At 71.1% G+C, this 54,752-nt stretch carries 54 protein-coding genes (1 of these 54 running past the window's edge); 27 read left to right on the top strand and 27 right to left on the bottom strand.

All coding sequences use genetic code 11. The annotated features are described in order from the left end of the window. Positions 1-388: 388 nt before the first annotated feature. Positions 389-1,030 carry a DNA-3-methyladenine glycosylase gene (locus ABT147_RS20860; RefSeq protein WP_351408206.1) on the bottom strand — a complete coding sequence of 214 codons (642 nt, stop codon included), beginning with the start codon at positions 1,028-1,030 and terminating at the stop codon, positions 389-391. A gap of 169 nt (positions 1,031-1,199) precedes the next feature. Here ABT147_RS20860 and ABT147_RS20865 point away from each other — a divergent pair, with 169 nt between their 5' ends. From ABT147_RS20865 to ABT147_RS20875, 3 genes are all read left to right on the top strand, one after another. After that, complete coding sequence (locus ABT147_RS20865; protein ID WP_351408208.1) at positions 1,200-1,982, top strand: sporulation protein; 783 nt, start codon at positions 1,200-1,202, stop codon at positions 1,980-1,982. 61 nt (positions 1,983-2,043) lie between these two features. Further along, on the top strand, positions 2,044-2,583 hold the full coding sequence (locus ABT147_RS20870; protein WP_351408210.1) for a YbhB/YbcL family Raf kinase inhibitor-like protein: 540 nt from the start codon (positions 2,044-2,046) through the stop codon (positions 2,581-2,583). 151 nt (positions 2,584-2,734) lie between these two features. Next, positions 2,735-3,241, top strand: coding sequence for an HNH endonuclease (locus ABT147_RS20875; RefSeq protein WP_033529234.1), 507 nt, complete (start codon positions 2,735-2,737; stop codon positions 3,239-3,241). A gap of 158 nt (positions 3,242-3,399) precedes the next feature. Here ABT147_RS20875 and ABT147_RS20880 read toward each other — a convergent pair whose 3' ends face one another. The 3 genes from ABT147_RS20880 to ABT147_RS20890 all read right to left on the bottom strand — a co-directional run bounded on the left by ABT147_RS20880 (position 3,400) and on the right by ABT147_RS20890 (position 5,875). After that, positions 3,400-4,347, bottom strand: a complete 948-nt coding sequence (locus ABT147_RS20880) for an SPFH domain-containing protein (protein WP_351408214.1) — start codon at positions 4,345-4,347, stop codon at positions 3,400-3,402. A 158-nt stretch (positions 4,348-4,505) separates the two neighbouring features. Next, positions 4,506-4,937, bottom strand: coding sequence for an NfeD family protein (locus ABT147_RS20885; protein WP_351408216.1), 432 nt, complete (start codon positions 4,935-4,937; stop codon positions 4,506-4,508). A 146-nt stretch (positions 4,938-5,083) separates the two neighbouring features. Further along, the gene (locus tag ABT147_RS20890; RefSeq protein ID WP_351408218.1) at positions 5,084-5,875 is read right to left on the bottom strand and encodes an ABC transporter ATP-binding protein; all 792 of its coding nucleotides are present in this window, start codon (positions 5,873-5,875) and stop codon (positions 5,084-5,086) included. Positions 5,876-6,025: 150 nt separating this feature from the next. Here ABT147_RS20890 and ABT147_RS20895 point away from each other — a divergent pair, with 150 nt between their 5' ends. Then, complete coding sequence (locus tag ABT147_RS20895) at positions 6,026-6,811, top strand: Rv1486c family protein (protein ID WP_351408220.1); 786 nt, start codon at positions 6,026-6,028, stop codon at positions 6,809-6,811. Between the two features lie 381 nt (positions 6,812-7,192). On the opposite strand, the gene ABT147_RS20900 is transcribed toward ABT147_RS20895, so the two are convergent. From ABT147_RS20900 to ABT147_RS20915, 4 genes are all read right to left on the bottom strand, one after another. Further along, positions 7,193-7,432 (bottom strand): chaplin family protein, encoded by a 240-nt coding sequence (locus tag ABT147_RS20900; protein ID WP_351408223.1) that lies wholly within the window; start codon positions 7,430-7,432, stop codon positions 7,193-7,195. Positions 7,433-7,623: 191 nt separating this feature from the next. After that, positions 7,624-7,872, bottom strand: coding sequence for a chaplin ChpE (chpE, locus tag ABT147_RS20905; RefSeq protein ID WP_033529228.1), 249 nt, complete (start codon positions 7,870-7,872; stop codon positions 7,624-7,626). Between the two features lie 157 nt (positions 7,873-8,029). Next, complete coding sequence (locus ABT147_RS20910) at positions 8,030-8,671, bottom strand: response regulator (protein ID WP_351408225.1); 642 nt, start codon at positions 8,669-8,671, stop codon at positions 8,030-8,032. After that, the gene (locus ABT147_RS20915; RefSeq protein WP_351408227.1) at positions 8,664-9,809 is read right to left on the bottom strand and encodes a GAF domain-containing sensor histidine kinase; all 1,146 of its coding nucleotides are present in this window, start codon (positions 9,807-9,809) and stop codon (positions 8,664-8,666) included. Before ABT147_RS20915 ends, ABT147_RS20910 begins: the two co-directional genes overlap by 8 nt. Before the next feature lie 288 nt (positions 9,810-10,097). Here ABT147_RS20915 and ABT147_RS20920 point away from each other — a divergent pair, with 288 nt between their 5' ends. From ABT147_RS20920 to ABT147_RS20930, 3 genes are all read left to right on the top strand, one after another. Continuing rightward, positions 10,098-10,793: an SDR family NAD(P)-dependent oxidoreductase gene (locus tag ABT147_RS20920; RefSeq protein ID WP_351408229.1), complete on the top strand. Its 696-nt coding sequence runs from the start codon at positions 10,098-10,100 to the stop codon at positions 10,791-10,793. Next, complete coding sequence (locus ABT147_RS20925) at positions 10,790-11,926, top strand: S-adenosylmethionine:tRNA ribosyltransferase-isomerase (protein ID WP_351408231.1); 1,137 nt, start codon at positions 10,790-10,792, stop codon at positions 11,924-11,926. Before ABT147_RS20920 ends, ABT147_RS20925 begins: the two co-directional genes overlap by 4 nt. A gap of 297 nt (positions 11,927-12,223) precedes the next feature. Next, positions 12,224-12,898, top strand: a complete 675-nt coding sequence (locus ABT147_RS20930) for a transglycosylase SLT domain-containing protein (protein ID WP_351408234.1) — start codon at positions 12,224-12,226, stop codon at positions 12,896-12,898. A 91-nt stretch (positions 12,899-12,989) separates the two neighbouring features. Here the strand turns inward: ABT147_RS20930 and ABT147_RS20935 are convergent, their stop codons facing one another. Further along, on the bottom strand, positions 12,990-15,506 hold the full coding sequence (locus tag ABT147_RS20935) for an ABC transporter ATP-binding protein/permease (protein WP_351408236.1): 2,517 nt from the start codon (positions 15,504-15,506) through the stop codon (positions 12,990-12,992). A 241-nt stretch (positions 15,507-15,747) separates the two neighbouring features. Between ABT147_RS20935 and ABT147_RS20940 the strand changes: the two genes are divergently transcribed. Together ABT147_RS20940 and serB are read left to right on the top strand one after the other, a co-directional pair. Next, positions 15,748-17,553 carry a streptophobe family protein gene (locus ABT147_RS20940; protein WP_351408238.1) on the top strand — a complete coding sequence of 602 codons (1,806 nt, stop codon included), beginning with the start codon at positions 15,748-15,750 and terminating at the stop codon, positions 17,551-17,553. A 150-nt stretch (positions 17,554-17,703) separates the two neighbouring features. Beyond that, complete coding sequence (serB, locus tag ABT147_RS20945) at positions 17,704-18,912, top strand: phosphoserine phosphatase SerB (protein WP_351408240.1); 1,209 nt, start codon at positions 17,704-17,706, stop codon at positions 18,910-18,912. Between the two features lie 203 nt (positions 18,913-19,115). On the opposite strand, the gene ABT147_RS20950 is transcribed toward serB, so the two are convergent. The 4 genes from ABT147_RS20950 to ABT147_RS20965 all read right to left on the bottom strand — a co-directional run bounded on the left by ABT147_RS20950 (position 19,116) and on the right by ABT147_RS20965 (position 21,662). After that, on the bottom strand, positions 19,116-19,634 hold the full coding sequence (locus tag ABT147_RS20950) for a SixA phosphatase family protein (RefSeq protein ID WP_351408242.1): 519 nt from the start codon (positions 19,632-19,634) through the stop codon (positions 19,116-19,118). Positions 19,635-19,731: 97 nt separating this feature from the next. Beyond that, positions 19,732-19,947, bottom strand: coding sequence for a hypothetical protein (locus ABT147_RS20955; RefSeq protein WP_351408244.1), 216 nt, complete (start codon positions 19,945-19,947; stop codon positions 19,732-19,734). A 220-nt stretch (positions 19,948-20,167) separates the two neighbouring features. After that, complete coding sequence (locus ABT147_RS20960) at positions 20,168-20,284, bottom strand: SGM_5486 family transporter-associated protein (protein WP_351408246.1); 117 nt, start codon at positions 20,282-20,284, stop codon at positions 20,168-20,170. Positions 20,285-20,333: 49 nt separating this feature from the next. Further along, positions 20,334-21,662: a CynX/NimT family MFS transporter gene (locus ABT147_RS20965; protein WP_351408248.1), complete on the bottom strand. Its 1,329-nt coding sequence runs from the start codon at positions 21,660-21,662 to the stop codon at positions 20,334-20,336. Between the two features lie 70 nt (positions 21,663-21,732). On the opposite strand from ABT147_RS20965, the gene ABT147_RS20970 reads away from it, so the two are divergent. After that, on the top strand, positions 21,733-22,428 hold the full coding sequence (locus ABT147_RS20970) for a FadR/GntR family transcriptional regulator (RefSeq protein WP_351408250.1): 696 nt from the start codon (positions 21,733-21,735) through the stop codon (positions 22,426-22,428). Here ABT147_RS20970 and ABT147_RS20975 read toward each other — a convergent pair. The 3 genes from ABT147_RS20975 to fabG all read right to left on the bottom strand — a co-directional run bounded on the left by ABT147_RS20975 (position 22,403) and on the right by fabG (position 24,436). Beyond that, entirely contained in the window at positions 22,403-22,777 is a 375-nt protein-coding gene (locus ABT147_RS20975) for a hypothetical protein (RefSeq protein ID WP_351408252.1), read from the bottom strand. The genes ABT147_RS20970 and ABT147_RS20975 overlap by 26 nt on opposite strands. Positions 22,778-22,958: 181 nt before the next feature. Then, complete coding sequence (gene fabI / locus ABT147_RS20980) at positions 22,959-23,726, bottom strand: enoyl-ACP reductase FabI (protein WP_351408254.1); 768 nt, start codon at positions 23,724-23,726, stop codon at positions 22,959-22,961. A 5-nt stretch (positions 23,727-23,731) separates the two neighbouring features. Next, positions 23,732-24,436, bottom strand: coding sequence for a 3-oxoacyl-[acyl-carrier-protein] reductase (gene fabG, locus ABT147_RS20985; RefSeq protein WP_351408256.1), 705 nt, complete (start codon positions 24,434-24,436; stop codon positions 23,732-23,734). Between the two features lie 251 nt (positions 24,437-24,687). Between fabG and ABT147_RS20990 the strand changes: the two genes are divergently transcribed. The 3 genes from ABT147_RS20990 (at position 24,688) to tyrS (ending at position 28,940) form a co-directional block, all read left to right on the top strand. Then, positions 24,688-26,211 carry a TldD/PmbA family protein gene (locus tag ABT147_RS20990; RefSeq protein ID WP_351408258.1) on the top strand — a complete coding sequence of 508 codons (1,524 nt, stop codon included), beginning with the start codon at positions 24,688-24,690 and terminating at the stop codon, positions 26,209-26,211. Next, positions 26,208-27,602: a metallopeptidase TldD-related protein gene (locus ABT147_RS20995; RefSeq protein ID WP_351408260.1), complete on the top strand. Its 1,395-nt coding sequence runs from the start codon at positions 26,208-26,210 to the stop codon at positions 27,600-27,602. Before ABT147_RS20990 ends, ABT147_RS20995 begins: the two co-directional genes overlap by 4 nt. Before the next feature lie 69 nt (positions 27,603-27,671). Then, on the top strand, positions 27,672-28,940 hold the full coding sequence (gene tyrS / locus ABT147_RS21000; protein ID WP_351408262.1) for a tyrosine--tRNA ligase: 1,269 nt from the start codon (positions 27,672-27,674) through the stop codon (positions 28,938-28,940). A 109-nt stretch (positions 28,941-29,049) separates the two neighbouring features. On the opposite strand, the gene ABT147_RS21005 is transcribed toward tyrS, so the two are convergent. After that, entirely contained in the window at positions 29,050-29,328 is a 279-nt protein-coding gene (locus tag ABT147_RS21005) for a GlsB/YeaQ/YmgE family stress response membrane protein (RefSeq protein WP_351408264.1), read from the bottom strand. A 247-nt stretch (positions 29,329-29,575) separates the two neighbouring features. Between ABT147_RS21005 and ABT147_RS21010 the strand changes: the two genes are divergently transcribed. Both ABT147_RS21010 and ABT147_RS21015 read left to right on the top strand, forming a co-directional pair. Further along, positions 29,576-29,998, top strand: coding sequence for a DUF3099 domain-containing protein (locus ABT147_RS21010; RefSeq protein WP_351408266.1), 423 nt, complete (start codon positions 29,576-29,578; stop codon positions 29,996-29,998). 222 nt (positions 29,999-30,220) lie between these two features. After that, entirely contained in the window at positions 30,221-30,460 is a 240-nt protein-coding gene (locus ABT147_RS21015; RefSeq protein WP_351408268.1) for a hypothetical protein, read from the top strand. Positions 30,461-30,478: 18 nt separating this feature from the next. On the opposite strand, the gene moaA is transcribed toward ABT147_RS21015, so the two are convergent. The 3 genes from moaA to ABT147_RS21030 form a co-directional block, all read right to left on the bottom strand. Continuing rightward, positions 30,479-31,468: a GTP 3',8-cyclase MoaA gene (gene moaA / locus ABT147_RS21020; RefSeq protein WP_351408270.1), complete on the bottom strand. Its 990-nt coding sequence runs from the start codon at positions 31,466-31,468 to the stop codon at positions 30,479-30,481. Between the two features lie 149 nt (positions 31,469-31,617). Continuing rightward, positions 31,618-33,243, bottom strand: coding sequence for a monocarboxylic acid transporter (locus ABT147_RS21025; RefSeq protein ID WP_351408272.1), 1,626 nt, complete (start codon positions 33,241-33,243; stop codon positions 31,618-31,620). Further along, a complete protein-coding gene (locus tag ABT147_RS21030; RefSeq protein WP_351408274.1) occupies positions 33,240-33,596 on the bottom strand; it encodes a DUF485 domain-containing protein in 357 nt (118 codons plus the stop codon). Before ABT147_RS21030 ends, ABT147_RS21025 begins: the two co-directional genes overlap by 4 nt. 410 nt (positions 33,597-34,006) lie before the next feature. On the opposite strand from ABT147_RS21030, the gene ABT147_RS21035 reads away from it, so the two are divergent. The 3 genes from ABT147_RS21035 (at position 34,007) to ABT147_RS21045 (ending at position 38,276) form a co-directional block, all read left to right on the top strand. Next, positions 34,007-35,536 (top strand): S8 family serine peptidase, encoded by a 1,530-nt coding sequence (locus ABT147_RS21035; RefSeq protein ID WP_351408276.1) that lies wholly within the window; start codon positions 34,007-34,009, stop codon positions 35,534-35,536. Between the two features lie 153 nt (positions 35,537-35,689). Continuing rightward, positions 35,690-37,102: a CoA transferase gene (locus tag ABT147_RS21040; RefSeq protein ID WP_351408278.1), complete on the top strand. Its 1,413-nt coding sequence runs from the start codon at positions 35,690-35,692 to the stop codon at positions 37,100-37,102. A gap of 238 nt (positions 37,103-37,340) precedes the next feature. After that, positions 37,341-38,276 (top strand): CopD family protein, encoded by a 936-nt coding sequence (locus tag ABT147_RS21045; protein WP_502983129.1) that lies wholly within the window; start codon positions 37,341-37,343, stop codon positions 38,274-38,276. Positions 38,277-38,303: 27 nt separating this feature from the next. Here the strand turns inward: ABT147_RS21045 and ABT147_RS21050 are convergent, their stop codons facing one another. Together ABT147_RS21050 and ABT147_RS21055 are read right to left on the bottom strand one after the other, a co-directional pair. After that, on the bottom strand, positions 38,304-39,029 hold the full coding sequence (locus tag ABT147_RS21050; RefSeq protein WP_351408282.1) for a lysoplasmalogenase: 726 nt from the start codon (positions 39,027-39,029) through the stop codon (positions 38,304-38,306). Next, positions 39,026-39,913: a sterol desaturase family protein gene (locus ABT147_RS21055; protein WP_351408284.1), complete on the bottom strand. Its 888-nt coding sequence runs from the start codon at positions 39,911-39,913 to the stop codon at positions 39,026-39,028. Before ABT147_RS21055 ends, ABT147_RS21050 begins: the two co-directional genes overlap by 4 nt. Before the next feature lie 158 nt (positions 39,914-40,071). Between ABT147_RS21055 and ABT147_RS21060 the strand changes: the two genes are divergently transcribed. From ABT147_RS21060 to ABT147_RS21075, 4 genes are all read left to right on the top strand, one after another. Further along, positions 40,072-43,167, top strand: a complete 3,096-nt coding sequence (locus tag ABT147_RS21060; protein WP_351408286.1) for an NACHT domain-containing protein — start codon at positions 40,072-40,074, stop codon at positions 43,165-43,167. A 35-nt stretch (positions 43,168-43,202) separates the two neighbouring features. Continuing rightward, on the top strand, positions 43,203-44,204 hold the full coding sequence (locus tag ABT147_RS21065) for a DEDDh family exonuclease (protein WP_351408288.1): 1,002 nt from the start codon (positions 43,203-43,205) through the stop codon (positions 44,202-44,204). 77 nt (positions 44,205-44,281) lie between these two features. Further along, the gene (locus ABT147_RS21070; RefSeq protein ID WP_078531414.1) at positions 44,282-44,515 is read left to right on the top strand and encodes a metallothionein; all 234 of its coding nucleotides are present in this window, start codon (positions 44,282-44,284) and stop codon (positions 44,513-44,515) included. Positions 44,516-44,600: 85 nt separating this feature from the next. Continuing rightward, the gene (locus tag ABT147_RS21075; RefSeq protein ID WP_351408291.1) at positions 44,601-45,404 is read left to right on the top strand and encodes an SURF1 family cytochrome oxidase biogenesis protein; all 804 of its coding nucleotides are present in this window, start codon (positions 44,601-44,603) and stop codon (positions 45,402-45,404) included. Between the two features lie 58 nt (positions 45,405-45,462). Here ABT147_RS21075 and ABT147_RS21080 read toward each other — a convergent pair whose 3' ends face one another. The 4 genes from ABT147_RS21080 to ABT147_RS21095 all read right to left on the bottom strand — a co-directional run bounded on the left by ABT147_RS21080 (position 45,463) and on the right by ABT147_RS21095 (position 48,765). After that, on the bottom strand, positions 45,463-45,804 hold the full coding sequence (locus ABT147_RS21080) for a hypothetical protein (RefSeq protein WP_351408293.1): 342 nt from the start codon (positions 45,802-45,804) through the stop codon (positions 45,463-45,465). 294 nt (positions 45,805-46,098) lie between these two features. Continuing rightward, positions 46,099-46,305, bottom strand: a complete 207-nt coding sequence (locus tag ABT147_RS21085) for a YbdD/YjiX family protein (RefSeq protein ID WP_351408295.1) — start codon at positions 46,303-46,305, stop codon at positions 46,099-46,101. Beyond that, positions 46,302-48,464: a carbon starvation CstA family protein gene (locus tag ABT147_RS21090; protein WP_351408297.1), complete on the bottom strand. Its 2,163-nt coding sequence runs from the start codon at positions 48,462-48,464 to the stop codon at positions 46,302-46,304. Before ABT147_RS21090 ends, ABT147_RS21085 begins: the two co-directional genes overlap by 4 nt. An 88-nt stretch (positions 48,465-48,552) precedes the next feature. Beyond that, positions 48,553-48,765: a DUF3311 domain-containing protein gene (locus tag ABT147_RS21095; protein WP_351408299.1), complete on the bottom strand. Its 213-nt coding sequence runs from the start codon at positions 48,763-48,765 to the stop codon at positions 48,553-48,555. Between the two features lie 177 nt (positions 48,766-48,942). Here ABT147_RS21095 and ABT147_RS21100 point away from each other — a divergent pair, with 177 nt between their 5' ends. The 5 genes from ABT147_RS21100 (at position 48,943) to ABT147_RS21120 (ending at position 54,199) form a co-directional block, all read left to right on the top strand. After that, on the top strand, positions 48,943-50,502 hold the full coding sequence (locus ABT147_RS21100; protein WP_351408301.1) for a sodium:solute symporter family protein: 1,560 nt from the start codon (positions 48,943-48,945) through the stop codon (positions 50,500-50,502). Further along, the gene (locus ABT147_RS21105) at positions 50,499-51,155 is read left to right on the top strand and encodes a SigE family RNA polymerase sigma factor (RefSeq protein WP_351408303.1); all 657 of its coding nucleotides are present in this window, start codon (positions 50,499-50,501) and stop codon (positions 51,153-51,155) included. Before ABT147_RS21100 ends, ABT147_RS21105 begins: the two co-directional genes overlap by 4 nt. After that, positions 51,152-51,460 (top strand): hypothetical protein, encoded by a 309-nt coding sequence (locus tag ABT147_RS21110; RefSeq protein ID WP_351408305.1) that lies wholly within the window; start codon positions 51,152-51,154, stop codon positions 51,458-51,460. Before ABT147_RS21105 ends, ABT147_RS21110 begins: the two co-directional genes overlap by 4 nt. Before the next feature lie 175 nt (positions 51,461-51,635). Continuing rightward, on the top strand, positions 51,636-53,438 hold the full coding sequence (locus ABT147_RS21115; protein ID WP_351408307.1) for a glycoside hydrolase family 15 protein: 1,803 nt from the start codon (positions 51,636-51,638) through the stop codon (positions 53,436-53,438). A gap of 5 nt (positions 53,439-53,443) precedes the next feature. Then, the gene (locus tag ABT147_RS21120) at positions 53,444-54,199 is read left to right on the top strand and encodes an SDR family oxidoreductase (protein ID WP_351408309.1); all 756 of its coding nucleotides are present in this window, start codon (positions 53,444-53,446) and stop codon (positions 54,197-54,199) included. A 45-nt stretch (positions 54,200-54,244) separates the two neighbouring features. Here the strand turns inward: ABT147_RS21120 and amaP are convergent, their stop codons facing one another. Beyond that, a protein-coding gene (amaP, locus tag ABT147_RS21125; RefSeq protein ID WP_351408311.1) for an alkaline shock response membrane anchor protein AmaP crosses the window boundary here: on the bottom strand, positions 54,245-54,752 show its 3' portion. 71 nt of this gene lie beyond the right edge of the window; the window shows 508 of its 579 coding nt (coding positions 72-579); its start codon lies beyond the right edge, outside the window; its stop codon occupies positions 54,245-54,247.

Below are 54,752 nucleotides of genomic sequence, written 5' to 3' on the forward strand. Positions count from 1 at the left end.
ACGCTGTTGAGTTCTCAAGGAACGGACGCTTCCTTTGTACTCACCCAAGCTAGTCTCGGGCTTTCCTCCGGGCAGTTTCCCTTCGGTCTTGCTGTCTTGCGTTTCCGACTCTATCAGACCGTTTTCCGATCCGATTCCCTGTCGGGGGGATTTGCCTTTCGGCTGTCTTTGGCCTCTCGGTTTCCCTTGCGGCCTTTCGACATTCACTACGTTAGCCGATTCCCTCGGCAACTCATAATTGAGTGCTGCGGGCTGGAATCATGGCACGCCTAATTCGCCCCCGCTGAGGGGATGTCGTAGGTAGTGGGTTGGCCGCTCTCGGCTGCTGGCTGATCGCCGTAACCGGGTCAAGCGGCTCGGGCTACGTTACGGATCGCCCAGGGGTGAGTCAAGTTGAGCGCCGGCGGGGGACGTGGGCCCGATACGGGCTGACGGTGGGGTCGTTGGCGACCCAGAAGCGCCAGGGGTGGACGCCGCCGTCTCCGGAGACACCGGTGCGGGGGCCATCGAGTACCTGGTCAGGGCTGGCGGGGGTGCCGGTCAGGACCGTCAGGGGTGGGGTGCCGGAGGCGCAGGCATCCGTGCCGTCGAGGGCTCGGTCCACGTCCAGGGCCGTGGCCAGGCGGGCGGGGCCTTTGGCCAGTTCCTTGTCATTTCGGGCCGAGATTCGACGTTTGCGGGCGAGGTCGGCGCCCTCGATGATCTCGCCGGCCCGCAGTAGAACCGCGCTCGCCCGGCCCTCCGGGCCGCACACCAGGTTCATGCAGTGCCACATGCCGTAGGTGAAGTAGACGTACACGTGTCCGGGCGGACCGAACATCACGTCGTTGCGGGCGGTGCGGCCCCGGAAGGCGTGGGAGCCGGGGTCGTTCGCACCGTCGTAGGCCTCCACCTCCGTGAGGCGCACTTCGATCGGGCCGTCCGGGGTAGTGCGTACGAGGACGCGTCCCAGGAGGTCCGGTGCCACCTCCAGTACGGGGCGGTCGAAGAACTCGCGGGCGAGGGGCGTACGGTCGGGGCTCGCGATCATGGCGTACGAGCGTAGTCCAGACGGGTGCGGAACCGGCGGCCGTCGGTCTGCGTTTGTAGGGATCAAGGATCCACGCCGCGCAGAGCGATCCACACCACACAAAGCACGAACTCAGAACACAGAACCACACAGATATATACGCAGGCGTTGCCTGACGGGAGGAACAGACATGGGGTTCAAGCGGTTGCTCGCGAGCCTGGGGGCCGGTGGCGCTTCGGTCGAGACGGTGCTGACCGAGGTCAATGTCGTCCCGGGCGGTGTCGTCCAGGGTGAGGTGCGCATCCAGGGCGGCTCCGTGGACCAGCAGATCGAGGCGCTGTCCGTCGGACTGCAGGCCAAGGTCGAGGTCGAGGGCCAAGACGCGGAGTACAAGCAGGACATCGTGTTCACCAAGCAGCGGCTCGGTGGTGCCTTCGAGCTGAAGGCCGAGGCGGTCCACGTGGTGCCGTTCGGGCTGGAGATCCCGTGGGAGACGCCGGTCACCACGATCCAGGGGCAGACGCTGCCGGGCATGAACATCGGTGTGACCACCGAGCTGGAGATCGCGCGCGCGGTCGACTCCGGTGACCTGGACCCGATCAACGTGCACCCGCTGCCGGCACAGCAGGCCATCCTGGACGCCTTCATCCAGCTGGGCTTCCGCTTCAAGAACGCGGACCTGGAGCGCGGCCACATCCGGGGGACGCGGCAGAAGCTGCCCTTCTACCAGGAGATCGAGTTCTACCCGCCCCAGCAGTACCACGGCCTCAACCAGGTCGAGCTGAGCTTCGTCGCCGACGAGCGCGAAATGGACGTCGTGCTGGAGATGGACAAGAAGCCGGGTCTGTTCAGCGAGGGCAGCGACTCGTTCCGCTCGTTCAAGGTGGGGCTGCACGACTACCAGGGCACGGACTGGGCGGCGTATCTGAACCAGTGGCTGTCGGAGGTCGGCAGCAAGCGCAGCTGGTTCTAGGCTCGACCTGCTCGACACAACTGGAACCACACCTACCCCCGATCCATCAGGAGGTACCGAGGTGACCGAGCCGAAGAGGCCGCCGCTCCCCCACGATTTCCACCCGGTCGTGCCGTCCTTCACGGTCGCGAGCGAGGACGTCGAGGCAGGTGCGACGCTCAAGGACGCTCAGGTCTACGCGGAGGGGAACACCTCACCGCAGCTGCGCTGGGAGGGCTTCCCGCCTGAGACCAAGAGTTTCGCCGTGACGTGTTACGACCCGGACGCTCCCACGGGGAGCGGGTTCTGGCACTGGGTCGTGTTCGACATCCCGGTGTCGGTGACGGAATTGCCGACGGGTGCGGGCTCGGGGAAGTTCGAGGGGCTGCCCGAGGGCGCTGTCCAGGTGCGCAACGACTACGGGACGAAGGACTTCGGCGGGGCCGCGCCGCCGCCCGGGGATCCGGCGCACCGGTATGTGTTCACGGTGTACGCCGTGGATCAGGAGAAGCTCGGTCCGGATGCGGACGCCTCTCCCGCCGTGGTCGGTTTCAACCTGCGGTTCCACACGCTGGGGCGTGCTCAACTCATCGGTGAGTACGCCGCCGTGGCGGAAAAGTAACGAAGCCGGACGTTCATTGAACGTTTGCCCGTCTCTGGTCTTGGAAGTGATCAGAGACGGGCATTTTTTATTGCGTTGTCCATCTCGGCGTGCCCGGCCAGAGTTGATCCAAGCCCGCCGGGGGGTGGGCTGGCACAGGAGGTGGGCTGGAATGCGGGACACGCTGGTACTGAACGCGAGCTTCGAGCCGCTGTCGACGGTGACGCTCAACCGAGCCGTCGTGCTGGTACTGCAGGACAAGGCCGTCGTCGAGCAGACCCACCCCGAACTGCGCATGCGCGGAGCCGCGGTCGATATACCGGCGCCCCGGGTGATCAGGCTCTGCAGGTATGTCAGGGTGCCGTTCCGAAGACAAGCCCCTTGGTCGAGGCGGGGGGTCCTGGTACGGGACAGGCACAGGTGCGCGTACTGCGGTCGTCGGGCGACGACCGTGGACCATGTGGTGCCGCGGTCGCGGGGCGGTGGTGACACCTGGCTGAACACGGTGGCCTCTTGCGCCGAGGACAACCACCGGAAGGCGGACCGGACTCCGGAGCAGGCGGGGATGCCGTTGCTTCGGCAGCCGTTCGAGCCTACGCCTGCCGATGCGATGTTGCTGTCGCTGGGGCACGATGACTTCGATGCGCTGCCGGCCTGGCTTTCGCAAGGGGCCGCGTAGGGCTCCGCCGGTGGGCCGTCGAGCGCCGTCGCGGCCGCTGTCGTTCGCGGGCTGCGGGTTCGTTGTGGCTGATCGCGCAGTTCCCCGCGCCCCTGAAAGCAAAAGCACCAGGGCCCGCTCTTCTTGCGAAGGCGGGCCCATGCTCATGTGCCGTGTACTCAGTCGATCGCCGGCTTCTCTCGGCGTTCGTTGCCGCCGTCCGTGGGGCGGGGGACGGAGGGGCCGCCGCCCAGGTTGCCGAAGTTGCCCATGGCGCCGGAGAGGCCCTTGAGGGCGTCGCCGATCTCGCTGGGGACGATCCAGAGCTTGTTGGCGTCGCCCTCGGCGATCTTCGGGAGCATCTGGAGGTACTGGTAGGAGAGGAGCTTCTGGTCCGGGTCGCCGGCGTGGATGGCCTCGAAGACCGTACGGACGGCCTGGGCCTCGCCCTCGGCGCGCAGGGCGGCGGCCTTGGCCTCACCCTCGGCGCGCAGGATCTGGGACTGCTTCTCGCCCTCGGCGGTGAGGATGGCCGCCTGGCGCGTACCTTCGGCGGTGAGGATCGCGGCGCGCTTGTCACGGTCGGCGCGCATCTGCTTCTCCATCGAGTCCTGGATGGAGGTGGGCGGCTCGATCGCCTTCAGTTCGACGCGGTTGACGCGGATGCCCCACTTGCCGGTGGCCTCGTCGAGGACGCCGCGCAGGGCCGCGTTGATCTCCTCGCGGGAGGTCAGGGTCCGCTCCAGGTCCATGCCACCGATGATGTTGCGCAGTGTGGTGACGGTGAGCTGCTCGATCGCCTGGATGTAGCTGGCGACCTCGTACGTCGCCGCGCGGGCGTCGGTGACCTGGTAGTAGATGACCGTGTCGATGTTCACGACCAGGTTGTCCTGGGTGATCACCGGCTGCGGCGGGAACGGTACGACCTGTTCGCGGAGGTCGATGCGGTTGCGGATGGAGTCGATGAACGGGACGACGATGTTGAGGCCCGCGTTGAGTGTGCGTGTGTAGCGGCCGAACCGCTCGACGATGGCCGCGCTGGCCTGTGGAATCACCTGGATGGTCTTGATCAGGGCGATGAAGACCAACACCACCAGAATGATCAGGACGATGATGATCGGTTCCATCGTTTGCTCCCCGTGCCCTTCTCTGCCGTGGCGCTTCCTGAAGATCTTATGCCTGTCGGGACTGTTGAAGATCTTGCTGGTCGAGTCTGGCAGAACACCGCCCGCCAGGTGGGTCGTTCCGTCATGGCGTCATCGCGTCGTGACCACGTCGTGCGAGGTCACATGACGATCGCGGTGGCTCCCTCGATCTCCACGACGTCCACTTCCTGACCCACCTCGTAGGCCTGGCCGGTGTCGAGCGCGCGGGCGGACCAGACTTCGCCGCCCAGCTTGATACGGCCTCCCGAGCCGTCGACCCGTTCCAGGACGACGGCGTGTTTGCCCTTCAACGCGTCGATGCCGGTGGCGAGTTGGGGCCGCTGGGATCTGTGCCGGGCCGCGATGGGGCGTACGACGGCGATGAGCGCGACGGAGACGATCGCGAAGACGACGACCTGGAGGACGATCCCACCGCCCAGCCCAGCGACCACGGCGCCGGCGACCGCGCCGAGGGCGAGCATGCCCAACTCGGGCATCGCGGTCACGACGAGGGCGATCCCGAGCCCGGCCGCGCCGATCAGCCACCACACCCATGCGTCGATGCTGTCCACAACGGCCATGGTAGAACCGCGATCCGTCCGCCGAACAGAGCGCACGGTCAAAGATCGCGTACAGAGGGATCCCAAGTCGGGTGCGCCCGGCCCCTTTGTGGGGGGGGGCCCCCCCCGACCGGCGGAAGATCGGGAGAAGTTGGAGGTCAGGTGAGCGGCAGGCCGTGGGCGGTCCAGCGCTCGCCCAGCTGCTCGACGACGAGCGGGAGGCCGAAGCAGTGGGAGAGGTTGCGGGAGGTGAGCTCCAGCTCCAGCGGGCCCGCGGCGAGGACCTTGCCCTGACGGATCATCAGGACGTGGGTGAAGCCCGGGGGGATCTCCTCCACGTGGTGCGTGACCATGATCATGGAGGGGGCGATCGGGTCGCGGGCGAGACGGCCGAGGCGGCGTACGAGGTCCTCGCGGCCGCCGAGGTCGAGGCCGGCGGCGGGCTCGTCGAGGAGGAGCAGCTCGGGGTCGGCCATGAGGGCGCGGGCGATGAGGGTGCGCTTGCGCTCGCCCTCGGAGAGGGTGCCGAACTTGCGGTCGATGTAGTCGGTCATGCCGAGGCGGTCGAGGAAGGCGCGGGCGCGAAGCTCGTCGACCTCCTCGTAGTCCTCGTTCCAGGTCGCCGTCATGCCGTAGGCGGCGGTCAGGACGGTCTGCAGGACGGTCTGGCGCCTGGGGAGCTTCTCCGCCATGGCGATGCCGGCCATGCCGATGCGGGGGCGCAGTTCGAAGACGTCGACCTTGCCGAGGGTGTCGCCGAGGATCGTGGCGGTGCCCTTGCTGGGGTACAGGTAGCTGGACGCGATGTTGAGGAGGGTGGTCTTGCCGGCGCCGTTCGGGCCGAGGATGGCCCAGCGCTCGCCCTCCTTGACCGACCAGGAGACCTGGTCCACCAGAGCCCGGCCCTCGCGGACCACGGATACGTCCTCCAGCTCCAGAACATCGCTCATGAGCGCGCTGTCTCCCCTTGCAGTGTCGGCCTGTCTCGGCTGTCGCGTACGCCTGTGGTCGGAGCCACCGCCGGGTGGGCGCAGCCCTCAGGGAAATCTACGCCACCGGTCGGGCCGTCCATCCCATCGGTCGGTCCTTAGGGTGGGGGCATGCTTTCCGAACCACGTTCAGGGCGCCTCGCCTCATGGGGAAATGCCCTTCTTGCCGGACTTGTCTCGCCGGATGACGCGGTGCTCGCGATCGTCGGGGAGGACGCGGTGCATCGGGTGGAGGGGTTGCCCGGTGAGACGGGGCCCGTCGGACTGACGCTCGCGCTGGGGCGGTTGCGGGCGCTCGGGGTGACCGGGCTGCGGGTCGCGCTGCCCGCGGCGGGACATCCGCTGGGGCTGAGCGGGCCGCCGGAGTTCAACAAGCGGGCGCTGGAGGCGGAGGAGGCGGTCGTCTGCCACGGGGGTGCGCTGGGGCTGGTGCCGGAGGTGTACGCGGTGGGCCCCTCGGGCGATGAGCATGTGGAGGTCGTCTGGCACTGTCTGGAGGTGCGGGAGGCGCCGCCCGCCGATGTGCCGTCCCTCGGGGAGGCCGAGCGGGAGTTGGCGGAGGCGCTGCGGGACGCGACCGCGGTGCTGGCCAGGCTGGATGTCGCGGCGTCCGGGCCGGTGGCCGAGGCGGCGATCGACGCGTATCGGGCGCGGGCCGAGCGGGGGCGGGAGGTGTTGGCGCCCGGGTATCCGCCGCGGGCGGTACGGGTGCTGGAGTTGGCGCAGCGGGTGGGGTTGCTGATCTCCGTGGCGTTCGAGAACGGCCACGGTGGCGCCGTGAGCGCCTCCGAGATGGCCTCCCGGGCCGCCGCGCTGCGTCCGGTCGAGCGGACGGCTCGGCGGGCGCAGGTGGCGGCGTACAACGCGTTCGTGGAGGAACGGGAGCGGGGGCGGTAGTACGGCGGGGCTGTGGGCCCTTGGTTGTGCGGTGCCCGGTGGCTGTGTCGGACGGGGGCGGGTTCGTGCGGCCCGGCGCTTACGGGGTGCCGCTGCGCCCACCCGTGCCGCCCCAGCGGCACGACTGCCCGCAGTTGGGAGCGTAGGACAGGCAGGTCGCCTCAGCGGCACGACTGCCCGCGGCTGGGGCGGTGGGCGGTGAGGTGGGCGCAGCCCTTTCGGGGGCGCGGGGAACTGCGCGAGCAGCCACGCGCGGCTCGCGGACGCCGGACTCACCGCGGCTCCCGGGCCATGGGGCGTTCGACATCCGGAGCCCGCAGCATGGCAAAGTGCCCCACCGACCCCGAAAGGCCGGCGAAGCCCTGGTTGGCGCGGCGAACGTCAGTGGTTGGCCGAGATGTTGCCGAATGTCGGGTTGAGCGCCGCGATGAGGTTGGCGCTGAGGCCTGTGACCGTGACGGGGACGCTGACGGGGACCTGGACGTCGAGGCCGGAGGCGACACCCGGGGAGCCGACGGCCGCGCTGTCGGCGGTCGAGTCGGCGACGGCCGCACCGGACGAGGCACCCGCGGCGAGCCCGGCGGCGGTGACGGTCAGGGCGGCCTTCTTGGCGAAGTTCATGAGCTGGGTTCCTCCCGCGTCGTACGTGTCCGGCCCGCCCGCGGGCCGTGCGCTGATCAACGCGGGGGTGGGGCGTGGTGGCACGGACGGGCGAGGGGAACGGCCCTTTCGGTGCAGTGAGGTGACAACCTGACCGGCCTCCCAGGGGCGCCTGGGAGGCCGGTGGTCACTGGTGCTCCGGGGCGGGAACGTCAGTGGTTGACACCCAGGTTGCCGAAGGCCGGGTTCAGGATGCCGACGACGTTCACGCTGTTGCCGACCGCGTTCACGGGGATGTGGACCGGGGCCTGGATGACGTTGCCCGAGACGACGCCCGGCGAGCCGATCGCCTTGCCGTCGGCGTGCGCGCCGCCGTCGGTGGCGGAGGCCATGCCGGCACCGGCGGCGACGAGGCCACCGGCCACCATCGTGACAGCGGCGGCCTTCTTCAGGTTCTTCACTTTGAGCCCTTCCTTGCGATCACTGCGGCGGTCGCACGCAGCACGCACTGAAGAACGCGGGCGGCCCCGGCAGGATGCGCCACCCGAGGGACATACACCCGACAGTATGAATCTCAGCCCGGAGCGGAACCCTCCATGTTGCCGGACAATCCGACCGTCATCCGGCCATACCGTGGCGCACCGCCCACAGTGCGGCCTGTGTCCGGTCCGCCAGGTCGAGCTTCATCAGGATGTTCGAGACATGGGTCTTCACGGTCTTCTCGGAGAGGACCAGGGCGCGGGCGATCTCGCGGTTCGAGCGGCCGTCGGCGATCAGGCCGAGCACCTCGCGCTCCCGCTCGGTGAGGGAACTTCCTCTCCCCTGGCCGGAGTTGGCCTCCTCCTGGGACAGGAGCGCGTCGGCGACCTCCGGCTGGAGCAGGATGTGTCCGGCGTGCACCGAGCGGATGGCGCCGGCGAGGGCGTCGGGGTCGACGTCCTTGTAGACGTATCCGGCGGCGCCGGCGCGCAGGGCCGGGACGACCGTGCGCTGTTCGGTGAAGCTGGTGACGATGAGCACGCGCGCGGGGTTGGCGAGTTCGCGGAGCTTGCGCAGCGCGTCGACGCCGTCCATGCCCGGCATCTTGACGTCCATGAGGACGACGTCGGGCCGGAGCTCCTCCGCGCGGGCGACGCCCTCGGCGCCGTCGGCGGCCTCTCCCACGACCTCGATGTCGTCCTGCACCTCCAGGAAGGTGCGCAGGCCGCGTCGGACCACCTGGTGGTCGTCGACGAGGAGCACCTTGATTGCGTCAGCCACCGGGGACCTCCATCTCGATCGTGGTGCCCTTTCCGGGCGCCGATTCCACGGTCAGCCGGCCGCCGACCCCGCTCGCCCGGTCGCGCATGGAGACGAGGCCGAGGTGGCGGCCCGCGCGGCGGACGACCTGGGGGTCGAAGCCGGTGCCGTCGTCCGTGACCCGCAGGACGGCTCCGCCGCCGTGCCGGTCGAGGGTGACGTCGACCCGCTCGGCCCCCGAGTGCCGCAGGGCGTTGTGCAGGGCCTCCTGGGCGACGCGCAGCATGGCCTCCTCCTGGGCGGCGGGCAGCGCGCGGGCGCCGCGGCCGGAGAAGGTGACGCGGGCGCTGTGGGCGCGGTCCATGACGTGGACCTGGGTGCGCAGGGTGGCGGCCAGACCGTCCTCGTCGAGTCCGGCGGGGCGCAGCTCGACGACGGCGGCGCGCAGCTCGTCCGCGGCCTCGGCGGCGAGGGCGGCCACGTGCTGGAGTTCGCCCTTCGCGCGCGTGGGGTCGCGGTCGACCAGCGCGGCGGCGGCCTGGGCGGTCAGGCGCAGGGAGAAGAGCTTCTGGCTGACGGCGTCGTGGAGTTCGTGGGCGAGCCGGGAGCGCTCCTCGGCGATGGTCAGCTCGCGGCTGCGCTCGTAGAGGCGGGCGTTGGTGAGGGCGATCGCGGCGTGCTGGGCGAGGATCGCCAGCAGGTCCTCGTCCTCCTCGGTGAAGCCGCAGCCGCCCTCGGGCCTGGGGCAGCGCTTGTTGGCGAGGAAGAGGGCGCCGATGACCTCGTCGCCGTCGCGGATGGGCAGGCCCAGGAAGTCGATCAGGTCGGGGTGGGCGCTGGGCCAGCCCTCGAAGCGGGGGTCCTCGCGGACGTCGGCCAGGCGCTCGGGGGTGGCCTCGTGGAGCATCGCGGCGAGGATGCCGTGCTGGCGCGGGAGCGGGCCGATGGCCTTCCACTGGGCGTCGCTGACGCCGTCGACGACGAACTGGGCGAAGCCGCCGTGGTCGTCGGGGACGCCGAGCGCGGCGTACTCCGCGTCGAGCAGCTCGCGCGCGGAGGCGACGATCGTCTTGAGGACGTCACGCACCTCCAGGTGCCTGCTCATGGCCAGCAACGCACTGCTCACCGCGGCGAGGCCGGACCGTGGACCTTGACTCATGACCTCACCGTACCGGCGGGGTCCGACACCGCGGATCGGACCGCCGGAGGCCTCGTCCGGGCCCTCGGACCTAGGCCGGAGGCCTACTGCCGGCCCTGGACGCGGCCTAGGACCCGACCTAGGCCCGACCTAGGCCCGACCTAGGCCCGGGTTCGGGCCCAGCGGCCTAGGGCGAAGGGCCCCGGCGGTCTGCGGCCCGCGCACGAGGCGGCGGGGGCGGTCCCGTTCCTACGTTGGGATCACCGCCGACCAGGACGGGAGGCGGCAGAGGACGAGGGGACGGATGTCATGCCGGTAGCGATCATCACGGGGGCTTCGAAGGGGCTGGGCCGGGCACTCGGCGCGGCCCTGGCGGAGCGCGGCTGGGATCTGGTGCTCGACGCCAGGACCGCCGGGGTCCTGAAGGAGACGGCGGCGGAGCTGTCGGCGTACGGGACGCGGGTGGAGGCCCTGCCGGGGGATGTCATGGACGCCGGGCACCGGGCGGAGCTGGTGGCGGCGGCGCGGGGGCTGGGCGGTGTCGATCTGCTGGTGAACAACGCGAGCGCGCTGGGCGCCGAGCCGCTCGTACGGCTGGAGGGGTTGGCGCTGGACGGGCTGCGGCGGGCCCTGGAGGTCAATGTGGTCGCGGCGCTGGGGCTGGTCCAGGAGGCGCTGCCGTCGCTGCGGGCCTCCGGGGCGGGTGCGGTGATCGGTGTCAGCTCGGACGCGGCGGCCGAGGCGTACGGGACGTGGGGCGGGTACGGGGCCTCGAAGGCGGCGCTGGACCAGCTGTCGGCGGTGCTGGCCGAGGAGGAGCCGGGGCTTCGGGTGTGGGCCGTGGATCCCGGGGACATGGGCACGGACCTGTACGCGGCGGCCGTACCGGACGACGACGATCCGCGGCCGAGCCCGAGCAGTGTGGTCCCGGCCTTTCTGCGGTTGCTCGACGAGCGGCCGGCCAGTGGCCGCTACGGGGCTCCGTCCCTGTTGGAGGGGCGATGACGACGGCGACGGTACGGGTGCCGGAGGGGCTGCACGCGCGTGTGCCCGTCGAGCAGCGTGGGCCGGGGCTCGACCGGGACGGCGTACGGCTGCTGGTCTCGCGGGGTACGGAGGTGTCGCACCACACGTTCGCGGCACTGCCGGGGCTGCTGAGAGCGGGGGATCTGCTGGTGGTCAACACGTCGCCGACGCTGGCGGCGGCGGTGGACGGGACGGTGGGGCACGCGCGCGTGGTGGTGCATCTCTCCACGCGGGGCGACGACGGGCGGTGGGCCGTCGAGCTGCGGGATCCGAACGGACGCGGCACCTCGCGCGCGCGTGCGGGCGGGCCTGCGGGGACGGAGGTGCGGCTCCCCCGTGACGTACGGCTCGTCCTGGAGGAACCGCTGAGCGAGCGGGGCGAGCGGCTGTGGTGGGCACGGGTGTCGTCGTCGGATGCGGCCGGGGTGCGGGCCGTGGCGGAGGCACCGGCCCTCGCCGAGGTCCTCCGCGAGCACGGGCGGCCCATTCGGTACTCCTATACGGAGCGGGACCAGCCGCTGTCCGTGTACCAGACGGTGTTCGCGCTGCCTGCGGAGGACGGGGCGGGGAGCGCGGAGATGCCGAGTGCGGGGCGGCCGTTCACGGCGCGGCTGGTGGCGGAGCTGGTGAGCCGGGGCGTGCAGTTCGCGCCGATCACGTTGCACACCGGGGTGGCGTCGGCGGAGGCGCACGAGCCGCCGTATCCGGAGCGGTTCGCGGTGCCGGAGGCGTCGGCGCGGCTGATCAACGCGGCGCGGGCGGGTGGCGGGCGGGTCGTGGCGGTGGGGACGACGGCGGTGCGGGCCGTGGAATCCGCCACCGGCCCGGACGGCGTCGTACGGGCGCGGGAGGGCTGGACGGATCTGGTGGTGACGCCGGAGCGCGGGGTGCGGGTGGTGGACGGGCTGCTGACGGGGCTGCACGAGCCGGAGGCCTCGCATCTGCTGATGCTGGAGGCGGTCGCGGGGCGGGCGGCGATCGACCGGGCGTACGAGGCGGCGGTCGAGGGGCGCTATCTGTGGCACGAGTTCGGAGACGTGCACCTCATCCTGCCGGAGATCCCGCCGGAGAAGGGGCCTCACGCAGAGCATTGCGGCAGCAACTACCGGTGAGACACGGACCCGCCCCATGTGAGCCCTCCCATAGGGCGCGCATCACGTACGAACGAGCCTAGGAGAGAGATAAGGGCGGTTTGAGCGGGAGAGACGGGTTGGTCTGTCCCGTTTTGCCGTTTGTGGTCCAACTACCCGGCATCGTACGTCACACCTTTGCCACGCGATTTTGCGGCCGCTAAGAATGGCTTCAGTCGCTCGACGCCGTGGGTTCTCCCGCGGCGTTTGTGCTGGAAGAGAAGTGTCCCCACCCGGCACGAGAGCGACCTCCGCGCTATTCGAAGAGGTCCCTCACTCATGCTCAAGAACGCCAAGAATCCCGGTCACAGTCTCGCGCTGACCAAGGCCCACAAGCTCTCGTTCGCCGGAGTGGCCGCCTTCGGCGCCGCCGCCCTCGCGTTCTCGCTGGTGCCGGCCGAGGCTCAGACCGCCACGCAGACGGTGTCCGCGGCTCCGGCCGCGTTCAGCCAGAACCCGGCCCAGGCCGCCAAGGCGAGCGTCACGAACCAGGCCGCCGACGCCGACAAGAAGGCCGCCGCCGCTGCCGCGAAGAAGAAGGCCGAGCAGGAGCGCGCGAAGAAGGAGGCCGCCAGCCGGGCCGCCCAGCGCGCCAAGATCGCCAAGGCTGCCAAGGCCGCCGCGAAGTCGTACCCGAACAACCTCGACGGCTGGATCCGTGAGGCGCTCGACATCATGAAGAAGCACAAGATCCCGGGCACCTACCACGGCCTGCACAAGAACATCATGCGGGAGTCCTCGGGCAACCCGAACGCCATCAACAACTGGGACATCAACGCCCAGAACGGCGTCCCGTCGATCGGTCTGCTCCAGGTCATCAAGCCGACCTTCGACGCCTACCACGTCCCCGGCACGCCCAAGAGCCAGTACGACCCGGTCGCCAACCTGACGGCCGCCGCGAACTACGCCGCCGACCGTTACGGCTCGATCGACAACGTCAACAGCGCGTACTGAGGCCCGCGCGGGACCTCTGAGAACGTGGAAGGGCGGCACCCGGTGCGGGTGCCGCCCTTCGTATGTCAGTGCCCGGCCGTGGGCCGTGCGACTACTTCCGCATGACCTCCGGCTCGTGGCGGCGCAGGAAGCGGGCCACGAGGACTCCGCAGATCACGCCGATCACGACGAGGGCGATCATGTCGAGGCTGTACGCGCCGACCGTGTGGTCCCACAGCGGGTCCGTGTCGCCGGCCTCCTTGGGCGGACTGATGTTGTTGAAGTCCAGCGTGGCACCGGCGGCGGCGACCGCCCAGCGGGACGGCATCAGGTACGAGAACTCGTTGACGCCGGGGCTGCCGTGCAGGGCGAAGAGGCAGCCGGTGAAGACGACCTGGACGATCGCGAACATCACCAGCAGCGGCATCGTCTTCTCGGCGGTCTTCACCAGCGAGGAGATGACCAGGCCAAACATCATGGACGTGAAGCCGAGTCCCATGATCGGGATCGAGAGTTCGAGCATCACGGCGAACTTGCCCTCGCCGAAGATCAGCGCCTCGTCCGGGATGGTCCGGCTGGAGAAGCCGATCGCGCCGACCATGGCGCCCTGGAACACGGTGACCGCGCCCAGGACGATCACCTTGGACATCAGGTACGCCGAACGCGACAGGCCGGTGGCCCGCTCCCGCTCGTAGATCACCCGTTCCTTGATCAGCTCTCGGACGGAGTTGGCGGCGCCCGCGAAACACGCGCCGACCGCGAGGATCAGCAGCACCGTGGTGGCCGTGCCGTTCGGGATGGGCAGGTCGGTCGCCGGGTTGATCTTCCGGACCAGCAGGTCCTTGTCCGGGTCGATGAGCAGGCTCACCGCGCCGAGCACGGCCGGCAGGATCACCGTCAGCGCCAGGAAGCCCTTGTCGGAGACGATCACCGAGACATAGCGCCGGACCAGCGTGCCGAGCTGGGAGAACCAGCCCTGCGGCTTCGGCGGGCGCATCGACTGCGGCGGCGGCATGTGCACCGACTGCGGGGCGACGGCGTCGATGTCCGCGGCGTACATCTGGTAGTGCTGCGAGCCCTTCCAGCGGCCCGCCCAGTCGTAGTCGCGGTAGTTCTCGAAGGCGGAGAAGACGTCGGCCCAGGTGTCGTAGCCGAAGAAGTTCAGGGCCTCCTCGGGCGGACCGAAGTACGCCACCGAGCCGCCCGGGGCCATCACCAGGAGCTTGTCGCAGATCGCCAGCTCGGCCACCGAGTGGGTGACCACCAGGACCGTACGGCCGTCGTCGGCGAGGCCGCGCAGCAGCTGCATGACATCGCGGTCCATGCCCGGGTCGAGGCCGGAGGTCGGCTCATCCAGGAAGATCAGCGACGGCTTGGTCAGCAGCTCCAGGGCGACCGAGACGCGCTTGCGCTGGCCGCCGGAGAGGGAGGTGACCTTCTTGTCCTTGTGGATGTCGAGCTTGAGCTCGCGCAGCACCTCGTCGATACGGGCGTCGCGCTCGGCGGCCGTGGTGTCGGCCGGGAAGCGCAGCTTGGCCGCGTACTTGAGGGCCTTCTTGACGGTCAGCTCCTTGTGCAGGATGTCGTCCTGCGGGACCAGACCGATGCGCTGGCGCAGCTCGGCGAACTGCTTGTACAGGTTCCGGTTGTCGTAGAGGACGTCGCCCTGGTTGGCGGGGCGGTAGCCCGTGAGCGCCTTCAGCAGGGTGGACTTGCCGGAGCCGGAGGGGCCGATGACCGCGATGAGCGACTTCTCCGGGACACCGAAGGAGACGTCCTTCAGGATCTGCTTGCCGCCGTCGACGGTGACCGTCAAGTGGCGTGCGGAGAAGGAGACTTCACCGGTGTCGACGAACTCCTCGAGACGGTCGCCGATGATGCGGAACGTCGAGTGGCCGACGCCGACGATGTCGTTCGGGCCGAGGAGGGCCGTACCACCCTTGGCGATCGGCATGCCGTTGACGAACGTGCCGTTGTGCGAGCCGAGGTCGCGGATCTCGAAGCGCCCGTCGGGCGTCGCGTGGAACTCGGCGTGGTGGCGCGACACCTGGAGGTCGGAGACCACCAGTTCGTTCTCCAGGGCACGGCCGATGCGCATGACACGGCCGAGGGCCAGCTGGTGGAACGTGGTCGGGCTGCGGTCGCCGTAGACCGGCGGCGCCCCCGCGCCACCACCGGGGCCCTGCTGCGGGAAGCCCTGCTGCTGCGGGACCTGTGCCTGCGGCGGCTGCTGCCAGCCCGCCTGCGGTGTCTGCTGCGGCGGGGCCTGCTGGCCCGCGTATCCCGCGCTCGCGCCCTGCGCCGCGTACGGCTGCTGCTGGGGCTGCGCGGCAGCGGCGGTGCCGGAGAGGTTGAGTCTCGGGCCGTCGGTCGCGTTGCCGAGATGCACGGCCGAACCGGGGCCGATCTCCAGCTGATGGATCCGCTGCCCCTGCGCGAAGGTGCCGTTGGTGCTGCCGTGGTCCTCGATCACCCAACCACGGCCGCTGTAGCTGATCGTGGCGTGACGCCAGGACACCCTGGCGTCGTCGAACACGACGTCTCCCTGCGGATCACGTCCGAGGGTATATGCCCTGGACGGATCGAGCGTCCAGGTTTGTCCGTTCAATTCCAGTACGAGTTCCGGCACTCCATGCCCCACTGAGTTGTCCCCCGAATTACCCCCAACACAGGGAGTCTAGGGATGTCGAACATCGGGGGGAACTATTTCAGGCTCGACCCCCTGACCGAAAGTCGGGCCTTGTGAAGAGAACGTACGGGGGCATCGCCCCGTCCCGTTGACGGGGTTGAAAACGGGCCGGAGAGTGGTAATCCCACGCGAGGGGGACATCAGCGGTGCAACGCCGCGATGCGGATCGGGGGGTCCGACCATGAACGACCGGAATGCCGACCTCGGCAGGCGCGTACCGTGGGGGGACGTACTGTTCTCCGCGATCGCCGCCGTGAGCTGGGCGTTGATCGGGATGGCGGGTACGGCGGCGCTCGGTCTGCATCTGCTGGAGGCCGACTCGGCGGGTGAACTGGGGGCCCTGACGGCGGCGGTTGTGGCGCTCGGGGCGGGTGGGTCGGTGACACCGTCCGGCGATGTGTCCGTCTTCGGCCTGGAGGGAGCGCGGGCGACCACCGCCATCGAGATCACGCCACTGGGTGTCGGCCTGGTGGGGGCGCTCCTGCTGTCCTGGTTCTTCCTGCGGTCCTTGCGCGGCGCGGGAGTTGTGATCTCCTCCGTCGAACTCCTCGCGCGGGCGGGCACGGTGCTCGCGCTCTTCGTGGCGCTGATGGGCGGACTGGCCTGGGCCGGCAACGCCGTCGTCACCCTCGACGGGAGCCGGCTGGGCATCGACGAACAACTGCCGGGCGGCGGCGACCTCGACAAGGTGGAGATCCCCGGACTCGGCGACCTCGGGGACATCGGCGGCGGTCTGCTGCCGGACCGGCTGGGCGATCTGGCCGACGCGAACGCCGAGGTGGGCTTCACCGTCGACACCGTGCCGAGCCTGCTCGGCGGCCTGGTCTGGTGCCTCGGCGTGCTGGTCGTCGCCCTGCTGGCCTCGCGCCGCACTCCCCTGCCGCCCGCCCTGGACGCGGTGCACCGGGTCGTACGGCCGGCCGTGTCCGCGGTGGTGACCGTGCTGCTGGTGGCGGTCCTGGCCGGGCTCGCGGCGGCGGCGTACGCGGCGATCGGTGACCCCCACCCCAAGCGGATCGCCGGCGCGGCCCTCCTCGGCGCGCCCAACGGCGTCTGGCTCGGCGTCCCCCTCGGCCTCCTCGTCCCCTGGGACGGCAGGGCCACCGGCGCGCTGGCCGACCTGCTGCCCGACCCCCTCGACGAGCTCCTCCGCGTCGACGCGGACGAACCCGTCACCCTCGGCCGCCTCGCCGAACTCGACAGCCGGGTCTGGCTGTTGGGCCTCGCGGCGGCACTGATGATGCTGTACGCGGGAGTCCTGACCGCCGTCCGTACGCCTTTCGTACGGGCCTCGGCCGCCACCGCTGCCGGAGGTGCGTCCGGTGCGGACGCACGAGGCGGGGGTGCGCTCGGCTTCGTCGCGCGCTGCGCGCTTCGGCTCGGGCTGGCGACGGCGGTGGCGCTGCCGCTGCTCGTACGGCTGACGGAGGTGTCGGTCGACGCCTCGCTGGCCGTGTTCGGCATCGACGCGTTCGACGCGGGCGTCGAGCTGCGCGGGCGGGCGGCGACGGCGTTGGTGCTGGGCGCGCTGTGGGGCGCGGGGGCGGGGGCCGCCGGGGCGCTGCTGGCCTGCGTGACACGGGCCGCCGGGCTGCGGGCCTCGCCGTGGGCGCGGGGGGACACGGGCGGCGGTGGGCCGGCGACCGCAGGGGTTCACGAGACCTCCGCGACGGCCTCCGCCTCGGGGCCGTACGCGCCGGGTACGCCGTACCGGCCGCCGAACCCGGACACCAATCCGTATCTGCGGCTGCCGGACGAGCTGCGGAGGGGGCCGGGGGTGCCCGGGGCGCCAGGGGCGCGGCCACCCGATGCTGATGTGTACGGGGCGCCCACGGTGGTGCGGCGGTCCACGCCTCCGCCGCGGCGGCCGGGGACGGGTTCCGGGGCTGGGTCCGGGGCGGGTGCCTGGCCGGCTCCGCCGCCCCCGCCGCCCCCGCCGGAGGAGGGGCCGCCTCCTCCGCCTCCACGGGGCCCCCGGGGGCGTTGAGGCGCCCGGCGAGGGAACGTTCCTGTGAAGGCGCTCCGGGGCGTCGTACACGATCCGGGTGCGCTTCAACCGCCGGTAACCCAGTGTTCTCCGTCCGCTGGGCGGACCTCAGGGCAAAACGCACGGGGCGCCGGATACGGTTGGCACATCATGAGCGCTTCGCAGACCTCCTCTGACATCCCCACCCTCCTCGTCAAGATCTTCGGCAAGGACCGGCCGGGTATCACCGCCGGGCTGTTCGACACCCTCGCCGCGTACTCCGTCGACGTGGTCGACATCGAGCAGGTCGTCACCCGTGGCCGGATCGTGCTGTGCGCGCTCGTGACCGAGCCGCCCGCCGGGCAGGAGGGCGACCTGCGGGCGACCGTCCACAGCTGGGCGGAGTCGATGAAGATGCAGGCGGAGATCATCTCCGGCCTGGGCGACAACCGGCCCCGTGGCCTCGGCCGCTCCCACGTCACCGTGCTCGGCCACCCGCTGACCGCCGAGTCCACCGCCCGTATCGCCGCCCGGATCACGGCGACCGGCGGCAACATCGACCGTATCTTCCGGCTCGCCAAGTACCCGGTGACGGCCGTGGAGTTCGCGGTGTCCGGTACGGAACCGGAGACGCTGCGGACCGCGCTGGTCACCGAGTCGGTGGCGCTGGGCGTGGACGTGGCCGTGGTCGCGGCGGGGCTGCACCGGCGGGCGCAGCGGCTGGTGGTCATGGACGTCGACTCCACGCTCATCCAGGACGAGGTGATCGAGCTCTTCGCCGCGCACGCGGGGTGCGAGAAGGAGGTCGCCGAGGTGACGGAGGCGGCGATGCGCGGGGAGCTGGACTTCGAGCAGTCGCTGCACGCGCGCGTGGCGCTGCTGGAGGGGCTCGACGCCTCGGTGGTGGAGAAGGTCCGCAGCGAGGTACGGCTCACGCCGGGGGCGCGCACGCTGATCCGTACGCTGAAGCGGCTCGGCTTCCAAGTCGGCGTCGTCTCGGGCGGGTTCACCCAGGTCACGGATGACCTCAAAGAGCGGCTGGGCCTCGACTTCGCGCAGGCCAACACGCTGGAGATCGTCGACGGGAAGCTCACCGGCAGGGTCGTCGGGGAGATCGTGGACCGCGCGGGCAAGGCGCGGCTGCTGCGCCGGTTCGCCGCCGAGGCGGGGGTCCCGCTGGCCCAGACCGTGGCGATCGGCGACGGCGCGAACGATCTCGACATGCTCAACGCGGCCGGTCTGGGCGTCGCCTTCAACGCCAAGCCGGTCGTCCGCGAGGCCGCGCACACGGCGGTGAACTTCCCCTTCCTCGACACCGTGCTGTATCTCCTCGGGGTGACCCGGGAAGAGGTCGAGGCGGCGGACACGCACGACGAGTAGGGGGCGGACGGGCGTACGACGACGGGCGTGTTCCGTACGGGCGTACGTTCACACGCGCGGAAAGGCCCGGCACGAGTGGTGCCGGGCCTCTGTCGTACCGAGTGCCGAGTGCCAGGTGTCGAGTGCCTGGTGTCGAGTGCGTAGTGCCGCGTGCCGGCGTGCCGCGTGCCGGTGAGGCTGCTCGGGGGGTTGCGCGGCCCTGGTTATTCCGTCGGCGCCCAGTAGTCGGCCAGCGTGGCCACGCCCGGCTCCAGGCTCTTCCAGGGGCCCTCGAAGGTGAGCACGGCGAAGGCGGCGGCCGGGAAGCCGTGGCGGTTCATCCGCTCGCGGGCGTCGCCCTCGGCGGTGCCGGCGAGGATGTCGGCGAGGCCCTGGATTCCGGGGTTGTGGCCGATCAGGACCACGTTCTGGGCGTCGTCCGGGGTTTCGTTGAGCAGGGCGATCAGCTCGCCGGGGGAGGCTTCGTAGATCCGCTCCTCGTAGACCGTTTTCGGCCGCTCGGGCAGTTCGTGGACGGCCAGCTTCCAGGTCTCGCGGGTCCTGACGGCGGTGGAGCAGAGGGCAAGGTCGAGGGGGATGCCGGAGTCGACCAGCTTGCGCCCGGCGACGGCGGCGTCCATGCGGCCCCGGTCGGCGAGCGGCCGCTCGTGGTCGGAGACCTGGGGCCAGTCGGCCTTCGCATGCCGGAAGAGGACGATCCTGCGGGATTCTGCGACGCTCATGAGTCCCAGCTTCGCACGAAACAGGCCATGGGGCGCGGGTAGTTGAAGTGCGGATACCCGCCACCGGTACATGTGCTTCCGGCGGGCCGACCGCTCGTCACGGTGCGTGGCTCGGCAGTGCCTGCTGGATGCGCTCCAGGAGGTGGGCGATCGTGGGGTCGCCGCTCGCCGCCTGCGCTTCCGCGGGGTTGAGGATCAGCAGCAGGAGGGTGACGAAGCCGAGGGCGGGCAGGGCGACCGCCCACCAGGGCAGCCGGATGTCGACGCGGCTCGTGGGCGCCGGGTGGGGCCGGGTGTGCGTAGGGGCCGACATGCCGCCTCCGTGGTCTGCGAGTGGGCGGTGGCCCGTCCTCCCGGCCACATCTCGAAGCTACGGAACGCGGGCGCCCCGGCCCATCCGGTGATCCACCCACTTCACCCTGAGACTCGCCCCCTAGGGGACAGGGGGTTATCCCCACCCTCGACACGCACGACGACAGGTCGCCCTGACGCGACGGTCGGCGCCGCTCACAGTGACGTGACGACCGCGCCGCTCACGGTGACGCGATGGCCGCGATGATCCCGATGACGACGAAGATGGCGAAGAACGAGCCGAAGACCAGGAGCATCTTCTTCTGGCCGTTCTGGGGGTTCGGGTCGAGCACTGGCATACGCCCAGTCTCGCACCCCCGGCCCTCGGTGAGGCTGCCGGGGTCCGCCTCAGCGGGCCGCCTCGTCCTCCACCACCCGGTCGCGGCCCGCCAGGACACCGGCGGCCATCTGCGGGAGCATCAGGGCGGCCATGAGGGCGAGGGGCAGGCCCCAGCCGCCGCTGTGCTGGTAGAGGACGCCGACGAGGAGCGGGCCGGGGATCGAGATCAGATAGCCCGTGCTCTGCGCGAAGGCGGACAGCTGGGCCACGCCCGCGCCGGATCGGGCCCGCATGCCGACCATGGTGAGCGCCAGCGGGAAGGAGCAGTTGGCGATACCGATCAGCAGCGCCCACGCCCAGGCGCCCTCCGCCGGGGCGAGGTGGAGGCCGCCGTACCCGAGGAGGCCGCAGATGCCCAGGGCGACCGCGATCGGCCCCTGGTGGGGCAGCCGGGTGGCGAGGCGGGGTATCACGAAGGCCAGCGGTACGCCCATCACCATCGTGACGGCCAGCAGCAGCCCGGCCGTGCCGGCCGGGACCCCCGCGTCCCGGAAGATCTGCGGCATCCACCCCATCGTGATGTAGGCGGCGGTCGCCTGGAGCCCGAAGAACACGGCGAGCGCCCAGGCCGTACGGCTCCGGGTGATCCGGAGGGCGGGCCGCTCCGCGCGTGCGGTGGCTGCCTCGGCGGGTCCCTCCCCGCGCGCGGGAGCCCGCTCGGCCGGGCGGGCGGCGCGGTCCCGGACGAAGGGCAGCCAGGGCAGTACGGCGGCGGCCGCCAGGCCCGCCCATACCGCGAGCCCGGTCTGCCAACTCCCGCCCAGCGCCTGGGTCATGGGCACGGTGACGGCCGCGGCGGACGAGGTGCCGAGGGCGAGGGCCATGGAGTAGAGGCCCGTCATGGAGCCGACCCGGTCGGGGAACCAGCGCTTGACGATGACCGGCATCAGGACGTTGCTGACGGCGATGCCCATCAGGGCGAGGGCGCTCGCGGCCAGGAAACCGGCCGTGCCGCCGGCGTACGGCCGGATCAGCAGGCCGCCGGTGATCGCGACCATGCCCGCGCAGACGACGGCGGCCGGGCCGAAGCGGCGGGCGAGCCGGGGCGCCATGACACCGAAGACGGCGAAGCAGAGCGGGGGTACGGAGGTGAGGAGCCCGGCGGCGCTGCCGCTCATGCCGAGCCCGACGCGCACCTCTTCGAGGAGGGAGCCGAGGCTGGTGATGGCGGGGCGGAGGTTGAGAGCCGTCAGGACGATGCCCACGACCACGAGCCGTGTCGTCCACGCGCGCGTGGGCGACGGCACCGGACCATCGGACAGGGGGCCTTCGGACATGGAGCGTTCGGGTGCGGCTGTCGGCGTCAGGGTTTTCTCGCTCACCATGACACCCATCATAGAATCATAGGATGATTGGTTGTCCATGGCCCGGCTGCTCCCGGTCGGCCCCTCCGTGCGAAGGTGTGCCATGCCGCTGAGCCATCCCCGCCGATCGGCGCTGTCCGAGCAGGTCATCGCCGCGCTGCGGAACCAGATCACCTCGGGCGAGTGGCCGGTCGGTTCCCGTATCCCCACCGAGCCCGAGCTCGTCGAGGAGCTGGGCGTCGCCCGGAACACGGTCCGCGAGGCCGTCCGCGCCCTCGCGCACAACGGGCTGCTGGACATCCGCCAGGGCTCCGGCACCTACGTCGTCGCGACCAGCGAGCTGGCGGGCGTGATGCACCGCCGCTTCGCGGACGCCGACCCGGCCCATATCGCCGAGCTGCGCTCCGCCCTGGAGTCGAGCGCCGCGAAGCTGGCCGCCGAGCGGCGCACCGAGAAGGACCTCAAGCAGCTGGACACGCTCCTGGCCCGCCGTGAGGAGGCGTGGGCGTCGGGCGACGCGGAGGCCTTCGTGACCGCCGACGCGACCTTCCACATGGCGGTCGTGGCCGCGTCCCACAACGACGTCGTGACGACGGTCTACGCGGACCTGGGCGAGGTCCTGCGGGACTGGCTGCGCGGCGACGTGGGCGAGGAGCTGACTCCGGAGACGTACATGGACCACGCCCGGCTCGTGGCCGCCATCCGCGCGGGCGACGCGGAGACCGCGGCTGCGGAGGCGGCCGGCTATCCGTTCCACTGCCGTCCGGGACGGGTCAGTCCGCCGCCCGCTGGTGGCTGAACCACACCGAGCGGACCTCTTTCCAGCAGCGCCCGGTGAGCCGTACGGTCCGCGCGGGCCCCGTCGCGACCGAGGCGCTGTCGCTGTCGATGTCCCACCAGCGCGCGCACTCGATGTGCAGCCGGACGCGGTCGACGGCCGCGTAGGGGTTGAAGCAGTGCGCGATCACCTGGGAACCGGTGACGGTACTGCGGCAGGCCGCCCCGAAGGGGTCGGGCTTGTCGTCCGTCCCTACGCGCGCGTGCCGCTCCCCGGTCTCCACGCGCGTGTGCGGTGCCGACTCGGACGGGAGGGTGAGGACGAGAGCCAGGGCGACGACCGCCGGTGCGATGCTGCGGGAGATGCGCACAAGGGGGACCTCCTCAGGCCGAGCGGCTGAGCGGTGTACGTCCAGCGTGCGCGGCGCCCGGCCCGGCGGCCCGTCGAATGGGCCGAACGAGTGATCGTCCCCGCGGAGAGGAGTACGGCGAGGGCGCGCACCCGAATGGATGCGCGCCCTCGAACCGTCGGTGAGGCCTCAGTGGCAGCGCTCACGCGCCGATCGCGTGCAGCCCGCCGTCGACGTGGACGATCTCGCCGGTGGTCTTCGGGAACCAGTCGCTGAGCAGCGCGACGATGGCGCGGCCGGCCGGCTCGGGGTCCTTGAGGTCCCACTCCAGCGGCGCGCGGTCGTCCCACACGGCGGCCAGCTCGCCGAAGCCCGGGATGGACTTGGCGGCCATGGAGGCGAGGGGGCCGGCGGAGACGAGGTTGCAGCGGATGTTCTGCTTGCCCAGGTCGCGGGCGACGTAACGGCTGGTGGCCTCCAGGGCGGCCTTGGCCGGGCCCATCCAGTCGTACTGCGGCCAGGCGAACTTCGCGTCGAAGGTGAGGCCGACGACCGAGCCGCCGTTCTGCATCAGCGGCAGACAGGCCATGGTCAGCGACTTCAGGGAGTACGCGGAGACGTGCATCGCGGTGGCGACGGACTCGAACGGCGTGTTCAGGAAGTTGCCGCCGAGGGCGTCCTGCGGGGCGAAGCCGATGGAGTGGACGACGCCGTCGAGGCCGCCGAGCTCCTCGCCGACGATGTCGGCCAGGCGGCCCATGTGCTCGTCGTTGGTGACGTCGAGCTCGATGACCTTGGTGGGCCTGGGGAGCTTCTTGGCGATGCGCTCGGTCAGCGTGGGCCGCGGGAACGCGGTCAGGATGATCTCGGCGCCCTGCTCCTGGGCCAGCTTGGCGGCGTGGAAGGCGATGGAGGACTCCATCAGCACACCGGTGATCAGGACGCGCTTGCCCTCGAGAATTCCGCTCATGGTGATCAGTGACCCATTCCCAGTCCGCCGTCTACGGGGATGACGGCTCCAGTGATGTACGAGGCGTCGTCCGAGGCGAGGAACCGCACCGTCGCGGCGATCTCCTCGGGCTGCGCGTACCGGCCGAGCGGCACCTGCTTCACGATGCCCGCGCGCTGCTCGTCGGTGAGCACCTTGGTCATGTCGGTGTCGACGAAGCCGGGGGCGACGACGTTGAAGGTGATGTTGCGCGAGCCCAGCTCACGGGCGAGGGAGCGCGCGAAGCCGACCAGGGCGGCCTTGGAGGCTGCGTAGTTGGCCTGGCCGGGCGAGCCGTAGAGGCCCACGACCGAGGAAATGAGGACCACGCGGCCCTTCTTGGCGCGCAGCATGCCGCGGTTGGCGCGCTTGACGACGCGGAAGGTGCCCGTGAGGTTGGTGTCGATGACCGAGGTGAAGTCCTCCTCGGTCATCCGCATCAGGAGCTGGTCCTTGGTGACGCCGGCGTTGGCGACCAGGATCTCGACCGGGCCGTGCTGGGCCTCGATCTCCTTGTAGGCCTGCTCCACCTGCTCGGAGTCGGTGATGTCGCACCTGACGGCCAGGAAGCCGGCCGGCGGCTCCCCCGAGCGGTATGTGACGGCGACCTTGTCGCCGGCGTCGGCGAACGCGCGGGCGATGGCGAGGCCGATGCCCCGGTTGCCTCCGGTGACGAGAACCGAGCGGCTCAACGGATCACCCTTTCCTTAGCGGTCTGAACGCCTGCCTGAATGCCTGGACGGCAGGTGCCTTCCTCGAAAACCTATCGGTCCGGTCCGCCGGGTGGGCATTCGAGCTGTGACAGTGGCGCGGGGACGGCGCTGTCGGGTCTCTACAGAAAGCCCGCCGACCTCAGCCGGAAAAATGTGGTCCGGCCGGCCGCGGGCGCGACATGATCGGACCCGACAGGCCACGACAACCACACGGCAACAGGGAGACCTCGGTGCCTCATTCCATCGACGAAGCCTTCACGGCACTACCGCTAAGGGCCCTGGCCGACGCCGCGCTCGCCCGTGCCCGGGCCCTCGGCGCCGATCATGCCGACTTCCGGTTCGAGCGGGTGCGCAGTGCCTCCTGGCGGCTGCGGGACGCGAAGCCGGCCGGGTCGTCGGACACGACGGATCTCGGGTACGCGGTGCGGGTGGTGCACGGCGGGACCTGGGGGTTCGCGTCCGGGGTGGATCTGACGATGGACGCCGCCGCGAAGGTCGCCTCGCAGGCCGTGGCGATGGCCCAGCTGTCCGCGCGGGTCATCAAGGCCGCCGGGTCCGACGAGCGGGTGGAGCTGGCGGACGAGCCGGTGCACGCGGAGAAGACCTGGATCTCGTCGTACGAGATCGATCCCTTCACCGTGCCCGACGAGGAGAAGTCGGCGCTGCTCACCGAGTGGAGCACCCGGCTGCTGGCGGCCGACGGGGTCAACCACGTGGACGCGCAGCTGATGACCGTGCACGAGAACAAGTTCTACGCGGACACCGCCGGGACCGTGACCACCCAGCAGCGCGTACGGCTGCATCCGTCGCTGACCGCCGTGTCGGTCGACGAGTCCAGCGGTGAGTTCGACTCGATGCGGACGCTGGCGCCGCCGGTCGGCCGGGGCTGGGAGTACGTGACGGGCACCGGCTGGGACTGGGACGACGAGCTGGCGCGGATCCCGGAGCTGCTCGCCGAGAAGATGCGGGCGCCGAGCGTCGAGGCGGGCGTCTACGACCTGGTCGTCGACCCGTCCAACCTGTGGCTGACGATCCACGAGTCCATCGGCCACGCCACCGAGCTGGACCGCGCGCTCGGCTACGAGGCCGCGTACGCCGGCACCTCCTTCGCCACCTTCGACAAGCTCGGCAAGCTGCGCTACGGCTCCGAGCTGATGAACGTCACCGGCGACCGCACCGCCGAGCACGGCCTGGCGACCATCGGGTACGACGACGAGGGTGTGGCGGGCCAGAGCTGGGACCTGGTGCGGGACGGCACCCTCGTCGGCTACCAACTCGACCGCCGCATCGCGAAGTTGACCGATCTGGGCCGCTCCAACGGCTGCGCGTACGCCGACTCCCCCGGGCATGTGCCGGTGCAGCGCATGGCCAATGTGTCGCTGAAGCCGGACCCGGCCGGGATGTCCACCGAGGACCTGATCGGCGGGGTCGACCGGGGGATCTATGTCGTCGGCGACCGGTCGTGGTCCATCGACATGCAGCGGTACAACTTCCAGTTCACCGGGCAGCGGTTCTTCAGGATCGAGAACGGGCGGATCACCGGGCAGCTGCGGGACGTCGCGTACCAGGCGACGACCACGGACTTCTGGGGCTCCATGGCGGCCGTGGGCGGGCCGCAGACGTACGTCCTGGGCGGCGCCTTCAACTGCGGGAAGGCCCAGCCGGGCCAGGTCGCCGCGGTGTCGCACGGCTGCCCGTCGGCCCTCTTCAAGGGCGTCAACATTCTCAACACCACGCAGGAGGCCGGTCGATGAGCGCCCGTACCCACAAGCCGCACGAGATCGTCGAGCGGGCCCTCGAACTGTCCCGGGCCGACGGCTGTGTGGTGATCGCCGACGAGTACTCGACGGCGAACCTGCGCTGGGCGGGCAACGCGCTCACCACGAACGGGGTCACCCGGGGCCGCTCGGTCACCGTCGTCGCCACCGTCGACGGCAAGGAGGGGACCGCCTCCGGGGTCGTGTCCCGGTCCGCCGTCACCCCCGAGGAGCTGGAGCCGCTGGTCCGGGCCGCCGAGGCCGCCGCGCGCGGCGCAGGACCCGCCGAGGACGCCCAGCCGCTGGTCACGGGCGTGGCGCACTCCCCCGACTTCACGGACGCGCCCGCCGAGACCTCCTCCGCCGTGTTCGCCGACTTCGCGCCGGCGCTCGGCGAATCGTTCGCACGCGCGCGTGCGGGCGGCCGGGAGCTGTACGGCTTCGCCAACCACGAGCTGGTGTCGAGCTATGTCGGTACGTCCACGGGGCTGCGGCTGCGGCACGACCAGCCGAACGGGACGCTGGAGCTGAACGCCAAGTCCCCGGACCGCAGGCGCTCGGCCTGGGCGGGGCGCTCCACCCGGGACTTCAAGGACGTCGACCCGGCGAGCCTGGACGCGGAACTGGCCGTACGGCTGGGCTGGGCCGAGCGGCGGGTGCCGCTGGACGCCGGGCGGTACGAGACGCTGCTGCCGCCGACGGCGGTGGCGGATCTGCTGATCTACCAGATGTGGTCGGCGTCGGCGCGGGACGCGGCCGAGGGCCGGACGGTGTTCAGCAAGCCCGGCGGCGGTACGCGGATCGGCGAGCGGCTGACCGAGCTGCCGCTGACCCTGCGCAGCGACCCGAACGAGCCGGGCCTGGAGTCCGCGCCCTTCGTGCTGGCCCACTCCTCCGGCGGCGACAGCTCGGTGTTCGACAACGGGCTGCCGCTGACGGCGACCGAGTGGATCAGCGGGGGCGAGGTCGCGCACCTGCCGACCACCCGGCACAGCGCCGGGCTGACCGGGCTGCCGGTGGTGCCGACGATCGGCAACCTGATCCTGGACGGCGGCGAGGACCGCTCCCTGGAGGAGATGGTCGCGAACACGGAGCGCGGGCTGCTGCTGACCTGCCTGTGGTACATCCGCGAGGTCGACCCGGCGACCCTGCTCCTGACCGGGCTCACCCGCGACGGCGTCTACCTCGTGGAGAACGGCGAGGTCACGGGCGAGGTCAACAACTTCCGGTTCAACGAGTCGCCGGTGGATCTGCTGGGCCGGGCCACGGAGGCGGGGCGTACGGAGAAGACGCTGCCGCGCGAGTGGAGCGACTACTTCACCAGGGCGGCGATGCCCGCGCTGCGGGTGCCGGATTTCAATATGAGTTCTGTCAGCCAGGGCGTATAACCTCGTAGCCGACAGTCACTCGACTGGCGAAGATCACCTGGCTGAAGATCACCCGAGGAGCACGAGACCGTGACGGACATCGTCGACGAGCTGAAGTGGCGGGGCCTGTTCGCCCTGTCCACCGACGAGGACGCCTTGCGCAAGGCGCTCGCGGACGGTCCGGTCACGTTCTATTGCGGTTTCGACCCGACCGCGCCGTCCCTGCACGTCGGGCACCTGGTGCAGGTGCTCACCGTGCGCCGGCTCCAGCAGGCCGGACACCGGCCGCTGGCACTGGTCGGCGGCGCGACGGGCCTGATCGGCGACCCGCGCCCGACGGCGGAGCGCACGCTGAACGACCCGGAGACGGTCAACAAGTGGGTCGGCAGGCTGCGCTCCCAGATCGAGCCGTTCCTGTCCTTCGAGGGCGAGAACGCGGCCGTCATGGTCAACAACCTCGACTGGACCGAGGGCCTGTCCGCGATCGAGTTCCTGCGGGACATCGGCAAGCACTTCCGCGTCAACAAGATGCTGACGAAGGACTCCGTCGCCCGGCGCCTGGAGTCCGACCAGGGCATCAGCTACACCGAGTTCAGCTACCAGATCCTCCAGGGCATGGACTTCCTCCAGCTCTACCGGAGGTACGGCTGCACGCTCCAGCAGGGCGGCAGCGACCAGTGGGGCAACCTCACGGCTGGCCTGGACCTGATCCACCGCCTGGAGCCCGGCGTCGAGGCGCACGCGCTGGCCACGCCGCTGATGACCAAGGCGGACGGCACCAAGTTCGGCAAGACCGAGGGCGGCGCCGTCTGGCTCGACCCGGAGATGACGACGCCGTACGCGTTCTACCAGTTCTGGCTGAACGTGGACGACCGGGACATCACCCGGTACATGCGGATCCTGTCCTTCAAGTCCCGTGCGCAGATTGAGGAGTTGGAGAAGCAGACGGAGGAGCGGCCGCAGGCGCGGGCCGCGCAGCGGGCGCTGGCGGAGGAGCTGACGACGCTGGTGCACGGGGCCGGCCAGACGGCCGCGGTGATCGCCGCGTCCCGTGCGCTGTTCGGTCAGGGCGAGCTGGCGGAGCTGGACGACCGGACCCTCGCGGCGGCGCTGTCCGAGGTGCCCCACGTGCAGGTCGCCGAGCTGGGTCCGGTGGTCGATCTGTTCACCGAGGTCGGGCTGGTGCCCAGCAAGTCCGCGGGGCGGCGGACCGTGAAGGAGGGTGGGGCCTACGTGAACAACGTCAAGGTCACCGCGGAGGACGCCGTGCCGGCGTCGGAGGACCTCATTCATGGGCGGTGGCTGGTGCTGCGCCGGGGGAAGAAGAATCTGGCCGCGGTTGAGGTCGTCGGGGCCTAGCGCCGTAGGGGCGTGGGGTGTCTGGCGAGTACCGGTTCGTCGTGGTTGCTCGCGCAGTTCCCCGCGCCCCTTTGTGGCGGCTGCGCCGCCGTTCAAGGCGCTGTGGTGTTCAGGTTCGGTGTTTTCTCTTGCCCAGGGTGGCCATGTAGGCCATGTCTCCCAGGGCCACGATGATGATCGCGGCGACCAGCTGGAAGATGTGGCGGCTCCAGTCGATGCCGGAGGTCTCCTCCACACCGAAGCCGCGTGCGACCGCGTTGCCGACGATGGCGCCCAGCATTCCGAAGATCGTCGTCAGCCAGAGCGGGCTGTGCTGCTTGCCCGGGATGATCGCCTTGGCCAACAGGCCGAGGATGAATCCCACGATGATCGCCCACAACCAGCCCATGGCTGCCTCCTCGTACGGCTCGACGTGAGCAGTACGCCCAGTGTCGGCCCGCCCGCGGTACGCCGCATGTCGGGCACGGCCGTACGCGCCACGGCGCATTTCCTCCACTCCCGGTGGAAGGTGACCCGGTCTCGTAGGCGGCGCAGGCGCGGCGTAACGTGGAGCTTGTCCGGACCGCGGTCCCTACAGCGGGCGCGGGCGGGGCACGGGCCGGGGAGCGTCCGATACAGGCGGGTGGTGGAACGCGATGCGGAAGCAGAGCAACGTCGAGGTCTTCCGGATCACAGGCGCCCGGCAGGGTCTCACCGACGACGTCCGCGGCCGGCAGCGCCGGTACATCATCTCGATGTCCGTGCGCACCCTCGCGGTGATCGCCGCCGCGGTTCTCTGGAACGTCGAACGGCACGTCGCGGTCGTCGCACTGGTGCTCGGCGCGGTGCTGCCGTACATCGCCGTGGTGATCGCCAACGCGGGCCGTGAGAACGCGCCCTCCCTGCCGTCGACGTTCGTCGCCGCGCCCACGCGTCCGATGATCACGCCGCCGCGGGAGAAGGACGCCTCCTCCTCGGCGGAATCCGGGGCCTCGGGGCGCTTCGCGGAATCCGTCCCGGAGGACGCCGCGACCGATCCCGCGGGCGGTCGGCGGAGCGAGCCGCGCGAGCGGGCCTGAGCACCGGGAAGCCGGACGAAGCGGAATTCATCCGCCCGCCAAGCTCAAGAAATGCTCAGATCAATCATGTAGTTCCAGTGCCGGGCAGAGGCCTACCCGTGACATACTTCGTACGCGCTCCGCATCCCCCGTCGGAGCGACAGACCGACGCCGGGCAGCTCCCCCCGTGGCTGCTCGGCGTCGCCTTTTCTGCGGCGGGATCGCTGCGACTAGGGTCGACGTGTGAACATCCTCAACGTCCCCGGCTCCGATCCGTCCTCCCCCATCTGTTCGGCCAAGGGCTGTCGTGCGGACGCGGTCTGGGTGCTCGCCTGGAACAACCCCAAGCTGCACACGCCGGAGCGGCGCAAGACGTGGCTCGCGTGTGACGAGCACCGGGAGCATCTGTCGCAGTTCCTGGGTGTGCGGGGGTTCCTGAAGGATGTCGTCGCGCTGTCGGAGTGGGAAGCGCCCAAGGAGTGAGCGGGCGGGGAGCTCCCCTCAGCCGCCGATCGCCGACATCGGGCGGTCCGGCTGGATGAACGACGGGTCGTCCAGGCCCGCTCCCGCCTTCTTGCCCCACATCGCCAGGCGCCAGATACGGGCTATCTCATCGTCGGGGGCGCCGGAGCGCAACGCGGCCCTGAGGTCCGTCTCCTCGCGGGCGAAGAGGCAGGTGCGGACCTGGCCGTCGGCGGTGAGGCGGGTGCGGTCGCAGGCGGAGCAGAAGGGGCGGGTCACCGAGGCGATGACGCCGACGCGGTGCGGGCCGCCGTCGACCAGCCAGCGTTCCGCCGGGGCCGAGCCGCGTTCGTCCTGGCCCTCGGGGGTGAGGTCGAAGCGGGTGCGCAGGGAGGTCAGGATGTCGCCCGCCGTGACCATGCCGTCGCGCTTCCAGCCGTGCTGGGCGTCCAGGGGCATCTGCTCGATGAAGCGGAGCTCGTAGTCGTGCTCGACGGCCCAGGCGAGGAGGTCCGGGGCCTCGTTGTCGTTCAGGCCCGGCATCAGGACCGAGTTGACCTTGACGGGGGTGAGCCCCGCGTCGCGGGCGGCGGCCAGGCCTTCGAGGACGTCCTTGTGGCGGTCCCGGCGGGTGAGGGTCTTGAAGACGTCGGGGCGGATGGTGTCCAGGGAGACGTTCACCCGGTCCAGGCCCGCGGCCTTCAGTGCGACGGCGGTCCGCTTGAGGCCGATGCCGTTGGTGGTGAGGGACATCTGGGGGCGGGGGGCGAGGGCCGCCACGCGCTCCACGATGCCGACCAGGCCGGGGCGCAGCAGGGGCTCACCGCCGGTGAAGCGGACCTCCTCGACGCCCAGGGTGCGGACGGCTATGTCGATGAGGCGGACGATCTCGTCGTCCGTGAGCAGGTCGGGCTTGGCCAGCCACTGCAGGCCCTCCTCGGGCATGCAGTAGGTGCAGCGCAGATTGCACCGGTCGGTCAACGAGACCCTCAGGTCGGTGGCCACTCGGCCGTAGGTGTCGATGAGCACGTGGGCCCCCTCCCTCGCAGCTGATCACAAATTCTCCGACACCTGCGAGCCTACGTGACCGCGCTGACAACATCACGGGCCGATTCGCACGAGACGCGGCGCGGGGCCGCCGTAGGGATCTACGACGGCCCCGGGCGGAGCGAGCCGGATCAGTGCGCGCCGGTGCCCGTGAGGGACCGGACCTCCAGTTCGGCGTACTTGGCGGTGTCGGGCTCCTCCTTGGACAGGACGGTGCCGAGCCAGCCCATGAGGAAGCCGAACGGGATGGAGATGATGCCCGGGTTCTTCAGCGGGAACCAGGCGAAGTCGACGTCCGGGAACATCGCCTTCGGGTCGCCGGAGACGACGGGCGAGAACAGCACCAGGCCGACGGCGACGATCAGACCGCCGTAGATCGACCACAGCGCGCCCTGGGTGGTGAACTTCTTCCAGAAGAGGCTGTAGAGGATCGTCGGCAGGTTGGCGGAGGCCGCGACCGCGAAGGCTAGGGCGACCAGGCCGGCCACGTTCAGGTCGCGGGCGAGGGCGCCGAGGCCGATGGAGACGATGCCGATGGCGACGGTCGCCCAGCGGGCCGCGCGGACCTCCTCGGCGCCGGAGGCCTGTCCCTTGCGGATGACGTTGGCGTAGATGTCGTGCGCGAAGGACGACGACGAGGCGAGGGTGAGGCCCGCGACCACGGCGAGGATCGTCGCGAAGGCCACCGCCGAGATGGTGGCGAGCAGGATCGCGCCCCAGGCCGAGTCGACGCCGCCGAGATGCAGGGCGAGCAGCGGGGCCGCCGTGTTGCCCGACGGGTTGGAGGCGATGATCTCGTCCTGGGAGATCAGCGCGGCGGCGCCGAAGCCGAGGGCGATGGTCATCAGGTAGAAGCCGCCGATGATGCCGATGGCCCAGTTCACGGACTTACGGGCGGCCTTGGCGTTGGGCACCGTGTAGAAGCGGATCAGGATGTGCGGCAGACCGGCGGTGCCGAGGACCAGGGCGATGCCGAGGGAGATGAAGTCCAGCTTGGAGGTGCCCGTCAAGCCGTACTGGAGGCCGGGCTCCAGGAAGGCGGCGCCCTTGCCGCTGTTCTCGGCGGCGGTGCCGAGCAGATCGGAGATGTTGAAGTTGAACTTCAGCAGCACCAGGAACGTAATGAGGAGCGTGCCGCCGATGAGCAGCACCGCCTTCACCATCTGGACCCAGGTGGTGCCCTTCATACCGCCGATGGAGACGTAGACGATCATCAGGAGGCCGACGAGGGCGACGATGAGGATCTTGCCCGCGTCGGAGGTGATGCCGAGGAGCAGCGAGACGAGGACGCCCGCGCCCGCCATCTGGGCCAGCAGGTAGAAGATCGACACGACGATCGTGGAGGTGCCGGCGGCGGTGCGGACGGGGCGCTGGCGCATGCGGTACGCGAGCACGTCGCCCATGGTGTAGCGGCCGGAGTTCCGCAGCGGCTCGGCGACCAGGAGCAGGGCGACCAGCCAAGCGACCAGGAAGCCGATGGAGTACAGGAAGCCGTCGTAGCCGAAGAGGGCGATCGCGCCGGCGATGCCGAGGAACGACGCGGCGGACATGTAGTCGCCGGAGACCGCGAGGCCGTTCTGGAAGGCGCTGAACTGGCGGCCGCCCGCGTAGAAGTCGGCGGCGTCCTTGGTCTGGCGGCCGGCCCAGACGGTGATGCCGAGGGTCGCCAGGACGAACAGCGCGAACAGGGTGATGATGAGCGGCCGGTGCTCGCTGGCCTCGTTGGCCGCGAGGAACGTCTGCTGTACGGGGCTCATGCGCCGCCCTCCATCCGGGACTTGATCGCCTCGGCCTTGGGGTCGAGCTTCGCGGCGGCGTGCTTCGAGTACCACCAGGCGATGAGGAACGTGGTGACGAACTGGGCGACGCCGAAGACGAAGGCGACGTTGATGTTGCCGAAGAGCTTGGTGCCCATGAAGTCGCCCGCGTAGTTGGAGAGCAGGACGTACAGCAGGTACCAGGCGATGAAGCCCACGGTCAGCGGGAAGGCGAACGAGCGGTAGGAGCGGCGCAGCTCGGCGAACTCGGCGCTCTCATGGACCGCGGAGAACTCCTCGGGGGAGGGGAGATGATGCTCGGCCTTCGCGGGGGGCGGTGCGTCGGTTGCCACGGAGTCTCCTCGCGTCTGAGCCGCGGTCGCGACGGTGGATGGTGACTTTTTCGCCGTCGGATCGGGGGACGGACTGGGTACGGACATGGGGTCGGCTCTGTTCCTTCGGTGACGGGTGCACGATCGTGCTCGGGCTCCCTGCTCAACGTCACGGCGGCGCGCGAGGACCGGTTCAACCGCGCGTGTTTCTTTCGAGAACCGATGCGGAAGCACTGCGGAGGCCGATACGGAAGTGGCCGGTAAGTGCGGTGACTTCGAGGGTTACCCCTCTACTTCGGCCTCCCGCCCGTGAAGTCATTGCTGGCCGGTGACGACCAGGGATAGCTTCGGGCTGCACCACCAACGTCATGTACCTGCCCGGGCACCCGTGTGTCTCGGGCCGGTTTCTTTGAGGATGATGTGGAGATCCCATGGCTCATCTGCGCTCCAGACGACGGCTCGCCCTCGCGGTGCCGGTCGTCCTGTCGCTGACCGCCTCGCTCGGTTTCCTGCCGGGCGTCGCCTCGGCGACCCCGCTCGCGCAGTCCACGGCCGCGACCGCGGAGGGCCCGAACCTCTCGTACGTCGTGAACACGAAGACGGACAAGCGCACGATCGCCTCCGTGCAGAAGGCGATAGCCAAGGCCGGCGGCACGGTCGTGATCACGTACGACCGGATCGGCGTGATCGTGGTCCACTCGACCGACCCGGCGTTCGGCGCGACGATCCGCGCCGTGCGCGGGGTGCAGTCCGCCGGCGCCACCCGAACCTCGCCGCTGACCCCCGCCGGTACGACGGACCTGGGTGCCGTCGACATGCTGACGGACGCGGAGGCCGCGAAGGTGAAGGCCGCCTCGGCGGACATACCCGACGCCGAGCCCCTCGAGGCCGACCAGTGGGACCTGCGGTCGATCGGCGCCGACAAGGCCGCGAAGATCGACGACGGCAGCAAGAAGGTCACGGTCGCCGTGATCGACACCGGCGTCGACGACACCCACCCGGACCTCGCGCCGAACTTCTCCAAGTCGCAGTCGGCCAACTGCAACGGCGGTGTCGCGGACACCAGCGAGGGCTCCTGGCGGCCGTACACCCCGCAGGACTACCACGGCACGCATGTCGCCGGTGAGATAGCCGCGGCCCGCAACGGCGTCGGTGTGGCCGGTGTCGCGCCGGGTGTGAAGGTCTCCAGCATCAATGTGACCGACCGCGCCAGCGGCCTCTTCTACGCGGAGAGCGTCGTCTGCGCGTTCGTGTTCGCCGCCGACCGCGGTGTGGAGATCACGAACAACAGCTACTACGTCGACCCGTGGCTCTACAACTGTGTCGACGACCCGGACCAGGAAGCCATCGTCGACGCGGTGAACCGGGCCCAGAAGTACGCCACGAAGAAGGGCACCCTGCACCTGGCCTCGGCGGGCAACTCCAACCACGACCTCGCCTCCGACGCGATCGTGGACGCGTCCAGCCCCAACGACACCACCCCGGTCGAGCGCACCATCGACCCGAGCGAGTGCTTCGACGTGCCGACCCAGCTGCCGGGCATCGTCACGGTCAGCGCGACGGGCGTGAAGAACGAGAAGTCGTACTACTCCACGTACGGCAACGGTGTCGTCGACATCGCGGCGCCGGGCGGCGACGCCCGCTACCAGATCCCGGACACGCCGTCGAAGAACGGCCGCATCCTGTCCACCATGCCGAACGGCGCGTACGGCTTCCTGCAGGGCACGTCGATGGCGTCGCCGCACGCCGCCGGTGTCGCCGCGCTGCTGAAGTCCACGCACCCGTGGGCGAGCCCGAAGCAGCTGCAGTGGCTGCTCAAGGCCCAGGCGGACGAGCAGGCCTGCCCGACGTCGTACGACCAGAACGGCGACGGCGTCCAGGACGCGGTGTGCGAGGGCGACCCGCACGTGAACGGCTTCTACGGCTTCGGCATCGTCAACGCCCTGAAGGCCGTCAAGTAGTAACCCCGTCGCCCGGGGAGCGCCACGCCTCGTAACGCTCGATCAGGCAGGTACTGCTCTCGTACGGAGTTCACGGGCCGGGCGGTGTTCACCGCCCGGCCCTTCCGTTGTCCCGGGGCGGTGTTGATCGTGTACACAGCGCACAGTGGGTTCATGACAGACATGGAGTTCGCATGGGCGGCACTGGGCGGCGATCCCGCCCTGCTGCCGAGGGTCTCGACCGTCGTACGGGACGGGGTGCTCGACGCCCGGCTGCCGGTACGGGAGCTGGCGCGGACCTGCGTGGGGGTGTGCGCGCTGGCGGCGGCCGAGCTGGGGGCGCGGCGGGCCGGGCTCGCGGAGGTGCCCCGGGTGCGGGTGGACGACGGGGCGGTCGGTACCGCCTTCGTGAGTGAGCGGCATCTGCTGGTCGACGGGCGGGCGCCGGTCGCCTTCGCGCCGCTGTCGCGGTTCTGGCGGACGGCGGACGGGTGGGTGCGCACGCACGCCAACTATCCGCATCACCGGGAGCGGTTGCTGTCCGCGCTGGGGGTGCCCGCCGCCGGTGTACCCGCCTCCGATGCACCTACCGCCGACGTGTCCGCTGTCGCGTCCGTGCTCGCCGAGCGGTCGTCCCTGGAGGTCGAGGAGACCGTGTACGCGGCCGGGGGCCTCGCGGTCGCCCTGCGGACGGCCGGGGAGTGGGCGGCGCACGAGCAGGCGGCGGCCGTACGGGGGCGTCCGCTGGTCGAGTGGGAGCGGGTGGACGACGCCGGCGCTCCCCACGCGCGCGTGCCCGGGCCCTTGGCTTCGGCCGAGGCGTCCTCATTGCCCGCCGCCGGGGTAAGGGTCCTGGACCTGACCCGGGTCATCGCGGGTCCTGTCGCCACCCGCACGCTCGCCCTGCTGGGCGCGGACGTCCTGCGTGTCGACCCGCCGGGGATGCCCGAGATCCTCGACCAGCACGCCGACACGGGCTTCGGGAAGCGGTCGGCGGCGCTCGATCTGGCCGCGGATCCGGGGGCCTTCGAGGCGCTGCTCGCCGAGGCGGACGTCGTCGTCACCGGGTACCGGCCCGGCGCTCTGGACCGGTTCGGGTTGTCCCCCGAGGCGCTGGCCGAGCGGCGGCCGGGGCTGGTGGTGGCGCGGCTCTCGGCGTGGGGCGCGTACGGGCCGTGGGCGGAGCGGCGGGGCTTCGACAGTCTGGTGCAGGTGGCCACGGGGATCGCGGCGGCCGAGGGCTCCGTGGAGCGGCCGGGCGCCCTGCCCGCGCAGGCGCTGGACCACGGGACGGGGTATCTGCTGGCGGCGGCCGTCCTGCGGGCGCTCACCGAGCGGGTGGACGGGGGCGGCGGTCGTGTCGTCCGGCTGGCGCTCGCGCGCACGGCGGCCTGGTTGACGGACGGCGTCGAGCGTGGCCCGGGCGGATCCGACGCCTACGCCGGGCCGGAGCCGTGGCTCGCCGAACGGGACAGCCCGCTGGGGCGGCTGCGGTACGCGCTGTCGCCGGTGTCCTTCGAGGACGGGCCGGGTGACTGGGCACGGCCGCCGGGCCTCTGGGGAACGGACGACGCGCGCTGGGACTGAGTCACCGGAAGCCCTGAACCGTACGTATGGGCGGAATGCAGAACTGCCAGTTGTTTTCGGGCGCTTGCCCGGTTCTGGTGCGACTGGTGAACTTTTCGGGGTGGGCCTGACGAGACGGACGGCGGAGGAGACGGAAGCGAGCGCGGAGACGGGAGCGGGGGCGGAGGCCGGCGAGCCCGAGGAGCGGGCCGAGCCGCGACCCGGGCGGCCCGGGAGTGGGACCGGCCGGGCCGTCGTGGTGCTCGTCCTGGTGGCCGTGGGCGCGCTGATACCGCTGCTCGGGCCGCGTGTCGCGCTGAACGGTACGGGGGAGGCCGGGGCGCCCGGGGCCGGTGGGATCGCTCTGCTGCGGGCGGTGTCGCTGGCCGCGCTCTGTGTGTCGGCGGGTGAGCTGTTCGTGGCGTGGCTGGCGCGACGGGTGCCGGGCGCGCCCGGGCAGGCGCCGCGCGGTGGGGCGCCTTGGGCGGCGGGGGCCGGTTTCGTGGCCTCGCTGGGGCTGGCCTCGGTCGTGGCCACGGGCAATCTGGTGCCGGACTCCCCCGCCGACATCGACGTGGGCGGCCTGTACGAGACCCGGGACGGGAGACTCGCCCTGCTGGAGGTCAACGCGTTCGCGGCGGCCGGTCTGCTCGCGCTCTCCCGCCGCCCGGCCGCCCAGGCGCTGCCCCTGGCCGCGGTCGTCGTCGCGGAGGCACTGCGCGCCCACCCCACCACCGAGTACAGCCCGCTCGTCGGCACCGGGCTGACCCTGGTGCACCTGACGTGCGCGGCCCTGTGGGCGGGCGGGCTGCTCCACGTCCTGCGGACGCTGCGCACGCGCGCGTGGCGCTCGACGGAGGCGGGGGTCGCGTTGTTGGGCCTCTACGCGCGCGTGGCCGCCGTTCTGCTCGCCGCCGTCACCGCCACCGGTGTGGGGAGCACGCTGCGCCGGATGCCGCCGGGCACGGTCCTGGACCAGCTGACGGAGACGGCGTACGGGCGCGCCCTGCTCGCCAAGGTGCTCCTCGTGGCCGCCGTCGCCGCCCTCGCCCTCTGGGCCCGCCTTCGGCTGCGCGGCGCGGCCGACGACCCGCTCCACGCCTGCGTGCCCGCACGCGCGGAGGTGGCGGTGCTCGGCCTGGTCGTCGCGGTGTCGGCGCTGCTGACGGCGTTGCCGGTGCCGATCCGCTGGTGAGCGACCGGGGCGCACTGTTCGGGCTGGTCAGGCCGTGCCCGTGGAGGTCGTGCCCGTGGAGGTCGTGGTCGAGGTGGTGGTCGTGGAGACCTCACCGTGCGCCGGGGTGGGCGTGGGGCGCGCGCCGAGGGTTCCGAGGATCCCCCGGACCAGCAGGTACTGGGCCGCCAGATAGGTGAGCATGATCCACAGGTCGGGTCGGGGCGGTTGCGGCCACTCGGCGACACCGGTCGCGATGAGCATGTCCGACACCACGAAGAGCGCGCCGCCGAGCCCCGCGAGGAGCCCCAGCCGAGTGGCGGCCCACGCCATCGTGGTCAGCAGGGCGCTGTAGCCCGCGACGGGGAGCCGTAGATCCGCCGGCAGCCCGGGCCACAGGCTCGCGACGGCGACGACCAGGGCGACGGCGTATCCGATGCCGTACGCGACCCGCCCGCGCTCCTCGGACCTCCCGAAGAGCACGAGGTAGCAGACGTGGCCCGCCGCGAAGGAGGCCATCCCGGCGAGGAAGGCCGGTTCGGCGTCGGAGAGGAGCAGCACATCGCCGCCCCAGCCGAACAGCAGTGCGGCGAGCAGCGGTCGAGGCGCACCGCGTGTGTACGCGTAGGCCGCGAGCAAGGGCATCAGCAGCGGCTTGGCGACGACGTGCCCCTCGGAGAACCCGGCGGCGAGGGAGCCGAGGTCGACGGCGGCGGCCACCCCGAAGGCGACGAGGAGGGCGGAGCGGAGGGCCGAGCCTCGGTCCGGCTTCACGCGACGGTTTCCGTGGCCGGGGCGGTGGCGTCGCGCTCGACGGTCTCCACCGGCCGCGCGGGCTGCCAGCCGGGTCCGCCGAGGACCCGACCCGCCCGCTCGCCCCAACTCTCCGCTCTCTTCAGGTCCTTGGCGATGGAGACGTACTCATGGGTGGCGACCCGCAGCGGGTTGTACGTGTCGATGTTCTTCGTCAGCCCGTACACCGGCCGCTCGGTCTCCTCGACGAACGAGCCGAAGAGCCGGTCCCAGACGATGAGGATGCCGCCGAAGTTGCGGTCCAGATAGCCGCCCTGGGAGGCGTGGTGGACCCGGTGGTGCGAGGGCGTGTTGAACACGAACTCGAAGGCGCGGGGCAGCTTCCCGATCCGCTCGGTGTGGATCCAGAACTGGTAGACGAGGTTGGCGGCGGAGCAGAAGGCGAGCGCGGCCGGGTGCACGCCGAGGGCGATGAGCGGGACGTAGAAGGGCCACACGGTCAGGGTCGTCCAGGGCTGCCGCAGGGCGGTGGTCAGATTGAACTTCCGGCTGGAGTGGTGGACGACATGGCACGCCCAGAGGATCCGGATCACGTGGTGGCCGCGGTGCGACCAGTAGTAGAAGAAGTCCTGCGCGAGCAGCATCAGCGGAATCGTCCACCACAGGACGGGCACGCGCAGCGGGGTCAGTTCGTGGACCGCCGTGTAGATCGCGACGATCGGGATCTTCCAGAGGAAGTCGAAGGCGAGACTCCCGAGTCCCATGCCGACGCTCGTCGCGGCGTCCTTCGCCTCGTACCCCGCGGCATCGTCGTCCGGATGGATCCGGACACTGATCACCTCGATCACGGTGAGCAGCACGAAGGCGGGTATCGACCACAGCACGACATCGGGCAGGTTCGGCATGTGGGCACGGTAGAACCGCTGGTCGGCGGGGGCTAGACGTTGTTACTGACAAGTATTTCCGGTGGTACGCGCTTGCTTCTTGGCGTTCTCCACCAATTCGAGGGGCAGGGAGGAAGCAGGGCGGGGGCATCCCGGCGTGGCGGCAGGGGGAGGGCGCGATGCAGGGCATCGAAGTGGTGCTGGTCCGGCTGGCGTCGACGGTGGTGTCGACCCTGGTGAAGTCGGTCCTCACCCCGGTCGCACGGAAGCAGGGCGCAGGCCTGGTGACCGATCCGGTACGGCCGCTGCCGAAGCCCCCCTCCCCCGACAGGCTGGCCCGGGTGCTCTCCGGCCGGATCTCCGGCGCGTACGCGGACCTGCCCGAGCACGAGCGGCTCGCGGCCGTCGCCGCCGTGCAGGACACCTTCGCCGCCGCCGGTCTCACGGCGGACCGGCTCTTCGCGGCCGACCTGGATCCCGAGCGTCTCGCCGCCGGGTTACCCGCGCCGGACGCCGGTCTCTCCGCCCGCGCCTTGGACCTGTACGCCGAACTGCTCGGCCTGTGCTGTGCCCACCTGGTCGAACAGCTCACCGCCCACCCCTCGTTCGCGGCGCGGGCGGCCGTGGAACAGACCCGACGCTCCGGGCGCGCGGAGGGTCTGCTGCTCGACCTGGCCGATACTCCCCGCCCGCGGTCCGTGGCCCTCGACTTCGAACAGCGGTACACCGAGTTCGTCGCCCGGACCCAGTCCCGCCTGGAGCTGTTCGGCGTCACCCTCGGCGACCGCCGACGCGCCGAATGGTCGCTCGACACGGCCTACATCAGCCTCGCGGTGAGCGGCGACCGCCCCGACGACCCGCGCCGCGAGGGCCTCGGACCGCCCGATGCGGCACCGGCCGCCCTCAAGGTGGAGCAGGCCCTGGCCGACTGCGACCGGCTCGTACTGCGCGGCCCCGCCGGTTCGGGCAAGTCCACCCTCGTCCAGTGGCTCGCCCTCAACGCGGCCCGGCGCGGCTTCGCCCCGGAGCTGGCGGCGTGGAACCTGTGCGTGCCGTTCGTCCTGCGCCTGCGCTCCTTCAACACCCCCGACGGCCTGCCGATGCCGGAGGACTTCCTCCCGGCCTCCGGAGTCCCGCTGCGCGCGCCCGACGGCTGGACCTCCGAACTGCTCTCCACCGGCCGGGCGTTGGTGCTGATCGACGGGGTCGACGAGGTGCCGACACGGCTGCGCGCCCGTACCGAGAGCTGGCTGAAGTCCCTGATCGCCGCGTACCCGAAGGCGCGTTACGTGGTGACGACCCGGCCGGCGGCGGTGCCGGAGGACTGGCTGACGGGGCAGGGGTTCACGGCGCTCTCGCTGCTCCCCATGGAGCGGGAGGACATCCGGGCGTTCATCGGCCACTGGCACGACGCGGCCCGCCTGGAGTGCCTGTCCGAGGAGGAGCGGTCCTCGCTCGACACCTACGAGGCGGGCCTCGGCCAGGCGGTCACCGGCCGCCGGGACCTGGCTCGGCTCGCCACCAACCCCCTGATGTGCGCCCTGCTCTGCGCCCTCAACCGCGACCGCCGTATGCGACTGCCGCGCGCCCGCAAGGAGTTGTACGACGCCGCGCTGGACCTGCTGCTCGTACGGCGGGACACCGAGCGGGAGATCACCTCGGTCGAGGGGGTGACGCTGTCCCGCGAGGAACAGACGGCACTCCTGCAACGCCTCGCGTACTGGCTCATCCGCAACGGCCAGGTGGAGGCGTCCCGCGAGGACGCCGTCTCCATGCTGGAGGAGTGGCTGGACGCCATGCCCCAGGTCCGCGAACAGGGCGACGCCGAACAGGTCTTCTCCCACCTCCTGATCCGCAGCGGGCTGCTCCGCGAGCCCGTGCCCGGGTACGTGGACTTCGTCCACCGCACCTTCCAGGACTATCTGGGCGCCAAGGCGGCGGTCGAGGCCCGCGACTTCGGGGTCCTCGTCCGCCACGCGCACGACGACCAGTGGGACGACGTGGTGCGGATGGCCGTGGGGCACGCGCGGGTGGAGGAACGGGGGCGGCTGCTCCGCCAGTTGCTGCGGCGGGCCGACAAGGTGCGCAGGCATCGGGAGCGGCTGGTGCTGCTGGCGGCGGCGAGTCTGGAGCATGCGCCGGAGTTGGATCCCGGGGTGCGGAGGGAGGTGGAGGAGCGGACGGGGGAGTTGATGCCGCCGGGTTCGACCGAACAGGCCGACGCCTTGGCGAAGGTGGGCGAGTTGGTGGTGGAGCTGCTGCCGGGGCCGGAGGGGCTGACGGATCGGGAGTCGGCGGCCGTGGTGCGTACCGCCGGGCGGGTCGGGGGCGACGCGGCACTGGCGGTGATCTCACGGTTCCGCGCCGATCAGCGCTTCCGTGTGCGTATCGCGCTCAACGAAGCGTGGAACGCGTTCGACGTCAACGAGTACTTCGAGACGGTGCTGGACGGAACCGTCACGGCGGACGAGCGGCTCACCATGAGCAGCCCCGAGCAGATGGCGCTGCTGCCGCGGCTCACGCGGCTCACGCGGTTGCTCCTGCTGGGCGATCACGATGTCCCGGTCGACGCACTGGAACGAACACCCCTGGAACACCTGGCCCTCATCGACAACAACCGGATCAGCGACCCGTCCGGCTTGCGACGGCTGCCACATCTCCGCGAGTTGATGCTCCAGCGCTGTCACTCCGTCACTCTCGAAACGGTGGCCTGCCTCCCGCTGAAGAACCTCTACGTCTACGAACCGCGCGAACCGCTCTCACTGGCACCCCTGAACGACCTGCCCACGCTGCGGCATCTGGTCTTCGACTACCCGGCACCGGAGACTTCCGTGGGCGACCTCGCCTTCGCCCCACGACTCACCGGCCTCGGATTCTTCAGGGGAGCGGCCACGATGAAGCTGTCCGGCATCGAGGCCTTGACCGCACTGGAGTGGCTCACCGTCAACGAAAACCACCAGTGGCTCGACTTCCTCGCCGCCGGCTCGTGCTCCCCGCTGCGCACCCTTCAGCTCCTGGACGTGAGCCGGGTCGACTGCGCCGACCTGCTCCCCCATCAGCGACTGACGCGTGTGTACCTCGGCAAAGTCCGTCAGGTGGACCGCGTCGCGGCCCTCGCCGAACTCCCCGAACTGACGGACGTCTCGTTCTCTCGGACCGGCCCCATCGATCTGACCCCCTTGGCCGCCCTCGACCACCTCACGGTCCACCTCAACGACTGCCCGGACGTCATCGGCGCCGAGCTCTTCCCCAGGGACCGGCTCACCGTCGGGTAACGAGCTGTCAGTCGTGGCCCGTATCCTCATGGACCATGCTCGAAGACCACACGACCGCAGCGTCGCAAGCGCCTTGGCCGGCCGCGTATCCACAGGGGTACGCGGTCGTGGACGTGGAGACGACCGGGCTGGCCCGGGACGACCGGATAATTTCGGCGGCTGTGTACAGACTGGACGCGCGGGGCGAGGTCGAGGACCACTGGTACACGCTGGTGAACCCGGAGCGGGATCCGGGGCCGGTGTGGATCCACGGGCTGACGAGTGACGTGCTCGAAGGGGCGCCCCTTTTCAAGGAGATCGCGGAGGAGTTCTCCTCCCGGCTCGCGGACCGTGTGCTCGTCGCGCACAACGCGGTGTTCGACTGGTCGATGATCGCCCGGGAGTACGCGCGCGCGGAGACCGAGGCGCCGGTGCGGCAGCGGCTGTGCACGATCGCGCTGTCGAAGGAGCTGGGGCTGCCGCTGCCGAACCACAAGCTGGAGTCGCTGGCGGCGCACTTCGGGGTCGTACAGCAGCGGGCGCACCACGCGTTGGACGACGCGCGGGTGCTGGCGGAGGCGTTCCGGCCTAGTCTGCGGGTCGCCGCCGCGAGTGGCGTACGGCTGCCGCTGCACGAGTGCCGGCCGCTGACCGAGTGGCGGGACAGCCCCGCCGCCCCCCGGATCGGGCAGCAGGCGGGCCCCGGCGGCGGCGGTTACGGCAGCTACCGGCCCACCAGTTGGCGGCCCTCGCGGAAGCGGCCGGCCTGCCCGCATCCCAACCCCGGGCGCTACGAGGACGGCAAACCGCTCAAGCAGGGCATGCGGGTCGCCTTCTCCGGGGACACGTCGATCGAACGCGATCTGCTGGAGGACCGCGCGATCGAGGCCGGGCTGCATGTCGCGACGAGCCTCTCCCGGGTGACCAGTCTGCTCGTCACCAACGACCCGGACTCGAACACGTCGAAGGTGGTCAAGGCCCGGCAGTACGGGACGCCGGTCGTGGACGAGGCCGCGTTCGGGCAGTTGCTCCGCGATGTCGAACCCGCGGACGAGTGAGTCGTTCTGGGTGATTGGCACGCGACTCGCCCGCCGCCCGCTCGCCCGGGCGACGGTCACGGCTCACCCTGTGGCGCATGGCGAGATGCGAAGTTTGCGGCAATGACTACGGAATGACCTTCGAGATCCACGCCCAGGGCGCGGTGCATGTCTTCGACTGCTTCTCCTGCGCGATCCACCGCATGGCTCCGATCTGCGAGCACTGCCGGGTGCAGATCATCGGCCAGGGCGTCGAGGTCGAGGGCCACTGGTACTGCGGCGCCCACTGCGCTCGGGCCGAGGGGAAGGCGGGGATCGTCGACAAAGTCTGACGCCGGCGCGTGAGGTCCGCGTCGGTGACGGCCCTCGGCGGGACCCTCCCGCCGGGGGCCGAATCGCGCGAGGTACGGTCAGTGGGTGTACCGCTTCCTGTTGTCCCGGCAGTGGGTGATCCTCACTCTGCTCGCGCTCGTCCTGATCCCGACCATGGTCAGGCTGGGTATCTGGCAGATGCATCGCTACGAGGAGCGCAGCGCGCGTAATCAGCTCGTCGCCGACGCGCTGGCCTCGAAGCCGGTGCCCGTGGAGCGGCTGACCTCCCCCGGGCACACCGTCACCAGCGCCGAGCGCTACCGCACGGTGACCGCGAAGGGCCGCTTCGACACCGACGACGAGGTCGTCGTCCGCCGCCGCGTCAACGCCGACGACGAGGTCGGCTTCCATGTCCTGACCCCGTTCGTGCTCGACGACGGCAAGGTGCTGCTCGTCAACCGGGGGTGGATCCCCGCGGACGGTCCGAGCCAGACCGCGTTCCCCAAGATCCCCGCGCCGGCCGGCGGCGAGGTCACCGTCACCGGGCGGCTGATGCCCGACGAGACGACCGAGGCGAGCGGTATCAAGGATCTCCAGGGCCTGCCGGACCGGCAGATCATGCTGATCAACAGCGAGCGGGAGGCGGACCGCCTCGGTGTCCAGGTGCTCGGCGGATACCTCGCGCAGACGGCGCCCGAGCCCAAGGGCGACACCCCGGAACAGCTCGGCAGTCCCGGCGACGAGAACGCCGCGCTGAACTACGCCTACGCCCTTCAGTGGTGGCTCTTCGCCCTCGGCGTTCCCGTCGGCTACGTCATCCTCGTCCGCCGTGAGCGCCGCGACCGCGCGGAGGCGGCGGCCGCCGCGGCGGAGGAGAAGGACGAGGAGACGGCGCCCGCTCCGGCATAGCCCGGTCGGGCCTGGTCAGGCCTGTTCCGGTCAGGCCTCACGTCCGATCAGTCAGGCCTCACGTCCGGCCGCGGTCGTCCGTCGACCGCATCGACCGCTTCGACCGGTCTCGCCAGTACACGAACGTACGTTCCGGCTGGCGGCCCAGGCGCCCGAAGACGGGGGCGGCCTCGGCCGGGCGGTGGGCGCGGGTCAGGGCGAACGCGAGGATGTTGAGGTCGGTGACGGCTTCGGCGTGGGGTGCGGCGAGAGGTAGCGCAGGAGGCGGTGGTACGACGTCCGCCGGGCGGTCGGTGGTCCAGCGCTGGGGGATCGCGGTGGGGAGGCGTTGGGCCAGTACGGCGATGCGGTGCGCTCTGCGGTCCCAGTCGCGGCCGGTGATGCGGAGGAGGTCGGCCACCGGTGTCCATGGGGGGCGAGTGGGGCCGGCGCCCAGGCCGTGGAGTTGTTGGGCGGGGCGGAGATCGGTCACGGGGGTGGGTCGGGGCCGCCGGGCGCCCTGGGATCGCCAGGCATCCGGCGGCTTTGGCTGGACGGAGGGTGGGTTTCGCTCACCGGCGCTTGCCGGGTGCCGCTGCGCCCACCCTCCCCCATCGCCCCTAGCGGCACGACTGCCCGCAGTTGGGAACAGCAGAGTGAGCAACAGCGGCCCTGCACAGCGACAGCGTCCGCGAATACCTGGCCCGGCGCAGTCTCAGCAGCAGCGGCCCTCCGGTTGCTCCTCCCGGCGGAGCGTTCGCAGGACGTCGTACTCCCGTCTCGTCGGTACCGGGGCCTTCGGGTGGTGGCGGCGATGGCGTTCGCAGTAGCGGTCGTACTCCGCCTCTCCCATGAGTTCCCGGAGGTACCAGCGGACGGTCCGTGCCCAGTGCCGGGCCGTGAGAGCGACGGGGGCGGTCATCGGCGGGCTCCCACCAGCTGCTTCTCGGGGTCCTCCGCGTCGATGCGCGACTCGACGTACGGGGCCTCGGTCGACGGCAGCGGGACCGGGGAGCGGACGGCGCGGACGCACACCACGGCGCAGTTGACCAGGACCGTGAGGACCAGGATCAGGAAGATCGCCATGATCACGCCGTCGACCGTGTTGTTGGTGACGATGGTGTGCATGTCGTCCATGTCCGTGGCGCCGGGCAGGAGTTCGCCCTTGCCGATGGCCGCCGCGTACTTGTCCCGCAGGGCGAAGAAGCCGATCGCGGGGTTGTCCGAGAAGATCTTCTGCCAGCCGGCGGTGAAGGTGACGGCCACGTCCCAGGCGAGCGGGATGCCGGTGACCCAGGCCCAGCGCAGCTTGCCGGACTTGATGAGCACGGTGGTGGTGACGGCCAGGGCGACGGCGGCGAGCAACTGGTTGGCGATGCCGAAGAGGGGGAACAGCTGCTTGATTCCGCCGAGGGGGTCGGTGACACCGGCGTAGAGGAAGTAGCCCCAGGCGCCGACGACGAGGGCGCTGGTGATCCAGATGCCCGGCTTCCAGGTGACGCGGCCGATCGGCTTCCAGACGTTGCCGAGCATGTCCTGAAGCATGAAGCGGCCCACGCGGGTGCCGGCGTCCACCGTGGTGAGGATGAACAGTGCCTCGAACATGATCGCGAAGTGGTACCAGAAGGCCTTCATCCCGGCGCCGCCGAAGACGCCGGCGAAGATCTCCGACATGCCCACGGCCAGGGTGGGCGCGCCGCCGGAGCGGCCGACGAGGGTCTCCTCCTCGACGGCCTTGGCCGCCGCGGTGAGCTGTTCCGGGGTGACGGTGAAGCCTAGGTTCTTGACCGCCTCGGCGGCCGTGTCGACGGTCGGGCCGAGCAGCGCGGCCGGGGAGTTCATGGCGTAGAAGAGGCCGGGTTCGAGGACGCACGCGGCGATCAGGGCCATGACGGCGACGAAGGACTCCGTGAGCATGGAGCCGTAGCCGATCATGCGGACCTGGGACTCCTTCTGGATCAGCTTCGGCGTGGTGCCGGAGGAGACCAGGGCGTGGAAGCCGGAGAGGGCGCCGCAGGCGATGGTGATGAAGAGGAAGGGGAAGAGGGACCCGGCGAAGACCGGCCCGGCGCCCGTGTGCGCGAACTCGGTGACCGACTCGGCGCGGAGGTTCGGCGCGGCGACGACGACACCCACGGCCATCAGCGCGATGGTGCCGACCTTCATGAAGGTGGAGAGGTAGTCGCGCGGGGCCAGCAGCATCCACACGGGGAGCACGGAGGCGACGAAGCCGTAGCCGACCAGGCAGAAGACCAGGGTCTCGGGGCTCCAGACGAAGTACTCGGCGAGCGAGGAGTCCTGGATCCAGCCGCCGCCGAGGATGGCGAGCAGGAGGAGGGCCACGCCGATGAAGCTGGTCTCCACGACCCGGCCCGGGCGCAGATAGCGCAGGTAGAAGCCCATGAAGAGGGCGATCGGGATGGTCATGGTGACCGAGAAGGTGCCCCAGGCGGACTCGGCGAGGGCGTTGACGACGACCATCGCGAGGACCGCGAGCAGGATGATCATGATGGCGAAGACGCCGATCAGCGCGGCGGCACCGCCGACCCTGCCGATCTCGTCGCGGGCCATCTGGCCGAGGCTCTTGCCGTCCCGGCGCATGGAGAGGAAGAGGACGATCATGTCCTGCACCGCGCCGGCGAAGATCACGCCCGCGATGATCCAGATGGTGCCCGGCAGATAGCCCATCTGGGCCGCCAGCACCGGTCCGACCAACGGACCCGCGCCGGCGATGGCCGCGAAGTGGTGGCCGAACAGCACCCGCTTGTCGGTGGGGTGGTAGTCGACACCGTCTTCGAGGCGTTCCGCCGGGGTGGCCCGGGTGTCGTCGACCTGGAGGACCCTGCGGGCGATGAACCGCGAGTAGAAGCGGTAGCCGATCGCGTACGAGCCGAGGGCCGCCATCAGCAGCCAGACGGCCGAGATCTCCTCGCCCCGGGACAGCGCGAGCACGGCCCAGCCGATCGCGCCGACGAGGGCGACGGCTATCCAGAGCGCGATCGACTTCGGTGACATCTTCTGGGACATACGGGACTTCTCCGGCCCCTCATGACCGGATTCGGGCATGGCTGAGGTGGACATGGCGGCTCCTGACATCAACGGTGTGCGGCAGAGGACGAGGTGAAGCAGAGGACGGGTGTGAAGCGGCGGCAAAGGAGGGAAGTGCGGCTCAGCGATGTCGGTCCGTCAGCGCGTACGCGGCGAGCAGGCAGAGCGCGCATCCCGGGACCCAGGCGAGCTGGTACCAGTAGAAGAACGGCGTGCCCGCGAGCCGTGGCTCCGCGTCGGCGTACCAGGGGACCCAGAGCAGTCCGGCGGCGGGGGCGAGGAGCAGGACGGCGGTCGCGACGCGCCGTAGCCGCTGGTGAGCGGTCCGTGCCATGGGCCGTGCTCCTCTCCCGATCGCTGTGGGTCTGTGCAAGAGTTGCCCACCCGCCGGATCCGGTTGACAGCGAATTCCGGAAGATTCCCCGAAGATTTCCCGCCGATCCGTGTCCTCCGAACCGGCCGTCCACGCAACCAACACGCGAGGGCCCAGGCACACCAAGGACGGTGACCCATGGCGGACGCTGCCATGACCGCGACGTTTCTCGCCGTGATCGGCGGAGCGTCGCTGCTCGCCGTCACCGCGCGCCGGCTGCGCCCCACCGACCGGCTGCCCTCGCTGGAGAGCTGGGCGCTGGCCGACCGGAGCCTCGGCCCGGTGTGGACCTGGCTGCTGCTCGGCGGCACGATCTTCACCGCGTACACCTTCACCGCCGTGCCCGGCCTCGCGTACGGCAACGGGGCGCCCGCCTTCTTCGCGGTGCCGTACACGGTGATCGTCTGCCCGCTGGCCTTCGTGCTGCTGACCCGGCTGTGGGAGGTGGCCCGGCGGCACGGCTATGTGACGGCCGGGGACTTCGTGCGCGGGCGGTACGGTTCGGCGCCGCTCGCCCTGGTGGTGGCGCTGACCGGGATCCTCGCGACGATGCCGTATCTGGCCCTGCAACTGCTCGGCATCCGGGCGGTGCTGACGGCCGGGGGCGTGTATCCGAAGGGCGGCGCGGCCGGTGACCTGGTGATGGTCGCGCTGTTCGCGGGGCTCGCGGTGGCGACGTACCGGCACGGGCTGCGGGCGCCCGCCGTGATCTCGGCGCTGAAGGCGGTGGCCGTCTTCGTGTCGCTGACCGCCGTGTGCTGGCTGGTGCTGGAACGGTCCGGCGGTCCGGGCGCGGTCTTCGACGGGGCGGCGGCGCGGCTGAGCGGCACCGGCGTCGAGGAGTCCGCCCTCCTGCTGGCCCCCGAGCAGCAGCCCGCCTACGCCACCCTCGCGCTCGGCTCGGCGCTAGCCCTGCTGATGTACCCGCATGTCCTCACCGCCGGGTTCGCCGCCGACGGGCCACGCACGGTCCGCAAGGTCGCCGTGGCACTGCCCGCCTGGACGGGACTCCTGGCCCTCTTCGGTTTCCTCGGCATCGCGGCGCTCGCGGCCGGGGTACGGGCGCCCGAGGGCGGTGCCGAGGCGGCGGTGCCGATGCTGGTGGACCGGCTGATGCCGGGGCCGCTGGCCGGACTGGTGTTCGGCGCGATCACCGTGGGCGCGCTGGTCCCGGCGGCGGTGATGTCGATCGCCGCCGCCACCGGCTTCGTCCGCAATGTGTATGTCGAGTACTTCCAGCCCACCGCCACGCCCAAGCGGCAGGTGCGGATCGCCAAGGTGGTGTCGCTGACCGCGAAGGTGGGGGCGGTGGCGTTCGTGTTCGGGCTGCGCGACCAGGACGCCATCAACCTCCAGCTCCTCGGCGGGGTGTGGATCCTGCAGATCTTCCCGGCGGTGGCGGTCGGGCTGTTCACCGGGCGGCTGCATCCGCGGGCACTGCTCGCCGGGTGGGGTGTGGGCATGGTGACCGGCACGTTCCTGGTGGTGCGCGAGGGGTTCTCGTCCATCGTGCTGCTGGGCGGCGGCTCGCTGGAGATCTACGCCGGTCTGCTCGCCCTCCTGCTCAATCTGACCGTCGCCGTCCTCGGCACCACGGTCCTCGAACGGCTCGGCGTCCCGCGCGGCGCCGACGCGACCGACCTACCGTCCCGCCTGACCGTCAGGCGGCGCCCCGAGACGGGAGCGAGCAACCCGTGAGACGCAGACAGCACATGCGTGTGCCGGTGCCCCCGGCGGCTACGGCGGCTACGGCACCCGTGACCGCCGAGCCCCCGGGCCGGATACCGGCCCCGGCCGCCGCCGAGCCGCTGATCCCGAACCCCGCCCTGCCGCCGGGCGCGCTCGGCGATCCCGCCGACGTGGAGCGCGAGGCGGGGGTGGCCCGGCTGTTCGAGCTGCACTACTCCTCGATGCTGCGGCTCGCGGTCCTGCTGGGCGCCGACGATCCCGAGAACGTGGTGGCCGAGGCGTACTACCAGATCTACCGCAAGTGGCGGCGCCTGAGGGACGCCGAGGCGGCGGAGGCGTACCTGCGGTCGACGGTCTGCAATCTGACCCGGATGCGGATACGGCACCTCCAGGTCGCCCGCAAGCATGTGGAGACCCCGGCGGCGGAGGAGCCGGTCGCCTCCGCCGAGAGCACCGCGCTGCTCCACGACGACCAGCGGGTGCTGATCGGCGCGCTCCAGCAACTGCCCGCCCGGCAGCGGGAGGCGCTCGTGCTGCGCCACTGGCTCGGGCTGAAGGAGAGCGAGATCGCGGCCGCGATGGGGATCTCCTGCGGCTCCGTCAAGACCCACACCGCACGCGGCCTCGCCGCCCTCACCCAGGCGATGGAGGCCCGGCGATGAACGACACCACCGGGAACGACACGACCGGCAACGACACCGGTCAGGACCGTACCGAGCGGGAGTTGGCGTCGGCGCTCGCGGCGCTGGCGGGGGGTGTGCACGCGGCGCCGGACGCGTACCGGACGGCGCGGGGGGACTGGCTCCGCCGTGAGCGGCGTCGGCGGTTGGTGCTGGCCGTCCTGGTGCTGGTGGTCTTCGCCCTCGCCACGATGATCGGCCTCTGGGTCCTCAACCAGGCCCCGTCCAGTTCGGGGGTGATCTTCTCGGGGGTGGGAGGGACTACGGCGGGAGCCGGGCCGGGGTGACGGCGCGGTACCGATGGGGGTGCCATCGCCGTGCGCGTCCGCGGGCCCGTGCGTGGCCGGTCGCGCAGTTCCCCGCGCCCCTGGAAATCGGGCTTCGCCCTCTTTCCCCGTCCCCGTCCCCGGCGCACCCGGATCCGGCGGACTGATCACCCCCCGCTCCGGGAACCCGTCCCCCGTGCACCCCCACATCGAGGACTACGCCCTGATCGGCGATCACCAGACGGCAGCGCTGGTGGGTCGCGACGGTTCCATCGACTGGCTCTGTCTGCCGCGCTTCGACTCGGCCGCCTGCTTCGCCGCGCTGCTCGGCGACGAGGAGAACGGGCACTGGCGGATGGCGCCCGCGGAGGGCGGGACCTGTACCCGGCGGGCGTACCGGCACGACTCGCTCGTCCTCGACACCGAATGGGAGACCGACGAGGGCACGGTGCGGGTGACCGACCTGATGCCGCAGCGGGACCGCGCGCCCGATGTCGTACGGATCGTCGAAGGCCTCAGCGGTCGCGTCACCGTGCGCAGTACGCTCCGTCTCCGTTTCGACTACGGCTCGGTCGTGCCGTGGATGCGCAGGTCGGACGGCCACCGGGTGGCGGTCGCGGGCCCGGACTCGGTGTGGCTGCGCAGTGAACCCCGGGTGCGGTCGTGGAGCGAGGACCGGGCCACGTACGCGGAGTTCACGGTGGAGCCGGGCGAGAAGGTCGCGTTCGTCCTGACCTGGCACCCCTCGCACGAACCCCGCCCCCGCCTCGTCGACCCGTACGAGTCGCTGCGGTCGAGCCTCCACGACTGGCGGGCCTGGGCGGCGCGCTGCCGGTACACCGGCCCGCACCGGGACACCGTGGTCCGCTCCCTGATCACCCTCAAGGCCCTCACCTACGCCCCGACCGGCGGCATCGTCGCGGCCGCCACCACCTCCCTGCCCGAGGAGATCGGCGGCGTCCGCAACTGGGACTACCGCCACTGCTGGCTGCGCGACTCCACCCTCACCCTCGGCGCCCTGCTGTCCTGCGGCTACCAGGAGGAGGCCGAGGCCTGGCGCGACTGGCTGCTCCGCGCGGCGGCGGGCGACCCGGCCGACCTGCAGATCATGTACGGCCTGGCCGGTGAGCGCCGTATCCCCGAGTACGACCTGCCCTGGCTGTCGGGCTACGCGGACTCGCGCCCGGTCCGGGTCGGCAACGACGCCGTACGGCAGTTGCAGCTGGACGTGTACGGCGAGGTCATGGACTCCGTGTTCGTGTCCCGGCGTTCGGGCCTGCCGGACAAGCCGGACATGTGGCGGATGCAGTGCGCGCTGATGGAGTATCTGCGGACGGCTTGGCGGAAGCCGGACGAGGGGCTGTGGGAGGTGCGCGGGCCGCGCCGCCACTTCACCCACTCGAAGGTGATGTGCTGGGTGGCCGCCGACCGCGCCGTGCGCACCCTGGAGGACGACCCGACGTTGACCGGCGGCGACCGGGACGGCTGGCGGGCGCTGCGCGACGAGATCCACCGCGAGGTCTGCGACCGGGGCTACGACGCCGAACGCAACACCTTCACCCAGTCGTACGGCTCCCGTGAACTCGACGCCGCGCTGCTGCTCATCCCCCTCATGGGCTTCCTGCCGCCGGACGACCCCCGGGTGATCGGCACGGTCGACGCGATCCGCGAGGAGCTGGGCCACGAGGGGCTCGTCCGCCGCTACAGCGCCGACCACCTCACGGCCGCGAGCGGCTCCGTCGACGGACTGCCGGGCGGCGAGGCCACGTTCCTCGTCTGCTCGTTCTGGCTGGCGGACGCGCTGCATCTGACCGGCCGTACGAAGGAGGCGCGGGCGCTGTTCGAACGGCTGGTGGGGCTGGTCAACGACGTGGGGCTGCTCGCGGAGGAGTACGACCCCGTCGCGGGCCGGCAGCTCGGGAACTTCCCGCAGGCGTTCAGCCATGTCGGTCTCGTGGGCACCGCCCTCGCCCTCTTCGACGGGGACGAGGCAGGATAGGGGCCATGGATCTTGGGCTGAAGGACCGTGTCTACATCGTCACCGGGGCGACCCGCGGACTGGGCAACGCGATCGCGCGGGAACTCGTCGCCGACGGCGCGAAGGTGGTCGTCACGGGCCGCGAGGAGGAGAGCGTGGGTGCGGCGGCCGCCGTGCTCGGGGCGAACGCGCTGGGGGTCGCCGCGGACAACGCGGACCCCGAGGCCGCCGCGCGGCTGATCGGCGCCGCCCGTGAGCGCTTCGGCGGGTTCGACGGCATCCTCATCAGCGTGGGCGGTCCGGCGCCGGGGTTCGTCGCCGACAACACGGACGAGCAGTGGACCGCCGCGTTCGAGTCGGTGTTCCTGGGGGCGGTCCGGCTGGCGCGGACCGCGGCCGAGGAGCTCGGTGAGGGGGGCGTCATCGGGTTCGTGCTGTCCGGGTCCGTGCACGAGCCGATCCCGGGGCTGACCATCTCGAACGGGCTGCGGCCGGGGCTGGCCGGGTTCGCCAAATCGCTGTCCGACGAGTTGGGGCCGCGCGGGATTCGGGTGGTGGGTCTGCTTCCCGCCCGGATCGACACGGACCGGGTGCGGGAGCTGGACGGGATGTCGGCGGATCCGGAGGCGACGCGGGCGGCGCACGAGTCGCGGATTCCGTTGCGGCGGTACGGACGGCCGGAGGAGTTCGGGCGGGCGGGGGCGTTCTTGTTGTCTCCGGCCGCGTCCTATCTGACGGGGATCATGCTGCCTGTGGACGGTGGGATGAGGCACGGGTTCTGACGGTCGATGGCCGAGCGCGGGTCGATGGCCGAGTGCGGGCGGCTTTCAACTCACCCTTTCCGCACCGTGCTTGGCCCCCCGCAGTCTGACCTCCGCCGGTAGCGCAGCCAGGCCCGCCGAATCCCTGGCGTGGGCCAGCGCCTCCGTCGTCAGGGTCTGGAGCGCGTCGCCCGGGTTCACATGGGGCTGGAGGAGGAGACGGACTCTGGCCTCGGGGGCGTTGCGGCGGCCGGTCAGGTGGGCGTGGGCCCGTTCGACGCCGTCCGCCTCGGCCGCCTCGGTGGTGAGGACGCCCTCCAGCGCGCGCCCCCTCAGCAGGGCGCCCTCGCCGTCGCCGGTGTCGACGAGCACCTCGGCGAGGCGGTGGCGGCGCAGGACCGCGGTCAGCCACCACAGGGCGAGCAGGACCAGGACGGCGAGCACGGCGATGACGGTGGGCCACCACCAGCCGGAGTCACGCCAGCGCGTCCGGTCGGCATCGCTGAGCAGCACGTCGTTCCGGCTGTCGTGCGGCCACCAGGAGGGCGGGTCCACGCCGAGTCCCACGGCGAGG

The sequence above is a fragment of the Streptomyces sp. NPDC001868 genome (genome assembly GCF_040297125.1).
Classification (GTDB): Bacteria; Actinomycetota; Actinomycetes; order Streptomycetales; family Streptomycetaceae; genus Streptomyces.

What these genes read in the sequence shown, in the direction of transcription:
- ABT147_RS20860 (WP_351408206.1), bottom strand. Translation starts at nt 1,030, where the DNA reads ATGATCGCGAGCCCCGACCGTACGCCCCTCGCCCGCGAGTTCTTCGAC.
- ABT147_RS20865 (WP_351408208.1), top strand. Translation starts at nt 1,200, where the DNA reads ATGGGGTTCAAGCGGTTGCTCGCGAGCCTGGGGGCCGGTGGCGCTTCG.
- ABT147_RS20875 (WP_033529234.1), top strand. Translation starts at nt 2,735, where the DNA reads ATGCGGGACACGCTGGTACTGAACGCGAGCTTCGAGCCGCTGTCGACG.
- ABT147_RS20880 (WP_351408214.1), bottom strand. Translation starts at nt 4,347, where the DNA reads ATGGAACCGATCATCATCGTCCTGATCATTCTGGTGGTGTTGGTCTTC.
- ABT147_RS20890 (WP_351408218.1), bottom strand. Translation starts at nt 5,875, where the DNA reads ATGAGCGATGTTCTGGAGCTGGAGGACGTATCCGTGGTCCGCGAGGGC.
- ABT147_RS20895 (WP_351408220.1), top strand. Translation starts at nt 6,026, where the DNA reads ATGCTTTCCGAACCACGTTCAGGGCGCCTCGCCTCATGGGGAAATGCC.
- ABT147_RS20900 (WP_351408223.1), bottom strand. Translation starts at nt 7,432, where the DNA reads ATGAACTTCGCCAAGAAGGCCGCCCTGACCGTCACCGCCGCCGGGCTC.
- ABT147_RS20915 (WP_351408227.1), bottom strand. Translation starts at nt 9,809, where the DNA reads ATGAGTCAAGGTCCACGGTCCGGCCTCGCCGCGGTGAGCAGTGCGTTG.
- ABT147_RS20920 (WP_351408229.1), top strand. Translation starts at nt 10,098, where the DNA reads ATGCCGGTAGCGATCATCACGGGGGCTTCGAAGGGGCTGGGCCGGGCA.
- ABT147_RS20925 (WP_351408231.1), top strand. Translation starts at nt 10,790, where the DNA reads ATGACGACGGCGACGGTACGGGTGCCGGAGGGGCTGCACGCGCGTGTG.
- ABT147_RS20930 (WP_351408234.1), top strand. Translation starts at nt 12,224, where the DNA reads ATGCTCAAGAACGCCAAGAATCCCGGTCACAGTCTCGCGCTGACCAAG.
- ABT147_RS20940 (WP_351408238.1), top strand. Translation starts at nt 15,748, where the DNA reads ATGAACGACCGGAATGCCGACCTCGGCAGGCGCGTACCGTGGGGGGAC.
- serB (WP_351408240.1), top strand. Translation starts at nt 17,704, where the DNA reads ATGAGCGCTTCGCAGACCTCCTCTGACATCCCCACCCTCCTCGTCAAG.
- ABT147_RS20950 (WP_351408242.1), bottom strand. Translation starts at nt 19,634, where the DNA reads ATGAGCGTCGCAGAATCCCGCAGGATCGTCCTCTTCCGGCATGCGAAG.
- ABT147_RS20955 (WP_351408244.1), bottom strand. Translation starts at nt 19,947, where the DNA reads ATGTCGGCCCCTACGCACACCCGGCCCCACCCGGCGCCCACGAGCCGC.
- ABT147_RS20960 (WP_351408246.1), bottom strand. Translation starts at nt 20,284, where the DNA reads ATGCCAGTGCTCGACCCGAACCCCCAGAACGGCCAGAAGAAGATGCTC.
- ABT147_RS20965 (WP_351408248.1), bottom strand. Translation starts at nt 21,662, where the DNA reads ATGATGGGTGTCATGGTGAGCGAGAAAACCCTGACGCCGACAGCCGCA.
- ABT147_RS20970 (WP_351408250.1), top strand. Translation starts at nt 21,733, where the DNA reads ATGCCGCTGAGCCATCCCCGCCGATCGGCGCTGTCCGAGCAGGTCATC.
- fabI (WP_351408254.1), bottom strand. Translation starts at nt 23,726, where the DNA reads ATGAGCGGAATTCTCGAGGGCAAGCGCGTCCTGATCACCGGTGTGCTG.
- ABT147_RS20995 (WP_351408260.1), top strand. Translation starts at nt 26,208, where the DNA reads ATGAGCGCCCGTACCCACAAGCCGCACGAGATCGTCGAGCGGGCCCTC.
- ABT147_RS21005 (WP_351408264.1), bottom strand. Translation starts at nt 29,328, where the DNA reads ATGGGCTGGTTGTGGGCGATCATCGTGGGATTCATCCTCGGCCTGTTG.
- ABT147_RS21010 (WP_351408266.1), top strand. Translation starts at nt 29,576, where the DNA reads ATGCGGAAGCAGAGCAACGTCGAGGTCTTCCGGATCACAGGCGCCCGG.
- ABT147_RS21025 (WP_351408272.1), bottom strand. Translation starts at nt 33,243, where the DNA reads ATGAGCCCCGTACAGCAGACGTTCCTCGCGGCCAACGAGGCCAGCGAG.
- ABT147_RS21035 (WP_351408276.1), top strand. Translation starts at nt 34,007, where the DNA reads ATGGCTCATCTGCGCTCCAGACGACGGCTCGCCCTCGCGGTGCCGGTC.
- ABT147_RS21040 (WP_351408278.1), top strand. Translation starts at nt 35,690, where the DNA reads ATGACAGACATGGAGTTCGCATGGGCGGCACTGGGCGGCGATCCCGCC.
- ABT147_RS21055 (WP_351408284.1), bottom strand. Translation starts at nt 39,913, where the DNA reads ATGCCGAACCTGCCCGATGTCGTGCTGTGGTCGATACCCGCCTTCGTG.
- ABT147_RS21060 (WP_351408286.1), top strand. Translation starts at nt 40,072, where the DNA reads ATGCAGGGCATCGAAGTGGTGCTGGTCCGGCTGGCGTCGACGGTGGTG.
- ABT147_RS21065 (WP_351408288.1), top strand. Translation starts at nt 43,203, where the DNA reads ATGCTCGAAGACCACACGACCGCAGCGTCGCAAGCGCCTTGGCCGGCC.
- ABT147_RS21070 (WP_078531414.1), top strand. Translation starts at nt 44,282, where the DNA reads ATGGCGAGATGCGAAGTTTGCGGCAATGACTACGGAATGACCTTCGAG.
- ABT147_RS21085 (WP_351408295.1), bottom strand. Translation starts at nt 46,305, where the DNA reads ATGACCGCCCCCGTCGCTCTCACGGCCCGGCACTGGGCACGGACCGTC.
- ABT147_RS21090 (WP_351408297.1), bottom strand. Translation starts at nt 48,464, where the DNA reads ATGTCCACCTCAGCCATGCCCGAATCCGGTCATGAGGGGCCGGAGAAG.
- ABT147_RS21095 (WP_351408299.1), bottom strand. Translation starts at nt 48,765, where the DNA reads ATGGCACGGACCGCTCACCAGCGGCTACGGCGCGTCGCGACCGCCGTC.
- ABT147_RS21100 (WP_351408301.1), top strand. Translation starts at nt 48,943, where the DNA reads ATGGCGGACGCTGCCATGACCGCGACGTTTCTCGCCGTGATCGGCGGA.
- ABT147_RS21110 (WP_351408305.1), top strand. Translation starts at nt 51,152, where the DNA reads ATGAACGACACCACCGGGAACGACACGACCGGCAACGACACCGGTCAG.
- ABT147_RS21120 (WP_351408309.1), top strand. Translation starts at nt 53,444, where the DNA reads ATGGATCTTGGGCTGAAGGACCGTGTCTACATCGTCACCGGGGCGACC.